Origin of the sequence: Shewanella sp. DC2-4, assembly GCF_013248875.1 — a bacterium.
Lineage (GTDB): Bacteria > Pseudomonadota > Gammaproteobacteria > Enterobacterales > Shewanellaceae > Shewanella > Shewanella oncorhynchi.
In genome coordinates this window covers 115,344-173,014 of the sequence record NZ_JABRVR010000002.1, presented here as the reverse complement: position 1 = coordinate 173,014, position 57,671 = coordinate 115,344, and the positions used below count along the sequence as shown (strand labels likewise).

Sequence of the window (57,671 nt, the reverse complement as noted above, 5' to 3'; positions counted from 1 at the left end):
TGCTTTACAACCCGAAGGCCTTCTTCACACACGCGGCATGGCTGCATCAGGGTTTCCCCCATTGTGCAATATTCCCCACTGCTGCCTCCCGTAGGAGTCTGGGCCGTGTCTCAGTCCCAGTGTGGCTGATCATCCTCTCAGAACAGCTAGGGATCGTCGCCTTGGTGAGCCATTACCTCACCAACTAGCTAATCCCACCTAGGTTCATCCAATCGCGGAAGGCCCGAAGGTCCCCTCCTTTCCCCCGTAGGGCGTATGCGGTATTAGCAGTCGTTTCCAACTGTTATCCCCCTCGACTGGGCAGATCCCTAGGCATTACTCACCCGTCCGCCGCTCGCCACCTCAGGAGTAAACTCCCTTGTGCTGCCGCTCGACTTGCATGTGTTAGGCCTGCCGCCAGCGTTCAATCTGAGCCATGATCAAACTCTTCAATTAAAGTTTTGTTGCTTCCGTCTTGCGACTTCAGCGGCTCAATGAATTCTGATTTTTTGTTCCCACTTAAAAGCAGAAACAAACTGTACATATTACTATGAACACTCATTGTTACATTGATTTAAATTTTTGACTGCCAACCCGAAGGCTAAGCAGTTTCGATTAACTCAACACCTGTGAGTGTCCACACAGATTTGCTTGATAAATTGTTAAAGAGCGTTGACCACACACTGAGTTTTCAGCGGGTCAGGGCTGCGTATTCTACGCATTCCCGTTAGTGCGTCAAGTAGTTTTTTTCAACTTTCTCAACGCTCATCGTTTAGCTCGCTAATCGATGAACTGCATGGCTTTCTTTGCTTAACTTGCGTTACGCTGTCTGCCGTGTCAGTGGATGCGCATTATAGGGAGATTGAGAAAGTCCGCAAGGGCTTTTTATCGATCATTGAATCGCACGTCGATATTTTAAACGTTATGACCATTTTTTAGCTTATAAGCTCTATTTATCGGAGATAAGTAAGGTTTTTTATCTAATAATTGATAATTCACGCTCAATATTTCAGCAATGGTCTAGTGTAAAAGTAAATAATTCATTACCATATACTTGCTGTTAACAGTTATTTATCAATTTCCCATTCATCAGAGAGCATTCTTATGCAAAAGTCATTTCTTATTGTCTTGATTGTCGCCATTATTGGCGCAGTAGCACTATCTCAGTTCGCAACGCCATTATCAGCTATTGCTTTTGTCGCTGGCGCTATCATTGCAAGTCTTGTTTTTAAATTTGTTCCAGAGACTTCATCATCTCATGCTTCAGAAGAACAATATGTTGGCCCTACAATGACCTTATATGTAGGTAACCTGCCTTATCGTGTTCATGAGGGTGAAGTAAAAGTACTATTTGGCGAATTTGGTCCAGTAAACTCTGTGCGTTTAGTCAGAGATCGTAAAACGGGTCGTCGTAAAGGTTTTGGTTTTGTGGAGATGTCAGAATCAGGCGCTCAGAAAGCCATGGTTAAACTGAATGACTATAGTTTCCAAGAAAGAACCTTAAAAGTAAGAGAAGCAAAAACACAAGATTCGGAAGCTGCCGACCGTACAGGGACAGACGAGTAGCATTACCGCTTAAACTGTTTTGCTTTATTTTGTAATTTAGTTGGTTGTGGTGATTCGTTCGATAGTTGAAAAGCCACAATCAATTAATGTTGTTGTTAACCCTTCGCTGATTCCCACCTTAGTATAGAAAGCTTGCATCACTGACTCCCTTACTGCTTCTCTCTCATCTGTTACTCTGTGCTCTTCCACAATAAGATTCTGTTGCGTTAAAAGAGTAACAACTCGCTTTGCAATAGCAGCGCCAGAATCCATTAGTTTTACGCCCGCACCGAGCACTTGTTGTAATTCAGCTTTGATCATAGGGAAATGAGTGCAACCTAGTACCAGAACATCCAATTGTGCGGCAACGACTGGTGCCAGTAATTGTGCCAATCTATGCATATCCAACATTCCAGTCGCCACTTTTTGTTCTGCCATCATCACTAATTCAGAACACCCAAAGAGTTCGACATGGCAATCATCAGCAAATTGGCTGATGAGTTCATGGGTATAATGACGCTTAACTGTGCCAGGTGTAGCCAAGAGTCCAATACGTTTACTCTTAGACATTAGAGCGGCGGGTTTAATGGCAGGGACAACACCTACGATAGGGACAGAAAGATGCGCACGTAATGCCGGTAATACAACAGTACTTGCAGTATTGCAGGCAACGACCACTATCATTGCATTGGTACGAGCCACTAGATCGCATACTAATTCGACACAGCCAGAAATTAATACCTGCTCTTCCAGCTCCCCATAGGGCAACCTAGCGTTGTCGAAAAGATAGCAATAGTCGCTATGGGGCAAACTCTTGCGGATTTCAGCCAGTACAGATAGACCACCAATCCCAGAATCAAACACTAATATAGGTCGCGACAAGCGAATCTCCAGTTTCGGATATATAAATAAACTATACAGATTGGACGCATTAACGATTCGATGGCTGCTTTACCGACGGAATCCAGCCAAATACCATAGAACCACATTCAAGTGCGCGGATTTTCCCATAGCTTTGCGAAAACCGCAAAAGCAAGATACTGGACATTCGTGTCACCTAGTATAATATTTGCGCCCCAATTTACAGCAACGGTGAATCAAACAATGAACTTAGCAGCAATGGACCCTCAGACTTATGATGCGCAGTTAGAACACAAGCGTATCAAGCTAGAACAAGCCTTTGCCCAATTTGAAACACCGAGTGTTGAAGTTTTTGCCTCAGAGCCAGCTAACTACCGTATGCGCGCCGAATTCCGCATGTGGCATGATGGTGACGACTTATACTATTACATGTTCGATAAAGTATTGAATGAGAAAGTACGTTGCGATCAATACTTACCAGCTAGCGTACTCATCAATCAAATGATGTCGGCCTTAATCGCCGAGCTGAAACCGAATCCGAGTCTAAGGCACAAATTGTTCCAAGTGGATTTTTTGTCGACTTTAAGCGGCGAGATTTTAGTGTCTTTGCTTTATCACAGGCAGCTTGATGACCAATGGCGCGCCGATGCGGCTGCACTGAAAGCCAAGTTAAGTAGCCAGTTTAACGTCAACATCATCGGCCGTGCCCGTAAGCAAAAAATCGATTTAGATAAAGACTTTGTGGTTGAGTCATTACAAGTAAATGATAACACCTTCTTATATAAGCAAATCGAGAACAGCTTTACTCAACCCAATGCCAAAGTTTCCGTAAAAATGTTGGAGTGGGCTATCGATGCGACTCAAAACAGTAAGGGGGATTTACTCGAGCTCTACTGTGGTAATGGCAACTTCTCTATCGCACTGGCGCAAAACTTTAATCGCGTGTTGGCCACCGAACTAGCCAAGCCTTCAGTGGATGCAGCACAGTACAATATCGAAGTGAATGGTATTGATAATCTGCAGATTATTCGTATGTCAGCCGAAGACTTTAGCGATGCCATGGCGAAGAAACGCAGCTTTAGACGTTTAGAAGGTATCGATCTTGACAGCTATGTTTGCAACACCATTTTTGTCGACCCACCACGCGCGGGGATTGATCCTGATACGCTGGCGTTAGTCCAAGGTTATGAGCGGATTTTGTATATTTCCTGCAACCCTGAAACCTTAAAAGATAACCTGCAACAACTGAACGAAACCCATAGAGTGACCCGCTTTGCCTTGTTTGATCAGTTCCCTTACACAGATCACATGGAAACGGGTGTACTACTCGAGCGTCGTTAATCACTTCAGATACACTGAGCTCGACTGCATAACACTTAAACGTAAATTCGCTAAAAATAATGGAGCCTAAGGCTCCATTATTTTAGTAAATCTACATCTCACTCAGATTAGCGGTGTTCAACCTTATGCTGCAAAGCCTCGGCGCCTTTGGCGACCATGCGCAATTGCATGACTAATTGATCGGCAAGAATTTTGCGGTCAGCCCGTTTCATATCTAATGCTGAAGCGCCGGCATTAAACACCAGTGTCACTAAAGCTTCAGCCTGTGCACGAGCTAGCAAGGGGGTTCGCCCCGCTTTGGCTTCGGTATAATGAGCCAATTCAGAAATAAAATGCTCAATTTCGCGGGCAACTGCCGCACGGAATGCAGCCGAGGTTCCAGAGCGTTCATGCAATAAGATACGGAATACGTTTGGATTAGAATCAAGCACTTCCATAAAGGTATCAACGGAAATACGAATCACACTGCCACCCACTTCAGCTCGCTGACGGCCTTTACGCATCATCTGCCTTAGGGTTAACCCGCCCTCGTCAACCATAGTAAGACCGAGTTCGTTCATATCTTTAAAATGGCGATAAAAAGATGTCGGCGCGATATTAGCTTCCCGAGCAACCTCTCGCAAACTCAGACTTGAGAAACTGCGCTCAGCACTTAGCTGATTAAAGGCCGCATCGACTAAAGCTCTGCGAGTTTTCTCTTTTTGCTGTGCTCGAATACCCATTCTTAAATCCGCTAACTGAATGTAATAACGCGATAATACCGCTTTTAGGCATTAAACACAGCCCCATCGTCCTTGACCAAACAATATAGCTAAGCTAAATTAGCTTACAGATGTACGCTCAAAAGCGAATTTTGGAAACCTATAATGAAAAAACCCCCTATCATCTGGCTTAATGTCAGTCTGTTTGCCATCACTTTCCTCAGTGCGGTAATTTTAGTTCCATGGCGCGGTATTGTTCATGGCTATGGTGCCAGTGAATGGATCGCTTTTATTGTTTTAGCCTTTGCCAGTGGCCTGTCAATCACCGCGGGTTATCACAGACTCTGGTCACACAAGGCCTATAAAGCCCATCCGGCGGTGCGTTTTATATATGCCCTTGGTGGTGCTTTAGCATTACAAAACAGTGCATTGCACTGGGCATCTGATCACAGAGTCCACCACAAGCACGTAGATGATAACGACAAGGACCCGTACTCAGCCAAAATGGGATTCTGGTACAGTCATATCGGTTGGATGCTGCGTGAGTATCAGTCGCAACGCTATCACGATTATCAAAATGTGCGTGATCTGCAAAATGACCGCATTGTCATGTGGCAACACAAACATTACCTCACACTCGTGTTGCTGATGAACATTGGACTGCCAGTAATGCTTGGTTGGCTCAATGGTGACGTGCTGTCTATGTTATTGATGGCGGGTTTACTGCGTTTAGTGGTGGTGCATCACTGCACTTTCTTTATCAACTCTTTAGCCCACGTGTGGGGCAGTCAGCCTTATACCGATAAGAATACCGCCCGCGATAATGGCTTCTTGGCCATGTTGACCTACGGTGAGGGTTATCATAATTTCCATCATATTTTCGAAAATGACTATCGTAATGGCATTAAATGGTGGCACTACGATCCAACCAAATGGTTGATTAAGTCATTATCTTGGTTGGGATTAGCTAAGGATTTGCGTACGAGTCCACAGGAACGTATCGAGAGCGCACGCTTACAGATGCAGTTATTACGTACCAAGCGGAAGGTTAATAACCTACCTAATGCTGATGAAATTATTGAAAAAATCCAAGCAGAGTATGAGTTATTAAAGCTGCACTTAATGGATTACTATCAAGCACAGAAAACCTTGCTTGAGGCCAAGCGTAAACAACTTGTCGATCAGCAACTATTGCAACAAGTTGAAGAGCTAAAGGCGCGTTTCTTAGTCCAGCAAAAACATTGGCGCAGCCTGACCGCAACTTATAGCTAAGCCACAATTCTGCCCGAAAGTCATACGGCCACCTTGCATGGTGGCCGTATCTGATTATGATGATGCCTTAATCACTTAAATAGGCTGTTGAGATCATGTCAGATTCCCCAGTTACACTCCCAGAATCAATCAAGCTAACAGAATATAGTCATGGCGCAGGTTGTGGCTGCAAAATATCCCCTAAAGTGCTCAGCACTATCTTAGCCTCGCAATTACCTGTATTTACCGATCCAAATCTGCTGGTTGGCAATCAGAGCCGCGACGATGCTGCAGTGTACAAACTCAATGATGACATAGGCATCATTAGCACTACCGATTTTTTTATGCCAATTGTTGACGATCCATTCACCTTCGGTCGTATCGCAGCGACCAATGCGATCAGCGATATTTATGCCATGGGCGGCACGCCTATTATGGCGATTGCAATTTTAGGTTGGCCAATCAATAAACTACCCGCAGAAATCGCACAGCAAGTGGTCGATGGCGGCAGACAAGCCTGCATGGAAGCAGGGATCATGCTAGCCGGTGGTCATAGCATAGACGCACCCGAACCTATTTTTGGTCTCGCGGTTACCGGGCAAATTGCCTTAAGTGATTTAAAGCAGAATGATACCGCTAAAGCCGGCGATCGTTTATATCTCACTAAACCTATCGGCATTGGTATTTTAACCACAGCGCAAAAACAGAAAAAACTCCGCGATGAAGATAGTCTCATTGCGGTCAATGCTATGTGTCAACTCAATACTATAGGCGTGACCATTGCAAAAATTAGCGGTGTAAATGCCCTGACCGATGTCACAGGTTTTGGACTGGCGGGACACTTACTCGAAATGTGCCAAGGCGCCAACCTCACTGCGAAGCTTAAATTTGATGCAGTGCCATTGTTACCACGCGCCTTAGATTATTTGGCTTTAGGTTGTGTTCCTGGTGGGACTCACCGTAATTACGATAGTTATGGCGAGCATCTCCCTGAACTCAGCGAGCATCAAAAAGCGATACTGTGCGATCCGCAAACCAGTGGTGGCCTGTTAGTTGCCGTCTCGGCCGCAGCTGAAGCGGAATTAATCGCCCTACTCGATGCGAACCACATAACCCCAATCTGCATTGGGTCACTGGAAACACCGACCACTGCAGCGAATGTGGTGTTGTGCTGATGCCAAGCGCTATTATAGCCGCAGAGCAATATAGGGAGATCTTTCTCAATCAACATCCGATGATGGATGTGCGAGCGCCCATAGAGTTCACTCGGGGCGCGTTTCCCAACTCGACCAACTTACCCTTGATGCTGGATAGTGAAAGGGAAAAAGTCGGTACTTGTTATAAGCAATTTGGTCAGCAAGCCGCGATTGCACTAGGCCACTCACTGGTGAATGGTTCCATCAAGCAACAGAGAATCGAGGCTTGGGCTAGCTATGTTAAAGCCAATCCTAATGCTTACCTTTATTGCTTTCGCGGCGGCCTGCGCTCGCAACTCACTCAGCAATGGCTTAAAGAAGCGGGTATCGAAGTCCCTTATATTCAGGGTGGCTATAAGGCCATGCGCCAATATCTGATTGGCGTGATTGAAGCGGCACCGACTCAACAGCCGTTATTGAGTTTGAGCGGGATGACGGGCTGTGGTAAAACCGATTTTCTACTACAGCGTAAAGAAGCGGTTGATCTTGAAGGAATCGCTAATCACAGAGGCTCTAGTTTTGGAAAGAATATCGACCCACAGCCAACGCAGATTAACTTTGAAAATCAACTCGCCATTGCCTTGCTACAGCACCAAACAAGTGGCACGGCGTGTTTACTGCTCGAAGATGAAAGCTTCCTGATTGGGCGTTCGGCGCTGCCGCAGACATTTTACAATGCCATGCAAGCCGCTAATGTTTTAGTGCTAGAAGAGTCGGATGATGCGAGGCTCGAACGCTTACGCTATGAATATGTGCATAAAATGTATAGCGGCTTCTGTGAGCGCCTAGGGCCGGAAGCAGGTTTTGCGGCTTTCAGTGAATATCTATTACAGAGTTTAGTGAGCATTCGCAAACGTCTAGGCGGAAAACAACATCAAGAACTGCAAGATTTGATGCAACAAGCCCTCGATCAACAAATCAGTCAGAATGATACTTCGCTGCACTTAGTCTGGATAAACCTGTTATTGCACAAGTATTACGATCCTATGTATCAATACCAATTACAGAAAAAGTCTGAACGTGTACTCTTTAAAGGTTCGCACCAAGCGATGCATGAGTGGCTGGATAGCTATCAAACACGATAAATCGCCACCCTAAAATAAAATAACCGCGAACATTTGCTTCGCGGTTATCACTTCACTTTATTTCATACCTTAACGAATTTATGAATTGCCCAGCAGGCTCGCCACTTGGACTCTCAAAGATTCCTTATTCGCAAGCTTACCATCGACGGCATCCGTTAAATCCACCGACACCCTTGACCAAAAACGCTTGGGCATTTTAGCCAAGGCATGTCCGCCCTTGTGACTAAAGTAAGAACCCCATAATCCGTGCAATGCCATAGGAATGACTGGCACAGGATCTCTGGCCAAAATCTTATCAATTCCGGGACGAAAATCGCCAAGTTCACCGTCAGGTGTGAGTCGACCCTCAGGGAAAATACATACCAACTCGTCATTGACGAGCGCTTCATGAATCGCCTCGAAGGCACGATTATAGGTCTCTTCACTTTGCTTAGGCGAACAGATAGGGATCACACCAGCGTGGCGGAACAAATACTTCAACAGAGGAATTTCGCTGATGGATTTATCCATCACAAAGCGGATTGGCCGTGTCGACGCTCCCATAATAATCAATGCATCCACATAACTCACATGGTTACAGACTATGATGCCAGCCCCTTCCTTTGGAATTTTCTCTCGGCCTGTGACTGTCACTCGATACATGACATGACTGAGTAAGTAACTGATAAATCGTTGTGTAAATTCTGGTACTTGTGAATAAACATAGAGCGCGACTACAGCATTCATCACGGCGAGTAGCAGAAATAACTGTGGAATAGTCCAACCTGCAACGCCCAGAAACAGCATAGATAACAGTGCCGAAACCACCATAAACAATGAGTTCATAATGTTATTGGCAGCAATCGCCTGAGCACATTCGCCCTTAGGCGAACGAGATTGAATAAACGCATACAGGGGGACGATAAACAAGCCACCGCTAACGCCGATCATAAAGAAATCCAGCATCACCCGATAATGTTGCGACTCGCCAATAAAGACCTTTAATCCATAGACAAAACCAGCATCCACTGGCGCAGGTGGAATAGCCCAAAGCAAATCGACACCAAAGATAGTTAATCCCAATACCCCAAATGGCAGCAAACCGAGTTCCACATGGCCGTAGGAGAAACGTTCACAAACGAAGGAGCCAACAGCAATCCCGATGGAAAACATGCCTAATAATAATGACACCACAGTCGCACCAGAATGCAAATGCAGCTTAGCAAAGTTAGGAAACTGAGTCAGATAGGTCGCACCTAAAAACCAAAACCAACTGATAGCGAGGATAGCCATCCAGATTGAAGGCGTTTGACGGGCTTTTTTGATGCTACGCCAAGTGCCCGATAACGGCCTGAAACGTATTTTTTCAATGACGCCCTGCGGGGGTAATGCAGGAATCGCTCGGCTCGATAAATATCCTGCAAAGGCTAATACAGCAACAGTAATCGCCGACCAAAGCGTACCGTTTTCATCAGAAACCAAGATCCCCGCACTCAAAGTGCCCACCAGAATAGAGAGAAAAGTGCCCATTTCAACCCAAGCGTTGCCTGTGACTAACTCGTCCTCTTTCAACGCTTGGGGTAACAAGGAATATTTAACCGGACCGAAGTATGCTGACTGGCTACCCGTTAAAAATAACAGTAATAACATCATCATGTAGCTCTCACTCAGAATCGCAATCGCGGCGCTAAACATGATGATGACTTCGAGTAATTTCAATCGGCGAATAAGTTTAGCCTTATCCATATTATCGGCGACTACACCCGCATGGGCCGAAAAGAGGAAAAATGGTAAAATGAACACCCCAGCCGCCAAGTTCACAAACATATCGACGCTTATGGGTAGGTCTTTCACTTGGCTAAAGGTCACTAATAGCAGCAACACATTTTTATAGATGTTGTCATTCAATGCGCCTAAGCACTGAGTCGCAAAATAGGGTAAAAAACGTTTTGTTAGCAGCATGATAGTTCCTTCTGGTAACCCATTCCTTGTAAATACGCTTGTACGTGACTCTCGAGTAAATCCTGCAGTGATAATGACTCAGCGAAGAGCTTATTATCGAGTGACAGAGAGGTCAGCCCATGAATCCCCCCCCATAATACCCGGCTCATACTGAGATGCTGTGTCTGCGTAACCTCGGGAAATAGTTGCGCCAATTCACGCTCAATCAGAGTAAATAACCCCGCTATCAATTGCCCTTGCGATTCAGGCAAGGGTTCAGAATCGAGTAATTGCAGCTCAAAAACCAGCTTGAAAGCTTGGCGCTGCTCATGGGCGAATTGACTATACTCCCACGCCATTGCAATAATTTTACCTAAACTGTCGGCTGCGCGAACACCCGTCAATCGGTCGTGCAAAGTCCTAAGCGTTGACTCAGAAACCGCCAGTAATAAATAGTTGTAGCTGCCGAAAATATTAATCAAGGTACTAGGGACATAACCAATTTGACTGGCCACTTTGCGTAAACTGAGCCCTATGGCACCTTGATCTATCAGTAACTCAGTTGCCGCTTGTATTGCCATCGCGCGAATTTCATCATGGCTGTGTTCTTTTCGTCTGGCCATAGGTCTCATCCCCTGTTGAATAGCAAGAGACTAACAGCAGTTAAAATAAAAAACAACGTTCAAAATAAGTTTATTTTACGTACAGGAGAGGGTAAATAATGAAGGATATTATTGAGGATGATGGATAAAGATAGGCACTCGAATTAGATTCCCTCAGCAAGCCGAACTGGATCCGTGGGATGACATCACCTAAAAGAGCATAAAAAACGGCGCACTCAGTCAGCACACCGTCCATTATTTTTAAAAATCATTCTTAATTCAAAGGTGATTTTTATTTGAGGATAATCTTTGGTTCAAAGATAAGCGCTCGATTTAAGGCCTGCGATAAGTCATCACAACCCTATCTGCGCCAGCGCCAAAATAATCGGCTTCAAAAGTTGAATCAATGAAACCTAAATGCTGATATAAGCCATGGGCAGGGTTACTCGGATCAACGGTTAAACACACCCGCTCAACTGACACGGGCAACTCGGCTAAACATTGTTGCATCAAACGCTTGCCGAATCCCTTCCCGCGAGCATTTTCACTCACTGCGATAGATAATATCCACATGCAGTTAGGATCGCTACTCTGGGCACTGAGCAAATAGCCTTGTAGCTGATTATCTGCATCCACGGCCACTAAAAATTGCTCTGGCCAACAATCAAATCCCTGACGGAAGAAGAAATCAGGATAGCTGTGCTCACCAAAAATGGCCTGTTCGAGCTGATAAACCGCGAATAACTCTGACTTTAATACCGGACGTATAGACTGCATTTGAAAATCATTCACCTATTAAAATCTTATCCCACTCTAAGTTGGGTGCGCCAACTACGATGAAATTAGGGTTCTCTAAGCTCTCGCGCTCATTGTAGGTTAACGGTTGCAGCTCAGTATCCATCAGCTGTCCACCCGCTTCCTCGACGATAATTTGCGCAGCTCCCGTGTCCCATTCACCCGTTGGTCCGACTCGTACATAACAATCAGCACGACCTTCCGCGACAAGACAGCTCTTCAACGCTGCGCCCCCCATCACGACTAACTCGCAGTGTTTGGGATGGTTGAATAGGGTCAACACAGATTGGGGGTCCTGACGGCGACTTACGGCCAATCTTAGGGATACCTTTTCACGGTGCTCAATTTGGCGACTGCTAATACGCACTTCTTGTTTATCCGTGCGTTTGTACGCCCCTAAACCAGCAATAGCGTAATAACACACTTGTGTCATAGGCACATAAACCACGCCCATCACGGGACGATTGTGTTCCACCAGCGCGATAATGACTGAAAAATCACCACTGCCGGCGATAAACTCCCCCGTACCATCGAGCGGATCCACCAACCAATAGCGCTTCCAAGATTCACGCACACTCAACGGAATGTCAGCGGCTTCTTCAGATAACACAGGAATATCAGGCGTTAAGGCGGTTAATCGGTCACAAATGATCTTGTTCGCCGCTAAATCTGCGGAAGTGACAGGGGTATTGTCAGACTTCATTTCTCGCTCAAAATTACCTTTGAGATAAATGTCACGGATAGTTATCCCTGCATCGGTCGCAATCGCAATAACTTCGTCGATCAACTCTTCTGGCTTCATAACAACTCCAATCGCCTGCTGAGCGAATGTTTTGCAAGCGTGCAAACTCTGAACGCTTAAAAGGAAAAAGATTATTTAAGTTGTAAATATTTTTGCGCCAAAAACAACGCGCTCACACTACGGGATTCAGAAAAATCGACATCATCGAGCAAGGCTTCCCAATCGGCGAGCGCCCAAGGCACCACATCAATTGGCTCAGGCTCATCACCTTCAAGGCGACTCTCATACAGATCTTCTGCAAGAAAAATTTGCATCTTACTAGAGAAATAACCCGGAGCTAGGCTGAGTTCTTTCAGTAAGGTGAGCTTATTCGATCCAAAGCCAATTTCTTCCTGTAATTCACGATTAGCAGCTTCTATTGCTGTCTCACCGGGATCGATCAAACCTTTTGGGAAACCGAGTTCGTAATTATCAGTTCCTGCAGCATATTCGCGTGCCAGTAGCATTTTCCCTTGATGAATAGGCACTATCATCACAGCGCCACGACTACCGCCTTTCATGCGCTCATATTGGCGCTCTACACCATTGGAGAACTTAAGATGCACTTGCTCAATTTGAAATAATCGGCTTCTCGCGACAACTTCGGTATGCAATATTTCCGGCTTATTCTGCCGTTGCGACATAACTGCCTCTGGATAAAAAAGCGATAAATTAAATAAGGTAAGTGACAATCTTACTATCCTGTCTTTAATCTACAACCTGAATTTATTACATGCTCCTAATGGTAAGCCACAAATCCTTTGCGATATGCATCACAAACCCAGCCCAGCCTTAAGTGAACACCTTCAAAATATTCTCAAATACGATGTTTTATTGGATAGTAAAAAGGGGCGAATGCCCCTTTTGATATGCTAACGCTTAAAATTGATATCGTAGATTGAGCTGGTAACTGAGGAAATCATTAGGCTCGATATCCACATATTGATATCCCAAACCTACAGACCATGACTCAGTAAATTGATAGCTAAAACGCACGCCCGCATACCAATCTGTACCATCAAGCTCTGTAGTTAAACGGCTATTGCCCATAGTGCTACTGATATCCGCTTGCCACCTAAACAACCCGATGGGTACTTCAAACCGCCAAGCTTCATGTTGGAGTAAAGTGAAACGTAATCCCAGCATGACACCATCGACCAGTACTGGCGTTACGGCTTTGACCTGCTCATGATATTGCTCAGGGGTGAGACTTGCGCCCTCAATCCTCGCAGTCCCATTACCAAAGTCGGCATAGCCTAATTCGATGGCAACAAAGGGAGTCCATTGATAACCGATACTCACACCCAAAGCAGTATCTTTATCATCAACCGATGTTACAAAGCCTGTCCCCGCTTGTGGCTGTAGATCTCGCCTGCTGCTATCAACCTGAGCTTGCCCGACAAATCCCTCGACATACCAGTTATCAGCCGCATTTGCTTGATTAACGGAGCCTGCGAGCAACACAGCGCCCAAGACTAATTTATGTAATTCCTTACGGCGAATTAACCCCATTGTAAGAATCAAACCTAATGCCCATAAGGACATACCGCCTCCACCCGACTTGTTATCTATCACCACATCTTGGTATGCCTTAACTGTGATTAACGCTTGCCCAGTTGCTTCGCCGCCCAATCCATCACTAATCTGATAACTCACAGTATCTACTCCATCAAATCCAGTTTTAGGGATATAACGTAGTTTATTAGACTCAACAGAAACCGTTCCTTGCTGCGCGGTTGCGCTGACTAAGGTTAAAACGTTGCCATCGGGATCGCTGTCATTACTCAACACATCGAGTAACAAGCTCGTTCTGTCATCTATGGCAGCACTATCGTTCACTGTCGTAGGTGCCGTATTGCCATTAACAATCACAGTCAACTCACTACTCGCAGTACCACCTTTACCATCAGTAATGCTATACACCAGCACATCTGTACCGATGAAATCGGTTGCTGGCGTGTAACTTAACTGCTGATTAGCCAAGATAACTACAGTTCCGAACTCGCTGGTGACTTGTGTTACCGTCAAGGCATCACCATCGCTATCCGTATCATTGGCGAGCACATCGACATCGAGACTCTGATTCCAAGGTAAAGATGCCGTATCTGGGTTCGCCACAGGTAAATGGTTACCATTGAGTATCACTGACACACCACTTGGGTCGACAATGGTTCGGTTAGCGACGCCATCGTCATCGTTTGGCCCGCCATCTTCTATGGTTAACTGCACACACCAATGGCCTTCAGTTAATCCTGAAGTCCAACGATTATCTCCAGGAGGAGGGCAGAAACCACGCTCACCTTCACTACTGGCGACACTATTGCGCGCATCAATCACAAAATCCTTCCAACCATTTTGGGCTTGATACTTACGATATACTGCATTGGCAGGAACTGGCGAACGTTGTGGTATCACCAGACTGTAACTCTGCCCTTGTTGCGGTAGTCCTGTCGCAATGAAGTCAAAAATCCCCCCCACATTAGCCGCGATACTGTCTTCAGGAACCAGATTAGGTAATAGTTGAATACCACTTTGCTCTTGCATCAGTGCAATATTACCTAAGCGTAAGCACACGCCCGCTTGCCCCTCAGCCAAGAAGTACACAGGCTGTAACTCACCTTCAGGCATCACGTTACAATCATTGATTGCATCCAAGTAATCTGGAATGCCATCGCGGTCTGTATCGGTAAATCCCTCTTGGTTATCAGGGATCAAATCACCGTCGGTATCAGTCCCTGTCAGAGGTGGCAAAGATGGGCGCACAACAATATAAACTTTCTCCGTAGTAGACAGCGCGGGTAAGCCGCTATCCGTCACAGTCAGGCTCACAGGATAAATGCCCGGCAAGACCTCTGTCGGCAAGAAGAACATCCCCGCATCATCGGACTGCAAGTTCAGCGCACCACTCGACCATACAGATGTCAAAGTATCGTTCATGTTGGCATCGCTAATCTGCGCATGAATATGAACCTCGCCACCATTTTGTGCCACGATCAACTGACGTTCACCCGCTTGAGTCACCTCAAGAGTCACACTCGGGGCAATGTTAGCCTCAGTGATCGACACTTGTGTTTGCTTCTTACTGCCTAAATTCAAACTTGGATCTAGGCTGATCAACACATCTTCTTCAGCCTCAACTTCCCCATCCTCTATGGTTCTAAAGTGAATATGAGCCAATGTACCTGAAGTAATCTCCACTACCGAATCGACTAAGTCATGATCATTGCTGTCTGCGGAACCTGCAACAGTATAAGGAACTGATATTGGATACTCAGGCGCGACACCGTTTAAGTGAATACTAACAACAACCTCATTACCCTCACCCACGACTTGATCTTTACTCAAGGAAATTAATGGATGCACTTTTACTTTCTGAGCCTTAGTCGCTTTGTTGCCATCACGATCTACGGCTTGCCAGTAAGCAAGGTAACTACCAGGGGCAAAGAATAAACGCTTATCGACCAAAGAAACGGGCAGTGGATGACCATTACGATCGACGGCCTTCGCAAACCCTAGATCCACCCGAGTGAACAAGCCTGTTGCATTAACCTCAACATCACTAGGTACAGTAATAACAGGTAAATTGTCAGCCTCCCCACCTTCTACCAGTAAGTTGACTTTTGCACTTGCGCGCCCTTTCTGACCATCACTAATGGTATAACGAAGTGCGACCGGACCAACATAAGCTGCAGGGGCAGTAAATATGAGTCCATCAGCAGTAATCTGCACACTACCTATGTCTGCTGCCGCGCCATCGATAGTCAAAGTATCACCGTCCACATCAACATCATTCTCTAGCGCAGGTAGTGTGTATTTATCATCCGCGGTGCTGGCTAGAGTGTAATTATCATCTACAGCTTGTGGGTCATCATTCACTGGTGTGACATTCATGGTGATAGTCGCAGGCTCAGAACTCAGTTCAGCATCCTTAGCAATAAAGCTTATCTGATCTGCACCGTTGAAATCTTTCTCCGGTGTGTATAACCACACAGTTCCATGCTGCTCCAAAGTGCCCGATTCAGGTTGGCTCACCACTTCATAGGTAAGAGGATCACTATCTGCATCCTCCCCAGTAAGCGTGATCATCACAGAGCTATCTTCCTCTAAGGTCACACTTGCACTCGTCGCAACAGGCGCATCGTTAACGTTAGTCACTGTAATGCTAAAGGACTGCTCAGCCGTTAAGCCATCCGTGTCCGTCACTCGTAAGGTGACAGCATGACTGCCCACATCCGCATTGCTCGGCGTACCACTGAGTAAACCTGTCACCGAGTTGAAACTCAACCAGCTTGGTATCGTCACCGCACTAAATGTCAGTACGTCGTCCACATCGACATCTGTAGCGGCAAAGGTATAGCTGTAAACAGCGTCTTGCACAGCGGCCGTAGTTTCTGTTGAAGTGATAGTAGGTGCATCGTTGCTATTAGTGACTGTAATACTAAACGATTGATCTGCTGTTAATCCGTCAGCGTCCGTCACTCGCAGTAACACAGCATGACTGCCCACATCCGCATTGCTCGGCGTACCACTGAGTAAACCTGTCACCGAGTTGAAACTCAACCAGCTCGGTTTGGTCACTACACTGAGGGTTAACACAGCACCCACATCTAAGTCGGTAGCGATCACTGTGTAACTATAAGCTATATCTTGAGTTGCTGTAGTGATGGCTGGAGAGCTAATCACAGGTGCATCGTTGACGTTGGTCACAATAACCATGAAGGATTGGTCAGCCGTTAAGCCATCTGTGTCGGTCACCCTCAGCGTCACTGGGTGAGAACCCACATCAGCATTAGTAGGCGTGCCGCTTAATACACCAGTCGCGACGTTGAAGCTTAGCCAGCTAGGCTTAGTTATCGCGCTTAACGTAAGTACATCGCCCACATCAGTATCCGCAGCCGTAAAGATGTAGCTATACGCTGCATCTTGGGTCGCTGCAGTCATAGCCATAGAACTAATCGTCGGTGCATCGTTGAGGTTCGTCACAGTTAAATTAAACGCTGGTAGACTCGCAGATAAAGCGCCATCAGAAACGCTGATAACAATTCCATTAGTCACACCAACATCTTGATTTAATGGAATACCAGACAACATGCCTGTCGCGGTATTAAACGTTGCCCACGTAGGTTTATTACTAATACTAAAGCTAAGTGTATCTCCCACTGAGTCAGACGCTGTTGGCGTAAACTGGTACGAAGCATCCTGATTCACTATTAATATCGGCGAACCACTAATAGTCGGTGCACCATTTGGCGTCACAGAGTTACTCGCACTTGAAGCATTACCACTTCCCACAGTATTCGCCGCAGTAACACTAAATGTATAGGCCGTACCATTTGAAAGCCCTGTAACTGTAATTGGAGATCCTACTCCCGAACCCGTAAAACCACCGGGGCTAGATGTCACTGTATAAGCCGTAATTGATGAACCGCCATTAAATATCGGAGCAGTGAAGCTAACAACCGCTTGGCTATCCCCTGCGATTGCGGCTCCTATGGTTGGCGCTCCAGCCACGACAGCATTTACCACAAAGGTTCTGCTCACCTGTGTAGCAGGTAAATAGCTACTATTACCTGCTTGATCTGCATTAATAGTACAGCTACCTGCCGTCACAAAGGTCAGCGCACCACCGGAGGTAATAGTACAAACGCCCGTAGTGGATGAAGTAAAGACAGGTGTTAAGCCTGAATCAGCTGTAGCCGTTAATGTTGGCGTAGTGCCAAAGTTCTGTGCACTTGGGGCAGCAAAAGTGATGGTCTGGATTGCTGCGGGTGTTATCTGATTGGATGCAACCGATGCAGAGCCAGTACCCGCCACATTATCGGCAGTTACAGTAAAGGTGTACGCTTGACCATTGGTTAAACCGGTCACCACAATCGGAGATGAACCACCGTGTACTGGAACGACATCCGCCGGGTTTACCGTCACGGTATAACCAGTAATCGCCGAGCCACCAATATTCACTGGGGCAACAAAGGCAACACTTGCCTGGGTATCACCGGCGATTGCAGTCCCTATGGTTGGTGCACCGGGAACTACGGGGCTAACGCTGAAAGACTGGCTCACCTGCGGTGCAGCCAGGAAAGACAAATCGCCCGCCTGATCCGCATTGACCGTACAGGTTCCTGTCGTTATAAAGGTCAACACACCGCCACTGGTAATAGTACAAACACTGGTGGTAGATGAGGTGAAAGTGACAACATAACCACCTCCTGCCGATGAGCTTGCGGTCAGCGTTGGCGAAGTACCAAAGTTCCGTGTTCCTGGATTAGCAAAGGTAATCGTCTGTGGTGATGCCGGAATGATCGAGTTGGAAGCTGCCGATGCTGCACCCGTCCCCGCCGAGTTGCTCGCGGTTACCGTAAAGGTATAGGCCACTCCGTTAGTCAACCCAGTCACAGTAATCGGCGAACTTGATCCTGTACCCGTGAAGTTGCCTGGGTTAGCGGTGACTGTGTAGCCTCCGGCAAGGATCGGTGCGCCGCCAGTGCTTACCGGTGCCGAAAAGGTCACAGTGGCCTGAGTATCACCTGCGGTCGCAGTACCAACAGTTGGGGCACTGGGAACGACGGCATTCACAGTAAAGGTTCGGGATACCGTCGGGGCAGGGTTGGTAGCAGAGTCGCCCGCTTGGTCAGCATCGATAGTACAGCTACCGGCGGTCACAAATGCCAGGTTACCGCCGCTACTGATGGTACAAACTCCTGTGGTAGATGAGCTGAAGCTGACTGTTAAATTATCAGTTCCTGTTGCAGAGTCTGCTGTGGCTGTAAGGGTTGGCGTAGTACCAAAGTTTTGCGCGCCGGGATTAGCAAAGGTAATAGTTTGATTACCTTTGGGGGTTGCCGAGTTGGAAGCACCGGAGGCCGTACTGGTGCCTATGGCGTTAGTCGCGGTAACGGTAAAGGTGTAAGCCGAGCCATTGCTAAGGCCAGTGACTGTAGCAGTACAAGCTGCGGGCCCAGCACAGGTGCCAAATGCACCACCGGGGCTAGCCGTAGCAGTGTAAGTGGTAATTGCTGAACCACCATTATTGCCGGGGGCACTAAAGGTTACTGATGCTTGGCCATCGCCTGCGGTGGCTGTACCTATCGTAGGGGCAGTTGGTGCTGTAGGAATAGCGACCGTATGGGTTGAACCACTGCTAAAGGCCGCAATACCTGCGTTACCCGCATCGTCAGTAATATTCGTCGAACCATTTAAGTTCAACTTGAAAACACCATTACCACTAATACCGTTGATGTTGATATTGACACTGCTACCCGATGCTGCCGACACACTGGCAATAGTCCCTGTAGCAGTTCCTGATGTAGTCGCCAAGGTGAAATCATCGGTTGAGATATTGCTGACCACCTCACTGAAGCTGGCGGTGAATGCCATGCTCGAATCAGTTGAAGCAGGAGTACCGCTGAGCGCAATACCGCTCAGGGTCGGGGCGATATTATCGACTGTGGCGTTAGTAGTATCGGCAGCAGTTGTGACGTTGCCCGCGTTATCGGTTGCGCTGAAAGAGATATTGCGGTTGGTGTTATCAATCGCACCAGCGACTATGGTGTAGGTTGCAGTCCAGGTTCCCGAACTATTGGTTGCGGCCACTGCAGCACCACCACCAAATTGTGTGAAGTTGACGGTAGCTGAACTAATCGTATCGGTATTGTTATCACCACCAGCCGTGTTGTTCCAGGTCGCCGTAACCGTATCGCCAATTTTGTAGGCACCGCTGGTTCCAGTTGCGCCGGAAATACTGATGCGACCATCGGTAACCGTAGGCGCAATGCTATCAATGGTGGCATTAGTGCTATCCGCCGTAGTGTCGCTCCCGCCCGCACTCGTCGCCGTGACGCTCACATTGCGCGCAGTAAGGTCGATTGCACCGGCGGTGATTATGTAGGTGGCAGTCCAAGTTCCACTGCTATCCGTTGCAGTTACAGCAGCACCACCGCCGAATTGTGAAAAATCAACCGTTACACCGGTAACACCAGAATTATTATCGCCACCTGCAGTATTATTCCAAGTAGCGGTAACTGTATCGCCAATCTTGTAAGCACCACTGGTGCCAGTTGCGCCGGAAATGCTGATTCGGGCATCGCTTACTGTAGGTGGTGGTGGAGTATCTATTGCATTCGCGACGGTGAAACCATAAAACTCAAAGAACTCGGGGCCATCCGTTGAAGAATTACAAGCACTGGCACAATCAAAAAACAATTTAAAGCCTTTTAGCTTAACGCCCGAAAAAGACGCCAATTGTCCTGGTGCAAAGGTAAAGGTCTCTTTAACTCCGCTTCCGTTAACAGTCGAGGAGGTAACAGTTCCGCCATTCTGCAAGTAACCAACAATACGCAGATTAGTAAATTGAGCTGTATAGGCAGGATCAGCAGCCTCGCCTCCCGTTAATCCAGTTAACTCAAATGCAGTGGTATTGGTACCATCTGCGCGCAAATAAAAATAATGGTTAGTGCTAGTCTCACCACCATGCATGTAAGCAAAATTGCCAATGCTACTAGCTAGATTTTGAGTGACGCCATCACCACCCTTAGCGGTTAATCTGAAATGAGTTGTGCTGAGCTGTGCAGTTGCCTGCCCACTCCAACCTACAAAACCATAAGTGCCATTTACAATTGGCGCTAACACCCCTGAAAAATCCCTTAATGCTTTTTCAGAAAACGCCAAAGTAGATTCAATATTTCCGCGGGTAACTTCTAAATCCCAGTCGCCTTGTAATTCGGCATTGCCGGTTAAATTATTGGAGGCGGCAATATCCAAACCTGTGTTATTGCTGATGATATCCAGCAACTCTTCACCGCTGTCATTCGCGGCCAGATCGCAACCGTAAAATAATAAATCGCCACCTTCACGCACCGCGCCTTTTAACGCGGCAAATGCCAACACTTCACGCTGGATTGTCTCCGGAGTAATACGTGAATTACCGAGCAAAATAGCGCCCGCTTGTGCGTGGGAGACCACATGAATAGCAGCGAGATTTTTGTGTCCATCAAGTACATTAATTAATTGCGCTAATCCAGCGATAGAAGAATCTAACTCTACCAATTGAACACTAGGTTTAAGGGCACGGCGCAATACCGATTTATCAGCTTCAGCCACTGCACCATCAACAATCACCAGCTCACGCACCGGATGTGCACTCTGGATATCCAATTGATCGCCAGATAAATCAATTAGATCCTGTGGTAGAGAGGTGTCTGAACGCAATAATAGATCGGTCGATGCACTTATCGATGAACTCAAATAGGATCGCTGATAACTCGGCGCTGCAATAGCACCAGCACCATAGAGTCCAAATGGTAATAACAGCGAGGAAAGCCCACTAAGCAGTGCGTGTCTCATGATAAGTGATTCCCTTCATTTTTTGCGTTAGGTGCTACAGGTTTTTTACTTGCAATAATATTGGCTGCAGTGCCAGTACTATCCAGCCAGAAGTCCATTTCTTGATACTTCATAAATAAGTCAGGCGGTAAAATACTGCGCCTACTTTTGTATTCCACTTTCCGCTTAACGCTATGCAAACCTTTGACCCCAAGATTGTGGTCAAACTCATTTTCAGCATAGTCGACATTATTAAAATCGTGCTCAAATTGTGGTTCGCCAATAAAACGATAGATTAACTCCAGCGTGCGTGCCGGATGCTGGGTAAGCAGATCATAATCCACTAATAGCAAGCGATCAGAAAACTCGCCGTAATAGGCTTCCTTGAGTGCCGTCCATGCACTTCCAACCGCACCACCAGCATTGATTAATGACTCGCAGCGGCTATACACCGTCTGACGCGAGGCTGCATTGAACATACGGCTGTAATCAAATGGGTTTTTACGGTAAATCACTTCAAAACTATCCATAATCCAAGCCGGATTACGCACACAACAAATCACTTTAAAATCATCAACCAACTCTACCAATTGATGTAGACGGGCAGTCCAGTGACGGTTTGTGTCGAAAATAACCGGATGATTTTTATCTTGATAATAAGCATCAATTAATGCCCGACAAATGACCTTACGTTTATGTTCATCGAAAAATGAATAGGACTCACTACCAGCCCCCATTTGTTCGAGGGCACCATTCACAAGCCCCGCTACAGGGCTACTGATAGCCGCATGAAAGCGTGGATTTTGCCGAAGTATACCTGCGAGGAGCGTCGAGCCAGCACGCGGTAAACCTGAAATAAAATGTAATTTGTTTGGCATTAATGTGACTTACTAATTAAAAATGTTTATTAAAAACTTCCCGACAAACATGCCGGGATCATTCATCAATTAATTGCGTGCCGGAAATACACCATAAAGGGCAATACAATAATTCAATGCGATAAATGGCTGACGGTTTTCATGGGGTAGACCACCACCATTTAGACCTAAAGTCTGTGGTGCCATAGTGGTATTTAACGTACCTGGTGCTGCCTGCATATAGTTGACTATGCCACCACCACGTCCATCCTTCGCAAGATAGGTATTCGCTGCCGGAGAAGGCAAAGTCCCCTGATTATTCAAACCGGTCAGCGTGTGGTTGTGTGCTGGCATTTCAGTGGAGATCAGCGTCACCCCATTTTCACCAAACTGTTCGCCCCAATCCCAGGTTCTCAGCCCGGGGCCCTGACCTACACCAACTACGGTCTGCCCCTGCAAATTAGGCAATTGGAATGTGGTTGTACCATTGCCACCATAAGTAATTCCGATAATTGAAAACAACGCGGTATTACTTGCGATTGACAATATTTGGCCATTACACAGCGCCCAATTGTGGGGAGCGAAGCTGAATGGCAACAAACGGATTTCACCTATAAATGGATCCATAATTTCGCTCCTTAATTACGCGATGGGAAAATGCCTTCAATACATATGATGTAATTTATCGCTGTAGTAGGCATGATGTTATTGTGTGGTTGTGTTCCCCCTGAGGCTTGCACACTGAGTGCATTCATAACTTGGGGATCGGCACCGCTAGATGGCAAAGGAGCATAAATATTATCGGTATTACTGTGGGCAAAGACATTACCCATAGGGCTAGGTGATGTGGAGGGACTTGCAGTACTCGCCGACAAACTATGGCTGTGTGAAGGTATTTGCGGCGTTAATAAGGTAACGGATTCAACACCAAACTGCTGACCGATAACACGGGGAGTCAGACCAGGGCCATTACCCTGTCCAACCGGAAGGCGACCGCGCAAATCCGGCAATTGAAATGTTGTTACCCCATCACCACCATAAGTGGTTCCGATAATTGCGAAAAGAGTGCTTTGCTCACTAATACTTAATAGCTGACCAGCGCACAACATCCAACCTCTAGGTGCAAAACTACCCGCAAAAAGACGGATATCACCGATATAAGGATCCATAGTGATTCTCCTCTAGTTACGTGAAGGGTAAATGCCTTGAGTGGCAATGCAATAATTCATTACCAGTGAAGGCTGACAATTTTCATGGGCTTGATTGCCACCAGTACTGGATACCGTTGCAGGGTCCAACGCTTGTAAACTTGCAGCGGACCCATACAAATTGACCTCACCAGCTGCATTTTTGGCGGCGGCAATATTATTGCCTGCAAACAACGTGGTATCGCCGGCAGTAGAACTGGCCATCACAAGGTGATTGTGTACTGGCAGGTTGTTAGGTACTAGGGTTACATTTTCAACACCCGCCTTACTGCCCTGAGGCAAACCTGCACTAACATTAGGGTGAACTGGTACGCGACCACGTAAATCCGGCAACGCAAAAGTATTGATACCGTCGCCACCGTAGGTCGTACCCAAGAGTGAAAAAAGTGCTTGGTTGGTGTTGATTGGCAATAATTGCCCTGCACACAAAGTCCAATACTTAGGTGCCCAGTTGTATGGGAGAAGCTTAATTTCTCCGAGAAAAAAATCAGACATCCATGACTCCTTAATAAAAATAAACCTATCTATACATCATCAGTTTGATTACACACGCTTTCCTCTTCCCTCAAACAACACTACCTATGATGATGGCCACGATAGCCACTCTTGGGTAGGTGATATTTCAAAAGGTAAGAAACCCAAGCGAAGATATAACTGTTTCGCACGCATATTTTGTCGATCAACACTCAGACTCACACTCGCCTCTTTTGCTTGGGCATAGGCTTTTACCGAGTCCAAAATGACTGAACCATAACCATAGCCACGAAATTGCGGTGCGATGACAAAATCGACGATATGGACACCGTTAACAGAGGGATTAAGTATGATTTTGCCAATAGAAATTGATTGATATTCAATGATTAGAGTCACCGCTTGAGGGTATTGGGCAGCGTAACTCGCTTGCTGTAAGCGGTATTGTTGTTGTACTAACAGCTCTCGTTGCTGTGGGGGAAGCGGTAATAGAGACAATTCCGTCCTTGCAGAACAAAATAGTGCAAATACAAAAGCATCGTCATTTTTATACGCATAACGCAATGAATAGGCTTTAGGTAATACTATGTCTTCTACCATCAAATACATTCCCTGTAATAAGTAACTCTAAACAGCGCTTTATAGTTCTTTAATTCGTCGTGGCAGCTCGGGATTAACGGGCAAAACTCAACAAATCGAATGACACAGGTTTAAAGAGTGGCTCAGGGGAATGCGTTCGCAGAATAAAACGGCTAACGGCTTGAAATGACATGATTGCATTTTCCATCCCTAGAATAAAAACGTTAACTTGCTGATATTTTTTAATATAGATAGTTGGCTAAAGCTAGTTCACATCACACAAAAATACAAGATTCATGTTAACTTTTAGTTTCAAAAAGGTGAAGATTAGACCAGTTACAATAACGGTGGATCTGTTCTTTTTGCTTAGCCGAAAAAAAACTTTGTTTAGATTGTGAATCTGCTACAAAGGGCTGCGTGGCTGTTTTAGCATGTATTAACTGACATTGTTCAACTTGGCTGCACTCTTCTTTAGAGAGAGCCAACGAAAACCAATTTGCGATTTTATTCGCTATCGCGGGTAACAACTCCTGATAACCCACGACCATCACTTGGTTACGCTGACTCATCTCTAACCCATAACCCAATAACAAGCGCAATACCTTACATTGATAATCCAGTATCGACTCCCCCTCCTCTGGTACTGATAATTCAAGGAATAAAGGTCGAGACGGTTGTCGCACCATATGATATCCAGCAGACTTTTGCTGTGAGGCTAAGATCTCGACGGGGTCCCTAAGTAGCAATAACACGGGAACTTGAGGATAAAGTGATAGGATCAATGGCCAAAACTGCAAATCCCACGCATTCCATTTAATCAACAAATGCTGTTCAGGATGAAACAACTGACCTTGGGTATTAATGCAAAATATTAAAGCTGCGCGTCTTTCAGTGTCTGATAGGTTCCTATCCAATAGCACTTGAGTCAGCAAAGGCGATTCAGATAACGCCCTGCATTTAGATAACCCCGCAAAACTGCGCGACACTAAGGTAGATCCACAGCGAGAGAGGTGAAATATAAATCCGGCAGGCTGCACTTGTTCTACTAGCCCAGAAAGATTTGGCGCAGGTAACAGAGCAGTTTGGGGTTTAATCAAGGCGGACAATAACTGACCCCGCACGGCAGAAATATGCTCCGAGTAGAAAGGATGAATCGGTTTTTCTGCGGCGGACATCCACTCTAATACTCTGCGTTTAGGGTCATAGTCTGCTGGCGCCCAAAACTGGCAGAAGAGTGAATAATCCGGCTCTATCCTTTGTCGATTACCAGTATGCAAGATGGCCAGTAACGTATCATCGCCACAGTCTGGTAAGTGCCAAAAAAGCCGCAAATATTGGCAAAAGTTGGTGAGAGTCATAACCTTGCCAAGCTCCCTCAGGGCGGCTGGATTATGAACTAACAACCAATAGCGTTGCTGTTGTTCTTTAAAATCAACCATTAGGAAGCCATAGGGTAAAAGTTAATGTATTGCACCATACGCGGTAACGTCGCACGATTAGGACTGGCGCCGTGGGGCAAGGCATGGTGCCAAATGATTAAATCGCCCGCTTTAGCCGCTATAGGTTTTACTTGCCAGCGATGCCAATCCTGTTGCTGAAGCTCAATATCAGGCTTGTTCTGTTCAAGAAGCCACTCCTCTATCTTGAGATGAAATCCGGGGACACAACAGAATGCGCCTTGTTCCTCGCCAGTGTCGGTTAAATAAATTAACCCTTGCGTCGCAAACTTAACGGGTAGCTGTAACGGCATATCCCAGTGCATATCAGGACCGGGGAAATGCCAAGTTGGCGTTTCAGGTGGATTAAAGCTGACTCTATCGGTTGTCATAACTAAATCTGTTCGCTGCCACAATTGTTCAAACACATGACGAATTTTGGGGACTTGTCGATTCGCGTCCAGTTGCGGATGGCGAAACAGTTGCAACATGATTTTCTGCATAAACTCATGAGGTTGATACCAAGTGGTGGGATCTTGTTCATTGGCTCCTAACTGCTGCCAAATAAAATCTCGTGTTGCGGCGCATTGCTCTGCCGTGAGTACTTGCGGGATCACTAAGTAGCCTTCACTTTGCCAAAAATTGAGTTGTGACTCACTGAGTACCGCAGCCGGATTTGAGTCTTCAACCTCCGCTGAATTGAAGTCTTCGACTTCTGGTACAGTGACCGATGCCGTTAATCCATGGGAAATAGCGCCTAATTGCTGATTAATCCCAGCAATATCCGCGGCTGTTAGCTTGGCTATTTGCTGAATGTAAGCGACAAAAGCTGACTGATGATCGTTTTGATATAAAGCTCTTAGACCCGGCTCTAGCCCTATTCCACAAAGATCCAGCAAGGTTTTATCTAAGTGCCATTCATTAGCCAGTTCAGTGAATGGCACTCCCCGTTTGCGTAGCTGTATCTTTTGCCAAAGCCGCTGCAAATGATAAATGCCTAAGCAGCTCAGATCGTCACTCGACACAAGCACTGGTTTTTGCTCTATAACATCAAACACAAAATCGGGATGAGTACCCTGCTCATATCGAAAAGCAAGGCATGAGAGCGGCTTAAGCCAATGTTCACGTCGATATCGAGGCTGAGTGAGTTGAGATTGGTATTCGTTCAGCGTGGAATTACCATAAACTTGAATGGAAGTCGTGAACTTAAGCGTTACCGCACTCGGGCTGAAATCGGGGAGCAGTAAAGTACCAGCCAAGAAGCTACGGTCTCCACTGGCAAGTAAGCGCGCAGTTTGCAGGTTGAGTGCAAACAAAGGCCCTAAATAATGCGTCTCCACAAAATCCTGCACAGTACGACACTCAAGCCAAGCGTCTAACTCAATATTTTGCGGGATGAGCACACCATCATCTGCAAGATACGCCTGTAAATGGGTAAAAATTTGCACTTGCGGCTCCTGTTGCAACAAGTGCTTCATGGTTTCGGAAAGAATCACATCAAACTTTACGACTGTATTTGGCTGCCAAAGCGTGGCATCCGCACAGACACTCTCCACCACACGATCAGCTAAATCAAAGTGTTCAATAAGTTTGGTGACTTTATCTAACGAGGCTTGATGAATGTCGAGCAAGGTCACTTGAATTTGGCTCGCAGAAAATAACGGCAGCAGAGGTAATAATAACCAAGCAAAAGGCCCAGTCCCCGCATATAAGATGTTCACAATCTGCCCGGGATGAGCCTTTAGACGATCTTGTATTGCTTGATAAATCCCTTGTGTAAAGACTCGACCCCGTTCGGGATCTTCGGCACACTGCGCCGCGGTAGTGAGTGACACCGCCTTACCAAAAGGCGTATGGCTCGCCTCAGTATCCAAAAAAGACTCGGGGTGTAACTCCACTGCCGCTATTTGGCATAACTGCTTCAGCATGGGATCAATGAGCCGTTTAGACTCCCCTGCTGAGGTCGACAGCAGTAGCGAATTAGCAAACTGAGTTAATACAGCTACATCCAAACTATGCCCTAATTCAAGCTCTGATCTTTGCAGCATCGATTAACTCCCTTAACCAAGTATTGACCTCGCAATCAATCACTAAATTGATCCGCGCATCCTGCCCTTTATTTTCAACCCAATGGACTTGGTCGGCATTGATATACCAAAGCTCTCCGGCCTGCATGGGTACACGTTTATCGTCCACGTAAAAGTTGAGTTGCTCATTCGTTTGCAGTGGCAAATGCAGTCTTGCCTCGCCTTGTTCTAGGCAGAGTCCTTGATCTCTATGGGGTTTGATTTCTGCCCCCGCATGTAAGCGCATCAAACGCACGGATTTCACTGGGCAGGCTAAAGATTGTAGAAAATGGCATAACGCAGGGCTCGATTCGAGTTGAGGCAAATCTTGCCAGTGCTGACCGGTAGAAATTGAGAAGGCTTGCAAGATAGGATGAGCACCGCGATACTCTGCTGCACAGCGTAAGACGAGAACATCCCAACCCCCCATATAATCACGCTGATTTACATGGGGTAACCAGTCTTGTTGCAGCAAAGCATTCAACTCTTGCTGTAAACTAAGGGGGTTTGAAACTTGAGCTAATAGGGCAAAAGAACAGATATCCATATCCAACCGCTTAATTTTCAGACTAAAAATAATTAATCATCCAAGACTAGCACAAAGATTTAAGCATACAAGTGACTCGAATCATCGTCATCACTGAGTATTACGCAGTGCAACAATCAATGCTAAGCGTGATTCAGTTTTGCAAAAATAGGAAATACCCATGTTTAACTGGAAGACTATCGATACGGTTCTGCTCGATATGGATGGCACCCTATTGGATTTGCACTTCGACAATCATTTTTGGCTGAATTTAGTACCGCAGGAATTGAGTCGACAACAAGGTTTGAGCCACAACGAAGCGCAGCAATTAGTTGTGAACGCCTATGAGAAAGTCGTAGGCACGCTCGATTGGTACTGTCTCGATTATTGGCAGGAGCAACTGCAGCTCGACATTATGGGCTTGCACCGCACTTTAGTGGATCGTATTCAACTGCGCCAAGACAGCATGCCATTTTTAGCGGCCTTGGCCTCTGCAGGTAAACGGCGCATCTTAGTGACTAATGCGCATCCCAAGAGTCTTGCCCTAAAGCTTGAACATACCGAGCTGGCAGCAGGGCTCGATGACATGATTTCTAGCCACGAGACAGGTTACCCTAAGGAACACCCACAATTTTGGCTGACCTTGTTTAAGCAATTCAACCTTGAACCAAGTCGCTGTCTCTTTATCGACGATAGCGAACCCATACTCAAGGCCGCAAAACTTGCCGGTGTGGGTCATCAATTAGGGATTGCTAACCCAGACAGTAAAAAACCAATCAAAGTCTTTCAAGATTTCCCCGCGATTACCGACTATCACTCACTACTGACTGATCTAACGCGATAAAAAGGCTATAAAAAAGGCACCTTAGGTGCCTTCGTTTCTATTCATAGCGTTGTTTTATGATCGGATATTTAATCGCAACTCTCGCATTACGGCCTTCACATCTGAGCACTCACATTAAGTTTAAGTGCTCATCTAAAACAGCCTATAACCCAGGGATCCGCCCCTGATATACCACAGGGAAATAACCATCCGCACCACGCTTACCTAAAATATTCAGCGACTCACGCATATCTTCTGGTTGCTCTGCCGTTTCTTTAATCTTAGCCTCAACTTTCACCATATTGCCTTCATCTAACTGTAAGGTACCAACAATACCAAGCTGGTTCTTGGTTTCATCTGTGACCAATTGCGCTTTGCCTTCGACACAACTCAGTCCGAGTTCAATATTACCTAGAGGATAGTTACCAAACTGATTCTTAACATTGGTTTGATTCAAAAACAGCTTACCAGACAACTGTTCACACCAAGGCTTACCTTGCTCTAGCGTCTCGACTAATAGGCTAACTTCACCGGATATTTCGGTTTTAAAAGGCAGTTTTGCATTGCCGAGTAAAAAGCTATCCGGCGCTTCGAAACGTAGCCCCTGCGCACTTAAGCCTCCCATAGACCAAGAAATTAATCCCTTAGCACTGACAGGTGTTGCGCGGCTGCCCACTTGAAAATCAACTTTCACTTTACCTAAAAATAGCGCCCAAGGACTCAGATCCCAACGCACTTGCTCTACCTGACGCTGCGGCATACTTAAGGTTTCTATGCTGCCAGACCAAATACTGCCACTCACACCCGAAACACTGATATTCGCGGGCAATGGGGCTAACGCTATCGCAATCTTAGCGGGGAATAGAACGACTAAAAATATTAAATAAATCAGTACGCCTATGATGACTTTTTTTATCAAACTCACAGCTACACCTTAATTTATTGCGCTAATTGGATACGTCTCACTTTGACATAGCCAGGTACATCAGCCTCAGCCAAATCAACACTTTCGAGTGAAAGTCCTTTCTTCTGTACTAACTCACTCAAATAACCTAACAAGGCATCAAAAGGAACATCGTCCATCCACACTTGGATCTTATCGCCTTGGGGCTGCATGCGAGTAATCACTAACCCATAATTGCCCGCAGTTTGGTTAACCACTGAGCTTAAACTGCCCGACGTAGTTGGCTTAGCACCGTTCTGCTTAAGACTCGCTATTTTATTCGCCGTTTGTTTTACATAGTTCAACGTCTGTTGCTGTGCATTGAGGTTACGTAATGCATCGGCTTCAGCATTGGCAATCGGCGTCCAAACACCCCAATAAAAAATACCAATGACTAAAAATACCGAGCAAAAGCCTACTAACTGCTGCTCGCGCGATGCGAGCCCTTGCCACCAAGTCCGCAAATTATCCATCTTATTTGCTCCTCAAGGTTAAGGTACTGGTGACTTGCTCTTCACCGCTATTCATAGTGCCTCCGTCGAGTTGAAAACGACGACCGACAATCTCTTTAAACTTCTCGATCTGCGCGTAATTTTTCGCACTCACTTGCATGCGGATCTCGTTACGCGCGCTTTCGAATCTTAAGCTATTAGGTTTAAGTTCAGGCACTTGCTTAAAGGCATCCTGTAAACCATCGAGCATGGCAAAAAACTCGGCACCACTGCCCTGTCCCTGCAATGCACGTAACTGACTTTCCATCTGCGAACGTAGGTTAACAATGCGCGAATTTCCCGGGATCACTTGCTGATAAATGGATTCACTCTGGGCTTTAAGATCGGCAATTTGACCATTGACTTGATGTATAGTCAGCCCTTTATTCACTAAGGCCAGCACACAAGCGATGGCAATAACGATGGCCGCACTTTTCCACATCATCAACTGTTTGCTGTATTCACGCTTCGGCGTGTAAACGCCGCTCAGTAAATTCACTGGTGCATGCAAAATACCGCGGGCTAACACTAACATAGGTAGCTCGAGTGACTGCGGCTTAAGCTCGACCCCCTCGAGTTGCATCTCGGTATAACTGGCAACTGAGACCTCACCTTGCACTGGCTTAAGTTGTTCTAACGCAATTGGCAACCAAGGCAGAGGTAAGCTCTGGCCCGAAGCTAATCCGGTACGCAGCAATAGCTCATTGCCAAAATTCATTGCCGCCCATTGGCACTCTTGCAATGGCAAGGCTAAACAATCAGGCACAATGCGCTTCACTTTTAAACCCGCTTCGGTCAAACAACTCAGCCAAGTCTGCATTTGCTCATGGGCCACTGCGACCACACTTAAGGCATCACCATCACGTGGACCAACAGTAAAATGCATGGCATCGACATCATCGGCTAAGGCTTCTTCGAGCATAAAAGGCAAGGCTTTCAAGGCTTGGCGTTGGCCTTTTTCGGGCAAATGCACACTAGTGAGTGTCATTGCCGCGGCGGGCACTAACACATCGACGGGACGATTGCCCGCACGCTCGGTTAAGGTCGACAAACCTTGGGCATTGGCGAGCTCGCCAGAGGCGATAATTTCCTGTTCTTGCTCCGACCAAACGAGCCAAGAGCACGCTTGCTCTGCTGTTCTGCCTAAGCGAATAAATAGCCGTTCACTCACAGTTTTTCTCCACCAGTCCCAGTCAAGAAAGCGTGACTGAGCTCGTTGCTATTATTTTTGTCCACCAGATTCTGCCGGGTGAGCACTTCCATTATTTTTTGGCCACCAACATCAAACCCTGACGGGTGAGCACTGCCATTATTTTTGCCCACCAACATCAAACCCTGACGGGTGAGCACTGCCATTATTTTTGTCCACCAACATCAAACCCTGCCGGGTGAGCACTGCCATTATTTTTGGCCACCAAACTGACGGGTGAGCACTTCCATTTTATTGCCGCCGCTCTTTTTGAGCACACTTTCCATTCTAAATACGGCGTTATCAACCTTCGCCCCCGAGGCCAATAAAAAATATTGGCTATCGATGACAAAGCTCGACTTCATGGCACCTTCCCACTTGATCGATCCCATGGATGAGCTTTCATAAAAATCATCTATCTTGGCAAAGCCATCACCGGGGCGTTGGTTGATGATACTTTCTGCTTCGCCTACCGAAATCTGATTTTCGAGCATGCCAGCTAACAGTGCCGCTTGCTCTACTTCCAAGGTATTCACATTCAGTAATTGTCTGTCATTACCTGGGATAACGCACACATAGGGCAAGAGTTTCAAATAGATATCTTGGGTGTATCCCATCACTGCCCGTAATTCACTGCGATGATTCATCAGCGTATTGGCTGCACGGTAAGGCACATTTCGCGCTTCATATTCCGCATCTTCGGCACCATAAGGGCTAGCAGTGGTGTCTTCGTCGATATAATCTTTTAAGGTCTGGGTCAGACGGTCCGCACTAAAGTCGTCCATCCCTAAACTCACCAACAAGGCCTTATATTGCTTCGCCGCCAGCGGCAGCTTAGGTTGACTGTTTTCCACCTCTTTCGTAGTCACAGACAAGGCATTTAAGTTAAAACAGGCGCGCATATCAGTGATCTTACCAGCAATTTCACCGTATTCAGCCGGAAACACAACATCGGCCATGGCCCAATATTGTTGCCTGTGGACCCGACCTTCCGAGTCGTCTAAATCTTGTTTTAAAATTTTCTTCGCCAGTTCTTCGGCAGAAATCGCGTACCAATAGGCTTGATCGTACTGGGCCAAGTTCAACGTTCGACGCATGGATAACTGATTACGGCCAGTGATATTTGTCGCGATGATCACCACCATGGCCACAATCAAGAGCACAACTATCAGTGCGACACCACGCTGTTTAGACCGAGATTGGGTTCTCATTCGCGGCCCTCATCTTCAGGGTCGCCATCACCTGGATCACCAGAACCGTCACCAGGATCGTTCCCCGAGCCATCATCGACTCCATCACCATCTTTGTCTTTATCTTTATCTTTGTTCGTATCGTCAGGATTTTCGTCTTTATTATCGTCATCCTTAGACTTTTCTGGTGCAACAGCACCCAGCGGCAACAAGAACTTACGTTGGATCTTGCCTAAACCTTCAATCTCAATCTCCATGGCGATCGCTTTAGGCAACTTAGTCGCCTCGACTTTGCGCTCCCACTTGTCTTCCATGAAGAAGGAATATTCCACCGACAGCACTTTGTCGATAATCACTGTCTTAATCGGCTCGGCGCCAAACTCAGGCTCAGGATAAGGAAAATACCAACGTTCCAGCCGCCCTTCATGCACCACATACGCCACAGACTGTAAGCTGCCTCGCGGTAATAAACCGTCGGGATTTAACCAGCCTAAACGGTAAAACACTAAGGCTTCTGATTCCGAATCTAAGATATCATTGCCCGTTTGGAAGACGGTCGAACCTCGACCACCTTCGAGTAATCTTGGCGTGCGCGCCACCATTTGCGCGAGATCACGCTCAATCGCACCAAAGCCTTGTTGTAGAGCTTTAAGCCGAGTTGAAAACGCGCGCGTCACTTCATCGTTAGTCAGCACTGTGCTAAGTACCGCATTAGAAGCCAAACCTATCATGGCAAAAATCGCAATGGCGATCAGCATTTCCAGCAGGGTGAATCCCCGCTGCGCACTAGTTAGTTTTAAGGACATAACTGCTCACTTGTGCGGCAATACGCTGATAGCGTTCGTCTTCACTCACACTTATGCGGATCATACGAAAATTATCGTCCGTCGTTTTCACCACTTCTTTACGCCAATACCAATCTTTTCCTGCGAGCTCAACTTGACCTTCTTTTTTACCGATTTCAGGAAACTGTGGATCAAGTCTGGCATCGACCATCTGATTATCAGCCACCCATTGTGCCAAAGTGCGCGATTCCAGAATCGGCATGTTTGCCATCTGCTCGCCCAAACTTTTAGTGATAGACACAGCCGCAATCGAAAATACGGCAAGGGCAACAATCACTTCGAGTAGGGTCATGCCCTTAACGCGTTTCATCGGGGCGCCCTATGGTTAATCTGCCCAGCGCATCACCGACCACTAACGTTTCGGCCTGCTGGCCTTTGTTAGTTTTAGCGATAAACGTCATCTCAAAAGCGCTCATTTCACCGCTCGGGAATAGCATGACCTGTGGCTCAGGGTGTTTCTTCTTATCATCGGCAGAGGGTTCAATCAGCGGTTCTTCGAACCAAGAATCGTCTTTCTCATCCTCTTGTACCAAAGGTAAACCATCGAGCACTAAGTTCAGTACAACCCCTGGCTCCATTTGCTTTTCAGATAAGAGTCTGTCTTTATCCAAAGGCTCCCACTTACCTTCTTTATAAAAAACAAACTGATAACTGGTTTTCTCAATCACAATACCAATAAACTGGCCACTTAAAACGGTTTCATCAAGCACCATTTCAGTGGCCGCAATAAACTGCCGCGCCGTTCTATCTAAGGCCTGTTGCGGCCCAGAATTGCCGATAGACATAGTCACAGCCGCAGCCGTGAGCCCCATCAACAAAATCACTAGCATCACCTCCATTAAGGTGAAACCAGCGTGACGCAGCTTTAGCATCTTATTGGAAATTCTGTAAATTCCAGTTACCGATGTCATCTTCGGTACCTGGTTGACCATCGGGGCCTGCACTGAAAATATCTAACTTGCCGTTTTCGCCAGGGCTTAACAACAGGTAGTTATTGCGCCATGGATCTTCTGGCAAACGTTTTACATAACCATCTTCACGGTAGTTACGTGGCTCAGGCGAAATCGTAGGCTTTTGCACTAATGCTTCTAAGCCTTGTTCGGTCGATGGATAAACACCGTTATCTAACTTATACATATCTAAGGCATTTTCGAGTGCAACTATGTCAGACACGGCTTTTTGTTGGTCAGCCTTGTCTTTGTTACCCATCAAGTTAGGCACAACCATAGAGGCTAAAATCCCTAAAATAACGATAACAACCATCACTTCGAGTAAGGTAAAACCTTGATGTTTCTTGTTCATTTGCATCGACTACTTCTCCTAAAAAATCCTATGCCAATCGACTTGGTCATAATCCATAAATTCAAAAATTAACCGCTAATCAAGTTATTCAAGGCTAAAATTGGCTGCAAAATTGCCATCACGATAAAGAGCACAACACACGCCATACTGACCACTAGCATAGGTTCGAATACACCCAATGCTATGTTGACGTTACCTTCGAATTCCCTGTCTTGGTTATCGGCGGCCCGCTCTAACATCTGCTCAAGTTGACCACTCTTCTCGCCCGACGCAATCATGTATAACATCATAGCCGGAAACAACTTAGTATTAGTCAACGCTGCACCTAAGCTAGTTCCTTCCCGCACGCGTGCGGTCGCATCGTCAACTGCGGCCCGCACTCGCATGTTCTGCAACACTTCACTCGCGATACGCATACCATCGAGCAAAGGCACTGAACTGGCAGATAAGATACTTAACGTCCGCGCAAAACGCGCCGTATTTAATCCCTTACTCACGCGGCCAACAACCGGCATGCTCAATAAAAAATTATCGTACTTCATCCGAAACGCAGGTGACTTTAACATGCGCCGAAAGAGTGCGAACAGCAGCACTAAGGCGATGACCACAAACACACCATAGTTTTGCACAAAGTCAGAGGCCGAGATCAAAAATCGGGTCGAGGCGGGAAGCTCAGCGCCCATGTGCTCAAACTGTCCGACCACTTTAGGCACAACCGCAGCTAGCAGGATTGAAATCACCCCTATCGCCACTGTGGTCAAAACCGCGGGATAAATCATGGCTTGGGTCAGCTTAGATTTAAGCTGTTGGCGTCGCTCGGTATAATCCGCCAGACGATTAAGCACCACTTCTAAGTGACCGGATTTTTCACCCGAGGCCACCATGGCACGGTATAAATCATCGAAAATATGCGGAAATTCAGCCAAGGAATCGGCCAGACTATAACCTTCTACCACCCGAGAACGTACCGCCATAATCATGCTCGCGAGACGATCTTTCTCGCACTGCTGACCAACGGCTTTAAGGGATTCTTCAATCGGTAAACCCGCGGCCACTAAGGTCGCAATTTGGCGGGTGATCAAAGCTAATTCAGCAACTGAAATGCCACGTTTGAAAAACGAAAAACTGCTGCTCTTAGCTTTGGCTTCTTTTTCAGTAACAGGCAGTATTTCCAAGGGCATCATGCGCTGATCGCGCAGTTGGCTGCGGGCGTGTCTGGCGGTATCCGCCTCAATCACGCCCTTAAGCTGCTTTCCCTTGGCATCCAGTGCCTTATATTCAAATGCTGGCATAAATTACTCCTCGCGAGTCACACGTAGCACTTCTTCGAGAGTGGTGATGCCCGCGAGCACTTTGCTCATGCCATCGTGACGAATGCTCGGTACAAACTGACGAATATACTTTTCGATGGCTAACTCTCCGCGGCCGCCATGGATCAATTCACGCACATTATCGTCAACCAGTAATAGCTCATGAATACCGGTTCGACCACGGTAGCCATTGTTACCACAGGATTTACAGCCATTGGCACGGAAAATACGTCTGTCGTCATCGGCGGCTATGCCCAGCAACTCACGCTCACGCGCATCGGGCACATGCTCGATTTTACATTTAGGACAAAGGGTTCGGATCAAACGTTGAGCCAACACACCGAGTAAACTTGAAGACACGAGGAAAGGCTCTACGCCCATGTCTTGCAAACGTGTAATCGCGCCAGAGGCTGTGTTGGTATGTAGGGTTGAAATCACCATGTGGCCAGTGAGTGACGCTTGCACCGCAATTTGCGCGGTTTCGAGGTCACGGATCTCGCCTATCATTACTACATCGGGGTCTTGACGCAAAATAGCGCGCAGACCACGGGCGAAGGTCATGTCGGCCTTAGTGTTAACTTGGGTCTGACCAATACCGTCTAACTCGTATTCGATAGGGTCTTCTACTGTGAGTATGTTGGTGTCTTTGGAGTTGATCTCCGTCAGACCCGCATACAAAGTGGTACTTTTACCCGAGCCCGTTGGGCCAGTCACCAAAATGATCCCGTGAGGACGACGAATAAGATCTTCAAACTTAACGCGAATACTGTCTGTCATCCCCAATTGTTCTAAATCGAGGTTGCCAGTATTTTTATCCAGCAGACGCAGTACAACACGTTCACCGTGGCTCGATGGCATGGTCGATACCCGCACATCCACCGCACGACCTGCGATACGTAGCGAAATACGGCCATCCTGCGGCACACGTTTTTCGGCGATATCGAGGCGAGCCATAACCTTAATCCGCGACACTAACAGCGACGACAGTTTACGGTTTGGCTTGAGGACTTCCTTAAGTACACCATCGATACGGAAACGCACCACAAGCTGTTTCTCGTAGGTTTCGATATGGATATCCGACGCTTCTTCTTTAATCGCTTCAGATAACAAGGCATTAATCAGTTTGATGATAGGCGCATCATCATCACCTTCGAGCAAGTCTTCGGTCTGCGGCAGCTCTTCGGCAAGGGTGAATAAATCCATCTCGTTGCCGATGTCTTCCATCAACTGCTGTGCTTCAGACGAGTTCGCCTGATATGCTTGAGTGAGTTTGGCCTCAAACTTCGCCACTTCGAGCTTAACCAAAGGCAAATCAACACCCGAATAACGCCGCGCTTCGAGCATAGCCGTTAACGGTGTTTTACTCGTATAAAACAAGCTTAACTCGCCCGTTTCACCCAGCGCGAGCACCACATCGTGGCGGTGTGCGAAGGCAAAAGGCAAACGCTCTTTACTGCTCGAACGAAATACCTCATCACCTTCAGCTTCAAGGCCTAGCTCATTGGAGACTTGGCTGAGGTCATCGACTTGGGATAGTTGAATTTCACTCATTGGTTTTATCTTTGTTTTTGTTTTCATCGAGCGTTTTGAGCGTTGGATCCGTTTTACGCATCTGGGTATCTAAGCCTTTACCTTCTTTATAACGCTCTAAAATCTCGTTAACTTCAGGTGGTAAATACTCAGACTGATTCCATTCTTCCAACACTGGCACTTGAGTATTTGGCATTAAGTTCACGCCACGCTCTTGCTGCTCAAGCTGTAATGCTCTGAAATAATTATATTTACGCCCAGCAATCCCTTCCATCGTGATGCCATCACGTATAATCGTTGGCTTGATGAAGATCATGAGGTTTTTCTTCGTTTTTTTGCTCGAAGAAGATTTAAACAAATGTCCTAGAATGGGGATATCACCCAAGAACGGTACTTTTTGTATACTTTCTTGTACTTCTTCGTTGATCAAACCACCGAGTACCACAATTTGACCAGAATCCGCCATAACGGTAGTGGTTAAGCGACGAGTCGCGAAGGAAATATCCACGCCTGTGTTACCGTTAACCCCAGAAACTTCCTGTTCAATCGTCAGCTTAACTGAGCTGCCTTCGTTGATCTGTGGCACCACTTTCAGTTTAACCCCAACCTCTTTACGCTCAACGGTTTGGAATGGGTTGCTGTTGCTCGAGCTGGCGGTAGAACCTGTCAGAATAGGCACTTCGTCACCCACAATAAACGAGGCTTCTTGGTTATCTAAGGTCGTAATAGAAGGCGTTGCCAGTACGTTTGAGTTAGTGTCACTCGACACGGCTTGAATTAAGGCACCAAAGTCGCCCATGGCCACGCCCCAAGCCATCCCATTCACTTTTCCTAAGGCTTGGGCGAGTAAAGTAACATCGCCTTTAGTGTCAGGGTTATCTGTACAGGTCTGATTATCACCCGAACCTGTACAAGTTTGGGAAGCTTTCACATCCTGCGCCTGCCAAATCCCCGCGCCAATCTCACCTATGGTTGGGCCTAAGTTATTAAACTGAGTACCACCACCCGATTGCGATGCCCATTGCACCCCGAAGCCAACGTTATCGCCCTCTGCCACTTCCACGATAATCGCTTCAACTAACACTTGAGCACGGCGGATGTCGAGTTGATTAATCACGCTCTCGATAGTACGCATCTGATCGGGTTCAGCACTGATCACTAAGGCGTTGGTTTCAGTATGCGCCATGATATTGATTTCATTGCGGCGTTTACCACCACCCGCAGCCTGAGCGCTCGGATCTTTCTCGCCTTCCAACTTTTGGGCAAAACCAGTCAGCACTTCAACTAAATCTTCAGCTTTGGCATAACGTAGATAACGAACTTTTGTGTTACCTGTACTGGCTTGTTCGGCATCGAGACGATGGATAAGCTCAACCACACGTTGGCGGCTCTTCTCATCACCGCTCACGACCACGGCATTGATACGTTCGTCAGCAACCACTTTTGGCGCTTGTCCTGGCAATTGGGATTGGTTAGCGGTAGCACGATAAAGGGTATCGATAATTCGTACCATTTCACCCGCAGAAGCAAATTCTAACGGCACGACTTGCACCGAGGTATCGCCTTGCTTATCCACTCGACGGATAATTTCGACTAACTTGTTCACTACAGCAGCACGGCCAGACAACATCAAGACATTGGAAGGGTCGTAGTTCACTACGTTGCCGCCACCCGCATTATCATTAAGTTGACGCAATAACGGCGCTAATTGCTTAGCCTCAGTGTTATACAAGGCCACGATACGCGTCACCATTTCATCACCAAGACCAGGGTCGTTATCGTTAGCGACTCGAATTGCAGCGGTTTTGGCATCTTTGTCTTTAATGACTTTAATAACGTTATTTTCCATCTCGACGATGGCATAACCGTAAACTTGTAAGACGTTGAGGAAAAACTGGTAATACTGTTCATCGTTCAACAGATCATAACTGCGAACGTTGATTTTGCCGCGAATTGTCGGGTCAACTATGATGGTCTTATTCAGGTTTTTACCAACTATATTGATAAACTCTTGAATATCCGTGCCTTTAAAGTTGGCCGCATACTGTTCAGACCAAGCGAATTGGGAGGAGAACATGGCTGCACCCGCAACAACCCCAGCAATCAGCTTGCGTCGAATCCTTTTGTTATTCATTCTTTTTCTTTCCTCTAACGCGTGTTATTGCGGCAAACTAAACATGATTTCAACCAATTGTCCTTCCCGCTCAACCATAATAGAAACTTCGGTTAACTCGGGTAATTGGCTCATCATTTCTAACGCTTGACTCATTACGGTCAAGTCGTATCCATTAATCGATTTGGCTAAATCGTTAGCTTTAAAACCCGCCTGCTTAAACAAATTGGCGTCTTTCCCTGGATTCAAGCGATATCCCGCCACAGCGTCACCCTGTCTGACAGGTGAAATGGCAATATAATCGGTGATCTTACTGGGGTCGGCTAACAATTCGGTGCGGGATTCGGCGAGTTCTTGGGAGATTTCGGCATTTTTACGTTGATCGACACGGCTCACTGCCGAGCCAGTCTTATTAGTCTTAGCTTGTTGTAACTGCTGATTAGCTGGGCTTTGGCTAGTATAAACTAAGCCATCGAGCATTAATGTCTCGTAACGGCCAGCGTTAGTGATGATAATACGGTCGGCATAGACTTCTTTCAGTGATGCCGAAGTGCCCTTAATTTTATCGCCTAAGCTGTAGGTCTCTTGGCTGCCGTTTGACTCAATGATCGCTAAGCCTTTCTGATCCGCTGTCGATGCAACAACGCCAGTGAGCTGAATAGAGAGCGTGGTCTTAGGCGCGTCGGTCACAGTCTCAACAACCTCAGTTTTTGGCTTTTCAGATTTAGCATCTGCCTTACCAAAGAGACCAAGCTGCTGTAAACCCGCAAGATCAACCTGCCCAGCACCTTTACCCGTCAGGTTAACGGGCGTTGGCGACCAAGCACTGGGTGATGAGCTAGTAGGCACTAATTTCCATGTAATTTGCGCGGCTAACAACATGATCACAATAAAACCCAACCAGAAGACTATCCGGCTTAAGGGCTTATGGGGCATGCCAATGGCTTTTGCGATAACTTTATCTAATAAATCCATATTTTATGTGGACCCTCGATACAGGTCTCTGTTCTGATTATAATAATTAGGCGATTACCGTCTCATGCTAACCTAGGCAGCATTTGGCAACAAGCCCATAACAGCATTCAAATTGGCGAAAATAGGCCAATTATGCTAACTTTGCCCGCCATAAAAGGGTGTGAAGCACGCCACCCTTTAACATAATAGAAATGCTCTTCACGCATTTTCTTGCTCGGCATGTGAACTCATCGATCTTTTAGCTGGAGACACTATGACTCAAGGTCAAAGCGATAAAACAGACATTCGACTCGATAAGTGGCTTTGGGCTGCACGTTTTTATAAAACCCGTGCCATCGCCAAAGAAATGATTAACGGCGGCAAAGTACATTACAACGGCCAGCGTGCCAAATCTAGTAGGAATGCCGAGATAGGCGCCGTCCTTAAGATACGCCAAGGATATGACGATAAAGAGATCGTCATAAAAAAATTATCGCAATTACGCCAAAGTGGTGCGATTGCACAAGAATTGTACGAAGAAACCGCGACAAGTCTGGCTAAACGGGCCATTAATGCTGAGCAACGACGCCTCCACATGCTCAATAACCCGATACCCGATCAGAAACCAGATAAAAAGCAACGACGCCAGCTCATGCGCTTTAAAGACCTTTAACAGTGAGATACACGATGAACCAAGATACTTTACACCGCTACTTGTTCGATAATGCCGATGTGCGCGGTGAACTGGTGCAGTTACAAGACAGCTATCAACAAGTGATCAGCGCCCAAGAATACCCAGCCGTACTGCAAGTGCTACTGGGTGAATTAATGGCAGCCACCTCACTATTAACCGCTACATTGAAATTTAGCGGTGATATCAGCGTACAGTTACAAGGCAACGGCCCTGTATCTTTAGCGGTGATCAACGGTAACAATTTACAAGAGTTACGCGGTGTGGCTCGCTGGAATGCTGAACTCGCCGATGATGCTAGCCTCACAGAACTCTTCGGCCAAGGCTACATGGTCATCACCTTAACACCCGACGAAGGTGAACGCTACCAAGGTGTCGTTGCACTAGACAAGCCAACACTTGCGGCCTGTGTTGAAGAATACTTCAATCAATCTGAGCAGTTACCTACGGGAATTTGGTTATTTGCCGACGGCAAACAAGCGGCGGGCATGTTCCTACAAATTCTGCCAAGCCAGCAAGATCACAACGCCGACTTCGAACACTTGAGCCAACTGACGTCGACCATCAAGGCCGAAGAGCTATTTACTCTTGATGCAGAAAGCGTGTTACATCGCCTCTATCATCAGGAAGAAGTACGCTTATTTGATCCTATCGATGTGAGCTTTAAATGCACTTGTTCCCATGAACGCAGTGCCGGCGCGATCAAAACCTTAGATCAAGCAGAAATCGAAGCCATACTCGCCGAAGATGGCAAGATAGAAATGGGTTGCGAATATTGCCACGCTAAATACACCTTTGATGCCATAGACGTAGCAACCTTATTTGCTAACGGTCAAACATCAACAACCCAGCAGTAAAACGACTCCCGCTAAAAAATGGGCGCCCTATTTGGCGCCCATTTTTTATTCATACCTATAATCCCCTCACACATTGCACTCGGCTTAGGCTACAATCGCCCTCACTTTGTCACCTAGCACGACTCAGGCGATAAATAAAATTAAATCGGCAGACGATCGATATTAAAATAACCTTACAAATCAAATGGAGACCTCACTATGGCGGATGGATTAAACCGCGTTCACTTTAACCCCTCAACAGCACAACTTGTCGAATTTGCCCTGCTACGCGGCGAAGGTGAATTGACAGCCAATGGCGCATTAGTTGCTAAAACAGGCGCTCGCAGCGGTCGCTCACCTGGCGATCGTTTCATTGTAAGAGAACCCAGTTCAGAAGCTGATATCGAATGGGGCCCAGTCAATCAAGCTTTCGATCCAGGTGCTTTTGAAGGTTTATGGGCACGGGTTGAAGCTTACCTAGCCGATAAAGAACTGTTTGTATCTGATCTCGAAGTCGGTGCCGATACTGAACATTACCAACCAGTACGTGTTACTACACAATACGCTTGGCACCAACTGTTCGCCCGCAATCTATTTATCATTCCTGAAGAATTTAATCGTAAAGACAAACCAGTGTGGCAGATCATCAATGCCCCTGACTTTGTTTGCGTACCAGAACGTGATGGCACTAACTCAGATGCGACCGTGATTTTAAACTTCGCTGAACGTAAAGTGCTGCTTGCCGGCCTGAAATACGCTGGCGAAATGAAAAAGTCTATGTTCTCAGTGCAGAACTTCCTACTGCCAGCCCAAGGCGTGCTACCTATGCACTGTTCGGCCAACGTAGGTAAAGATGGCGACACTACGCTGTTTTTCGGTTTATCTGGCACAGGTAAAACCACACTTTCTGCCGATCCAAAACGCTTCCTGATCGGTGACGATGAACACGGCTGGGCACCCGGCGGCGTATTCAACATCGAAGGCGGTTGCTACGCCAAATGTATCGACTTAAGCCAGAAGAATGAGCCCGTGATTTGGGATGCGATTCGTTTCGGCACTGTGCTTGAAAACGTCGTTATGGACGAACACCGCGTACCTAACTACAAAGACAGCAGCCTGACGGAAAACACCCGCGCAGCCTATCCGCTGGAGCACATTGCCCAACGTAAAGAAGACAACTGCGGCGCTGAGCCACATGCGGTTGTATTCTTAACCTGCGACGTATCTGGCGTATTACCACCGGTTTCTATCCTGACCAAAGAACAAGCGGCATACCACTTCTTGTCTGGCTATACCGCCAAAGTAGGTTCGACTGAAATCGGCTCAACCTCGGCGATTCAATCCACCTTCTCAACGTGCTTCGGCGCACCTTTCTTCCCACGCCCTGCTGGCGTGTACGCAGAACTGTTGATGAAGCGCATTGAGTCCTTCGGCAGCCAAGTGTACTTAGTCAACACTGGTTGGACTGGTGGCCCACACGGTGTAGGTAAACGTTTTGACATCCCCACCACCCGCGCCATCGTCGATGCGATTGTCAGCGGTGAGTTGAAAGATGTTGAAACCGTCCACTTAGACACCTTGAACCTCGCCGTTCCTGTGGCAGTAAGTGGTGTAGACAGCAATTTACTCAATCCAATCAACACTTGGGGCGATAAAGCGCTATATGCCGAATACGCCCAGAAGCTAGCAGAAGCTTTCACTAAAAACTTCGCTAAGTATCAAGTGTCAGACGCTATCCGCAATGCAGGCCCAAAAGCATAAGCGCGTAGTGGATTTGTTCGGTACGGTTATTTAGTCAAAAATATCGTTTCATAAAAAAGCGCGGGTTCAGTCATGAACCCGCGCTTTTTATTTGCGGCTAAATTGATTTAGTGATGATTAAATCCACCCGCACTAAAGTCACTGCGATAGATTTTTATATGTTTTATTTCTTATCGATTAGTTAAACCAAGCTTAAATTAATGCTGCGTTTTTATAATCACCGATAACAATCATCATTTTTTAGGAAGCGGCACCCAAATGGAAAATCATAAACCTGTCACTGGATTCCAGCGATTTCTCAATGGCGTCGAAGTCGTCGGCAATAAACTGCCTGATCCGGCGGTATTATTTGCGATGTTTCTGGGCTTAGTCTGGCTGATCTCTTGGGGATTATCGGGTGTCAGTTTTGATGAAATCGACCCTCGTACTGGTAACCCGATTCAAGTCGTCAATATGCTTGATGGTGGTGCGTTAACCGCTTTTACCTCGGCGATGGTCACGACCTTTGTCACTTTCCCGCCGCTAGGTGTGGTGCTTGTGGCCATGCTGGGCCTAGGCGTTGCTGAACATACTGGCTTTATCAATGCAGGGCTGCGCTCCATTTTATCTGTCACTCCCAAGATGTTACTCACCCCGGTATTAATAGCCGTGGGTATTCTAAGCCATGTCGCGGTTGATGCGGGTTATGTACTCGTTATCCCGCTCGGCGCGGTGATCTTCTATGCCGCGGGTCGTCATCCCTTAGCCGGTATTGCCGCCGCTTTCGCTGGCGTATCCGGCGGTTTTTCTGCAACCGTTGGCGTGCCATCCAGCCTTGATCCTATGTTAGCGGGCTTAACTCAGGCAGCGGCAAGATTATCAGCCGATCCCGCGGCTACCACATTAACGATTAACCCACTGAATAACATCTTTTTTACTTCGGCTTCTGCCATTTTAATTATCTTAGTTGGCTGGTTCTTAACGGATAAAGTTATCGAGCCGCGCCTAAAAAACACTGCGGTGAATGGCGATCCCAGCACGCTCCCAACCCTAGATGAACTGCAACCCCATGAGCGCCGCGGACTCAAATTCGCCATGGCCGCCATGTTGTTATGTGCTTTAGGGCTGGTGTTTACCGCCTATGGTGACAACTCTGCCTGGCGTGGTACCGATGGCGCCCTAACCAGTGCCTCGGCCCCCTTAATGCGATCCATTGTGGCGATTATTTTTGTGTTCTTCCTAGTGCCCAGCATAGTCTATGGTTACGTCGCTGGCACGGCAAACAATCACAGAGCCATTATTCAAGGCATGAGCAAATCCATGAGCGGCATGGGTTATTACATCGTCATGGCCTTCTTCTGCGCCCAGTTTATTTATGCCTTTGGTCAATCTAATTTAGGCGCATTAATGGCCATTAAAGGCGCGTTGGCGTTAAAGGAATTAGCCCTTCCTATGGGCGTGACTTTGGTGGGAATTGTGTTTCTCACCGCGTTCGTCAATCTATTAGTGGGTTCCGCTTCAGCCAAATGGGCATTGATTGGTGCCATTATGGTGCCCATGTTAATGGAACTAGGTGTATCACCGGATTTAACTCAAGCCGCTTACAGAGTGGGCGACTCATCCACTAATATCATCACCCCACTGATGCCTTACTTTCCGTTAATTGTGGTGTTTTGCCAAAAATACGTTAAGGAGTCGGGCATAGGCACCTTAGTGGCGCTGATGTTGCCATTTTCAATCAGTTTTCTTTTACTTTGGAGCGGTTTCTTATTGGCTTACTGGGGCTTTGGCCTGCCTCTAGGGATTGGCAGCTCGCTCTCCTTCCCCGCAATGCCTTAGGGCGTTCAAGAGGTATTCAGAGTGCTTACGAAATTGAATTCATAATAAACAGGCGCTCAATACCTCAATAACCACTAAATGGTGCACAACTTATTACCTCGCCTTAAACGCAAATGCCGACGTTAACCGTCGGTATTTACCGCTAACAACACGTAATTTTATTTTATATAGAAACAACAAAATAAAAATAAACACTTAAATATCTATAAACGCATCTCTCTCATAGTAAAAGATAATAGCTTCAAGCAGTTCCTGCTCACTTGGCTGGGCTTTTTGCTGCTTGAGGTTATCGATCACATCCTCGATTTGATCCATGTTTAGCAGATAACCATAGTCACTCCGGCCTAAGCTATCCTCAAAGGCATCGATTTCGTCATCCGATAGGTCTCTCATATCATTCACTATCGGGAATAATGGAGTGGTCAGTTGCAGGGATTCACCTTCATCAAGATCTTGATAAACCAGCCAATAACTTAATCCAGGTTGTTCGACGCACTTTCTTATCCAACACTGTAACGATTCGGGCGGGCCAAAAAATGAGGTGATGTTCATAATGTCCTCGAAATGGAGTTGTCATAGGGAAAACTGAGTGAGTCACAGAGTTGAATGGTCATGGAGGTTTTTTAGCTATTAACCACTCTCATGATTCATACAAGTAAAAGATGGGTGACCAACGACTCAAGCCGCCCCAAGAATACGAGAGGATATCTGCGCCCATCAAAGTAAAAATCACAATTCATCAATTCGGCAGTTAAAATTCCACAATTAAATAAGCTTTATTCATTTTTAAGCGCATAAATTTAAGCATTCCTCATTTAACGTTAACGTGATTTAGACTTTGGTTATTTTGAAACCAAGGTTGGTGATGTTTCACAATCCCCTGCTATGCAATTGTGGTACTTTACTCGGTCAAAAATGTCGGGCATTTGCCTTTAACATAGAGTGAACCTTTAGCCTAGAGTAAGCCTTAATCACTAAAGCTTGAGTCGTCTAGGTTCAAATCGTCTGTGCATGACACAAAATGCTGCGGCAACTGGGGAGTTTCGCAAGAATGAAGAGCAAGAGTTTATTAGGTAACATTGGTGTGCAAGTGGTTATTGCCATGATTATCGGCGCACTGGTGGGTTTTATCATGGGCGAGAGTGCAAGTGTGTTTGCACCACTCGGAACCATTTTCATCCATTTAATCAAAATGCTAGTGATACCACTGGTATTGGTTTCTATCATCAGCGGAGCAGCGAGCTTAGGCGATAGCCCATCGGCGGGTAAGATTGGCATTGGCACTTTCGGCTTTTTTATTGTCACGTCGGGCTTTGCCGTTGTGCTTGCACTCTTGATGGGTAATCTGTTCCAACCGGGTGCAGGCGTTGATTTTACCACCCACAGCAGCACAGACTTGATGGAAGTAACCAAGGAACATGGCGCATTACCCGGGGTAATGGATACCTTTATCGGCATGATCCCAACCAATGTGTTCGAGTCGCTGAACGGCGGTAACATATTACAAATCTTAGTCTTTAGTATCTTCTTCGGCATCGCACTGACTAAAGTTAAAGGCGATGGCGCTAAGCCTATTTTGGCCGCACTCAACACAGTCGTCGATGCCTTTGTGTGGATGATCAACTGCGTGATGATCATTGCCCCTATCGGTGTATTTGGTTTGATGGCCGATTCTGTCGGTACCTTCGGTTTCGATGCACTAGAAGTCGTGTTTAAGTTATTCGCCGTGTTTGTTGCTGCGATTCTGATCTACGGCTTTATCTTCTTCCCATTAGTGGTACAACTCTTCTCAAGAGTGTCGGCGCGCCAGTTTATTTCGGCAATGAAGAAACCACAGGTGATGGCATTATCGACCGCCTCTTCAATGGCGACTCTGCCAGTGAATATGGAAACCTGTGAGGAAGATCTTAAAGTCTCTAAGGCAACCACGGCTTTTGTACTGCCGTTAGGCGCCACCATTAATATGAGCGGCAACGCGATTTATTATGGTTTAGTGGCCATGTTCTTCGCCCAAATGTATAACGTTGATCTATCGATGACAGCCTATGCGGCCATTATTTTCACCTCAACCTTAGGTGCAATTGGTCAAGCTGGTGTGCCAGGCCCATCCTTCTTAGTGGTGGCAGTGCTGTTAGCTGCGGGAATTCCTATCGATGGTTTACCTTTGCTGTTTGCGTTAGACAGGGTTTTTGACATGATCCGTACCGCACTCAATATCACTGGCGATGCGGCTTGTGCCTTGATCATGGATAAATACACAGAAGTTGAAGTTAAAGCGGATAGTGAGCGCAACTTAAGCTAACTCAAACACTTTGAATATAGGCTTGAATAGGCAACGCTTATTCAAGCCTTTTTTATATCTGCAGCACGGTATAATGGCCTGCCTCTACACGCATCAGTTAAGCCTATTTAATCTGAGTGTTAATGTGATCTCCCCCGCGCCATCCACTAAGCTCAATTTGCTAGATTTCGCAATTTACATTTCTTTATGGCGCTATGGCCGCAAGTGACACGGTTTTTCTGCGATACTGCCACCAGATTAACAGCGCTAAGTTAGCTCAAAGGAATTTTGCCCTATGTCTGTATTTGCCCCAGCCACACCCTTTGCCGACTTTATCTATCGCCATTTCCGCTCAATCCACGCCCTAAAGCTCGGGCTAGCCTTACTCGTTGCTGTCACTATTAATGCCATTTGGGCGCCACCGCATTTTATTTGGAGCATGGTCACGATAGTGATCATTATGATGAGCTTACCTCAAGTAGGCGGCGCGATTGAAAAGTCGCTACAAAGGGCGATAGGCACTTGTTTAGGCTCAGCTTATGGGGTGATGTTAGTTGCCACTGTGGACAGTTATTGGCTAATCATGAGCCTGCTGATCTTAGCCGTTAGCTTGATTTGTTTTATCTCGGCCGGACGTTACAGCTATGCCTATTTAGTGGCCGGATTTACCATCATAATCGTCGTCGGCGACGCCAACCATGACACCTCTGAGGCACTATGGCGCACGGCCAACATCCTCTCCGGCTGTGTGATTGCTATTTTGGTCTCACTGTTCATTTTCCCGATTAAAGCTAAACAAGATTGGCGCTCCCAACTCACCCATGCCATCGACAATATGGCCGAAGTATTAGCCGAGCATCTTAAGGCGCCCGCCAATCATGAGCTCGATTTTCGCGCTAGACTGGAGGCTGCGATGAAGGCCGTACTCACTCAAAAGAAACTGTTTTTCTCCTTGGAATGGGAAAGTCAAACCCTCAAAAAACACAAAGTGCTACTGTCGCAGCTAGCCAATAAACAAGTGCGCTTAATCACCTTACTCGAACTATTACCCTTAACCCGCTGGCAGGAAGAAGACAAAGACGCCTATCTGCAGATTAATGCGGTTGCCTCTGAGCTTGCCTTCTATTTGCAACAACTTGCAGAATTTGTGGCGGGTAAAGCTCAACAATTGCCGACACTGCCAGAATGTTTAGATCAAGAATTACAACACAGACTCCAGCTTGCCTTAGTTGCAGCCACTCAAGCATCAACCGCTGATCCAGTGACAGCCGTAAACGACCAAGTGCCGCAGGGATTTGCGCTCACAGGTTATAGCTGGCTGATTTATCAGCTCGCGATTGCCGTCGAAGCACTTTATAAAGACATTGCCATTATCGACATTGCCTATCACAAGCGGCCAGCTTCTCAGATAACGCCCAACAAAACGGCTTAGTCGATTTTACCATTCCGCTTAGTGCTTAAATCCATGTCAGAAATGCCGGATAACCCTTAGCCGCCCTTGCGTTAACGGGGCGTTTAATGAAAAGATACCGTCCTAATAAAAATTCGATATATGGACTATTTTCATGCGCTTGTTTTCTTTCTCCGTTATCGCCATTGCCTGTCTCTCTACGGGCAATCTCTACCCTGGGAATGCTTTTGCCAATGATGCGAAAACCACAACCCAAACAACTCCGGCAGCCACTATGGCGCAAGCCTCTACCACAGAAACATTGGCAGTTGGCTCCCCAGTAATCACAACGGCACAGGATGCAAGTCCAGCAGCGAATAGCCAAGCGACTGAAACTGCGACTAATGTACTGTCCGATACCACAGTTGCAGCGCCAGAAGCACAACCAGCGCCCATTCCTGAACGAGCCAACACCTTTGTCAACGATGCGATTTTACCGCCCAGCATCACTTGGCATGGCGCCAGCGAATCGCTCATGTTAAGTGTTGATAGCGAGTGGGCGACTCCCTTTGAGCAAAGTGGCGGTATTGAAAGTCCAAGCTACGATGCCACTATCGCTTGGCTCGACAAACTCGCGGGCGAGACAGATAAATTACAAAAGGTTAGCTTAGGTAAGAGCCCACAAGGGCGCGATATTTGGATGTATATCGCCAGCAGTGAAGGCATTAATGAATCGGCACGCCTCAAACAAAACACTAAGCCGACAGTGCTAGTGCAGGCGGGGATTCATGCGGGAGAAATCGACGGTAAGGATGCCGGCATGATGCTGCTACGTGACATTATCCAAGGCGATAAAAGTGCCCTGCTCGATAAAGCCAACCTCTTGTTTGTGCCTATTTTTAGTGTTGATGCCCATGAGCGCAGCGGCGAATTTAATCGGGTGAATCAACGTGGCCCTGTGAATATGGGCTGGCGCACTACGGCTAATAATCTCAACCTTAACCGCGATTATGCTAAGGCCGACAGCTTAGAAATGCAGCATATGCTGCGCGCAATCAACGTATGGCAACCGGATCTGTATATCGACGTGCATGTTACTGACGGCATCGACTATCAATACGATGTTACCTTTGGTTATAACCTTGCCCAAGGCTTAAGCCCTGCGAGCTACCGCTGGCTCGAAAACAGCTACAGACCTGCGGTTGAAGCCGCATTAACGGAACAAGGCCATATTCCCGGCGCACTGATTTTTGCCGTGGATAACGCCGATATTAACAAAGGCATGTCGCTGTGGAATCCAAGCCCGCGCTTCTCTAACGGTTATGGCGATGCTCGCCATTTGCCCACCATTCTGGTTGAAAACCACAGCCTAAAGCCCTTTAAGCAAAGGGTGCTCGGCACTTATGTGATGTTAGCGCAAACCCTCAAAACCGTGGGTGAACAGGCGACAAAACTTAAGAGTGCGATTCAAGAAGATAAATACCGCGCCTCACCGCTAATCACCCTTACTTGGAAATTAGCACCATTAGAAAAAGGCTGGGATTTTAAAGGCATAGATTATCAACTTGAAAAGAGCCCCATCAGTGGCGCTGAAGTTGTGCGCTGGACAGGTGAACCAAAACTTTACCCTAACTTGCCGGTGATGGCTGAAACAGTGCCCGACATTAAGGTCACTCGTCCGAGTGCTTACTATATTCCCGCTCAATGGACTCAAGTGATTGATCGTCTTAACGTGCATGGCATTCGCATGACCACGCTCAAAAAGCCAACCGAGTTGAAATTGCAGCAATATACTCTCAGCAATCCCGTGTTTAACACTAAGGATTTTGAGGGCCGCCAAACGGTCAAAGCCGAGTCAGAGTTAACCAAAGTCAGCACTACTCTGCCCGCTGGCACCATTAAAATCAGTACGGATCAACCGCTAGGCGATCTGGCGATTTTACTGCTTGAGCCGCAATCACCAGATTCTTTACTGCAATGGGGTTTCTTCAACCCTATCTTCACTCGCACTGAATACATTGAAGATTATGCGGTAGAGCCACTGGCAGCCAAGATGCTAAAAGAAGATCCTAAGCTACAAGCGGAGTTCGACAAAGCACTGACCAATGCCGAGTTTGCCGCCGATCCTGAGGCACGCCTACGCTGGTTCTATGAACGCAGCCCTTACTACGATAACCAATACCTTAAGTATCCGGTTTACCGTAGTCGTTGATCATCGCGATTACAAAAGGCTGTGATTAAGCGGGTTTACGCGCGCTGATGCTATACAGCAAGGGCACCTTCTGCCCTTGGTGTGTTAACACATAACGACCATCGGCTTGCACTTCGAGCCCTTCAAAGCAGTTATAGGGGCTGAAATCAAACTCGTGGAAAAACTCCAACACTAAGCCCGCCTGCAATAACGCATTGATCACTTCAGATAAACTGTGCGACCAGCACATTAAGGTTTGCTGATCATCACCGGTATTTTCGGTATATGTGCCTTCCAGCTCTATGTCTGGCTCACCCCGATTAAAATAGCTATAACCATCGAACAACTGCTGCGCCGGATGAAACTCGGCCATATAAAACTGTCCGCCGGGTGTTAAACAGTCGGAAACCGTCTGCGCCCACAGGGTTAAATCCGGCAGCCACACAATGGCACCATAGGACGTAAACACAATATCGTGAGGCTCAACCTTGCTCGCCACACTGTAAACATCGCTACAGATAAACTCGGCGGACAACTGTGTCCGTTCTGCCAGTTTTTGCGCTTCAACAATCGCCACCTCTGACAAATCGACGCCTGTGACTCTGGATCCCATTCGCGCCCACGACAAGGTGTCTAAGCCGAAATGACATTGCAGATGCAGCAAACTTTTACCTGCAACCTCGAGTTCACCTAGCTCAATTTCCCGCAGCGAAGTCTTACCACTAAGAAAGCCCGCAACATCATAAAAATCAGAAGTTAAATGTACCCGAGTGCGCGCATCCCAAGCCGTTTTGTTTGTTGTTAAATAATCCATCAGCATCCCTTCTTATATTTTTTGTATTTTTGATTCCGCGTGACTTGCGAAGCTTAAACTAACTTAATAAATGAGTAATTTCACTAATCTATGAGTAAATCACCCATGTAGCGGACATGTCCGCACAGTGAACCTCGGACACTTTTCAGCTTAACTAATTGATTATAAATGAAACTTAAAATTGGCATGGGCTGTGCAATGTCTTATTCATCGCAAGACGACTCAGCACTCACCCAAAAAATCGAGTGCCAGATAAACAAGGAAGCTAACATGTCACTACGCCCATTTATATTCACCCTCGCTTTTATAGTGTTTTTTACTGCTGGGGTATCGCTCACTGGCTGCATTCTTAATGTGAACGCAGCAGGCATGCCAGACTTAGACCACCAACAACGCGAGCTCACCCTCAATAGCCAAGACTTACAAGGCCTGATTGCAGAAACTGGCGCAGGCAGCTTGGAAATTATCGGTGTCGAAGGCCTAACCCAAATTAAACTCGTCGCCGACATCTATAGCAATAAGGACGACAACGATGACAGCAAAGTCATTCTCACCCTTGAGAAAAAAGCCAATAAAGCCAAGCTCAAGGCCAGCTTTGAGCAAGCAGATTCTAATAATAACTCGCCCTATATAGACCTAAAACTGCAAGTCCCTGCGCACTTTACACTGGATATCGATGACAGCTCAGGGGCTATTTTGATCAGCAAGATGACGTCGGACATGAACATCAAAGACGGTTCGGGTGAACTCACTATCAACGGTGGTAACAATATCAACATAGAGGATGGCTCAGGTGATATTGAAATCAGCCAAATCAACGGCAGCCTAACCATTGAAGATGGCTCTGGTGCCATCAAGGTGACCGATATTCGCGGCAATATCGCAATTAATGACGGCTCGGGCAACATAGAGGTTGCCAATGTGCAAAGTGCTGTGACCATCACAGATGGCTCAGGCAACATTAATGTCTTTAACACTAAGGGATTAACGATTCTTGCGGCAGGTTCTGGCGATGTGACATTTAACAAAATCGACGGCCCAGTGAGCATGCAATAACGCGCCGCTTTACCCCTCTACTCCCAAAGGCTTTACCCACTTCCCGGCGTAGAGGCTGATGTTGCAACGGTTCCCAGCCAAGATGTCAGTCTTCTACCCACCCTTTTAAGCGTATGCCCGACTTATGCATTTATGCCACTAACCCCTTGTAGTGGCATTTTTTTATACCGAAATTAAGCTTGAGTTTGCAGAAATGACGTTGATTTTATTCAGACCGTTACGCTTTAACCTTGTGGATTTGCTAAGATTGTCGGCCTTCCCACTTCAATAGTCGAAAAGTCACACTGTATTGCCAGTAAGGTCGAGAATATGGATCAGTTTTCGGAATACCAAAAAGAAATTGAATCGCTTTCCCTATCGGATAACCCTAGGCAGATAATGGAAGGACTAGGGGATATTTGTTTTGATGGCGAATCTTTTTATCGCAACGGCAATAAAGCCCTAGCCAAACACATTTTCAAGCATATCTACGCCTTAGATGCGCACTCAGACTATTTCTCACACGCCAGAACTGTCGCAAAAGCCTTTCTTATATCCTTAGGAGAAATTCAACCTATCTCCCTAGAAGAGGTTATTTTACAGATAAAGCATGAGCATGCCTCATTAGCCGCACATCAATTAAATCTGCTGATTGCAAAGCGTCTTTTTAGGGAATTTAGTCACCATCAAGACGCTATCCACATCACTATGCAATATCTCACCAAAGCCGAGGCACTTACCCCTCTGAGCAAGAGTGACCTTCGCTTTAAAGCTTTAGTCAGCTCGAATAAGAGTGAGTAAAGAGATAGCGTGACAGAATAAATCATCAGAATTTAGAGCCGTTTCTCAAAAGAAATGCAAAAATATACCGGAAGAGATCAACGTTCTAAATTCAACAACCCAATTTTAATTAAGTGATAATATGGACATTTCATCTTTTAAGAAATATATAAAGTTAGCACCAGAAAATGTTTCAGAATGGCAGAGGTGGGAAAATTCATTACCTACCTTCGATTCTATATTGCCAATATTGGATTATGTATATAACACTGAATGGCAGCGAGATGATTGGAAAGCCATAATGGCATTCATTCGGAAAGGTTATATTGAGCAAAATGAATCATCTGAATTGGTTGATGGGATTAAGCATGTAAATATATTCAACTCCAAAGTTATTAATCTAAAAGTTGATGTCGCAATTTCATTAAACTGCTCCATTGTTCGTTCATTAGAGTCAATTAATTTATGCTCAGACTCAGTGGAATCATTAAGTGTGTCCCATGCAAGCAAACTCTCTGAAATTACCGGAAACACCCAGAATTTAAGCTACTTATCTTTAAATAAATGTCAAAAGTTAGATTTTGGTTCTATCATTTCAACGCTTGACAGCGTAAAAATGTTAGACCTCAGTGGAAACCCACAGTTGTCCAGTATTGACGAGTTGCGTGGAAATAAAAATATTTTTGCGTTATATCTTGTTGAAACAAATGTAATCAAGACTAAAGAGACAGTAGAAATCTTGGCTTCGATACCAAACTTGAAAAAACTTTGGATTAAAGCAAACAAAAAGGAGTTGGAACTTTTAAGAGAAGCCCTACCAGGGATTGTAAATTAAGCATAGAAAAAGGCCGGACATGTAGTTCGAGAGCGTGAAAAGATCTGTGTAAGTGGCATTCTTAACCTATTAAATGGAGTTCAGAATACCAATAGCAGACAAACTTATCGCTCAGCAGAAGAAAAATCGACTCACCCCAATAATAAATCCGGCAATAAACCGGCCAGTGGCATTTTTTAACTCTCAATTCTTACTTCTCTAACCCCAATGCAGACCAGTCTTTGGTGGCGAAAAAAGCTTAAACACTTGATTTATTATGGAAGTTAATCGTTAAGCTATTAAGCACTGCCATTCTAGTGACTCGCCGCCCTGTCGTTTAACAAGAAGTGTCCCTATAGGCTCAACGGCGTCATCTGCTGCATACGGAAGTGCAAATACCGCGATCACCTAGATGTGAAAGAGCGGCCATGCCGCCAACGGTTACTTCCATGAAGTGCTTAATTCCGCGAGCTAAATCGTATTCTGTTAGTCTGAAACAGCACCTAAGCGTGACATGAAAACCGAACGAACAATCTCAGCAGTCATATCTCTTTAAGCAAGTTAGCCACGATCAATAGCTTACGCAGCGAAATTTAACAATGGACCTTGATAAAGAGTAGTTAACACCTCTTTTAAAATGCACTTTTGCGCTTTTTGGGCCGGCATTATTTTGATTGCTAAGTGCTTACTTCGTATATGCTTTGATGTAAGCGTAATCACTATTTTTTTCACCTTTAAATAAAGATACCTCGTAAAGCCCACCTAGCTCTGACCACCTCATTGAGAAGCTATTCTTAAACGATGGTGACAAGCTTTTCAAACCAATTGTCTCTAGAGCTACCTGACCAAATGGAACGTTATCAATTGCTTCAATTGTAATCCAGTCAGCCTTACCTTTAATAAATACAATCTCAGTTTCCCCTTTGGAAAACTGACACTTTTCTCCATGCTTACTTTTAGAGCATGATGAAGGCGCACCAATAAGCGTGGATACTTCAGTTTTATTTTTTCCAACAATTGCAAGCACATCTATGATCGTTTCGGAATATGCTTTTAAGCTCGCAAAGCTTAGTAAAATGCCTAACATTATAATTTTCATCATGACTCCATGTTTGCTTAAGTTTTTAGCCCGTTCCAACGCACGAAGTGAGCGGTTCAAAAGCATTGCTATACGCCAGTCACACTAATCTTGAATTTTGGCCACTGGTTGTAACCGATATTTGGATTGTTTGACTGCAGCGCTTTAATTAGCTCCACTTCTTTCATGTTTACTTCCTTGTCGGTTGCAGTTTCGGACTCCCAGATAATTTGTTTGCGAACTGTAAAGTCACGTATTTCTTCTGAAGTGAAATCACACTCAATCAGCTTACTGTCGGCGCCGCCAAAATAATTTAGTGTTCCAGTTAAATCTTTGCCAACGTAAATTTTGCCGTTCGGGTAAGTGATCCTATAAACGACTCTCATGGGCAGCACCGATATTGTTTATTTTCCAGTCACACTCTCCAACCCAAAAGGCAAGTTTTGGAGAAATAGGAATAAATGCAAAGTCACCATAACCGTCTGCAACTAAGAACTCACTCAGGGACTTTATCATGACACCAATTGCTAAATTTGGGAAAAGGTATACTCAGGGATTAAGCACTGACATGGAAGTGACCGTTGACGGCCTGAATGCCGTCGTCGAGCCTATAGGGACATATTTACGGCGAGTCACTGGAATGACAGTGCTTAATCTCATTCCTCGTCACAGAACAAGTATGATGCAGTGTTAACGCTCTAGTAATCCACGCCCTGACTCAATCAACACCAACTTTTGACTACGGCTTAACTTTTTAACTGCTATTTCACGGCGCAGTGCATCGCCGTGACTGCCAACCTGCTCTTGATACATCAGCGTTAACGGACCTTTACCGCGCAGATACTTAGCGGATTTGATACCACCCGATTGATGCTCGCTAAAGCGTCGTGTGACATCTGTAGTGACGCCTGTGTATAAATGCCCGTTGGCGCAGCGGACTAGATACAAATACCAGAGGGGTGCTGATTTTA

At 46.3% G+C, this 57,671-nt stretch carries 51 protein-coding genes and 1 rRNA gene (2 of these 52 cut by a window edge); 16 read left to right on the top strand and 36 right to left on the bottom strand.

The features are described 5' to 3' along the window. Nucleotides 1-435: ribosomal RNA gene (locus HQQ92_RS01255) — 16S ribosomal RNA — on the bottom strand (it extends 1,106 nt beyond the left edge of the window). Between the two features lie 648 nt (nucleotides 436-1,083). Here HQQ92_RS01255 and HQQ92_RS01250 point away from each other — a divergent pair. Next, the gene (locus tag HQQ92_RS01250; protein WP_113941557.1) at nucleotides 1,084-1,545 is read left to right on the top strand and encodes an RNA-binding protein; all 462 of its coding nucleotides are present in this window, start codon (nucleotides 1,084-1,086) and stop codon (nucleotides 1,543-1,545) included. Nucleotides 1,546-1,581: 36 nt separating this feature from the next. Here the strand turns inward: HQQ92_RS01250 and murI are convergent, their stop codons facing one another. Beyond that, nucleotides 1,582-2,406: a glutamate racemase gene (gene murI / locus HQQ92_RS01245; RefSeq protein ID WP_173242618.1), complete on the bottom strand. Its 825-nt coding sequence runs from the start codon at nucleotides 2,404-2,406 to the stop codon at nucleotides 1,582-1,584. A 222-nt stretch (nucleotides 2,407-2,628) separates the two neighbouring features. Here murI and trmA point away from each other — a divergent pair, with 222 nt between their 5' ends. Continuing rightward, nucleotides 2,629-3,726: a tRNA (uridine(54)-C5)-methyltransferase TrmA gene (gene trmA, locus HQQ92_RS01240; RefSeq protein WP_173242616.1), complete on the top strand. Its 1,098-nt coding sequence runs from the start codon at nucleotides 2,629-2,631 to the stop codon at nucleotides 3,724-3,726. Between the two features lie 107 nt (nucleotides 3,727-3,833). On the opposite strand, the gene fabR is transcribed toward trmA, so the two are convergent. Then, nucleotides 3,834-4,448: an HTH-type transcriptional repressor FabR gene (fabR, locus tag HQQ92_RS01235; protein ID WP_105251021.1), complete on the bottom strand. Its 615-nt coding sequence runs from the start codon at nucleotides 4,446-4,448 to the stop codon at nucleotides 3,834-3,836. A 144-nt stretch (nucleotides 4,449-4,592) separates the two neighbouring features. On the opposite strand from fabR, the gene HQQ92_RS01230 reads away from it, so the two are divergent. The 3 genes from HQQ92_RS01230 to mnmH all read left to right on the top strand — a co-directional run bounded on the left by HQQ92_RS01230 (nucleotide 4,593) and on the right by mnmH (nucleotide 7,959). Beyond that, the gene (locus tag HQQ92_RS01230) at nucleotides 4,593-5,699 is read left to right on the top strand and encodes a fatty acid desaturase (RefSeq protein ID WP_173242614.1); all 1,107 of its coding nucleotides are present in this window, start codon (nucleotides 4,593-4,595) and stop codon (nucleotides 5,697-5,699) included. 95 nt (nucleotides 5,700-5,794) lie between these two features. Beyond that, nucleotides 5,795-6,853, top strand: coding sequence for a selenide, water dikinase SelD (selD, locus tag HQQ92_RS01225; protein WP_173242612.1), 1,059 nt, complete (start codon nucleotides 5,795-5,797; stop codon nucleotides 6,851-6,853). Beyond that, nucleotides 6,853-7,959: a tRNA 2-selenouridine(34) synthase MnmH gene (gene mnmH / locus HQQ92_RS01220; protein ID WP_173242610.1), complete on the top strand. Its 1,107-nt coding sequence runs from the start codon at nucleotides 6,853-6,855 to the stop codon at nucleotides 7,957-7,959. Before selD ends, mnmH begins: the two co-directional genes overlap by 1 nt. A gap of 78 nt (nucleotides 7,960-8,037) precedes the next feature. Here mnmH and HQQ92_RS01215 read toward each other — a convergent pair whose 3' ends face one another. From HQQ92_RS01215 to HQQ92_RS01150, 14 genes are all read right to left on the bottom strand, one after another. Beyond that, complete coding sequence (locus HQQ92_RS01215; protein ID WP_173242608.1) at nucleotides 8,038-9,900, bottom strand: MFS transporter; 1,863 nt, start codon at nucleotides 9,898-9,900, stop codon at nucleotides 8,038-8,040. Beyond that, the gene (locus tag HQQ92_RS01210; RefSeq protein WP_173242606.1) at nucleotides 9,891-10,502 is read right to left on the bottom strand and encodes a TetR/AcrR family transcriptional regulator; all 612 of its coding nucleotides are present in this window, start codon (nucleotides 10,500-10,502) and stop codon (nucleotides 9,891-9,893) included. Before HQQ92_RS01210 ends, HQQ92_RS01215 begins: the two co-directional genes overlap by 10 nt. A 312-nt stretch (nucleotides 10,503-10,814) precedes the next feature. Further along, entirely contained in the window at nucleotides 10,815-11,258 is a 444-nt protein-coding gene (locus tag HQQ92_RS01205; protein ID WP_173242604.1) for a GNAT family N-acetyltransferase, read from the bottom strand. Nucleotides 11,259-11,265: 7 nt separating this feature from the next. Further along, complete coding sequence (gene cysQ / locus HQQ92_RS01200) at nucleotides 11,266-12,078, bottom strand: 3'(2'),5'-bisphosphate nucleotidase CysQ (RefSeq protein WP_011848162.1); 813 nt, start codon at nucleotides 12,076-12,078, stop codon at nucleotides 11,266-11,268. A 71-nt stretch (nucleotides 12,079-12,149) separates the two neighbouring features. After that, a complete protein-coding gene (gene nudE / locus HQQ92_RS01195) occupies nucleotides 12,150-12,701 on the bottom strand; it encodes an ADP compounds hydrolase NudE (protein ID WP_173242602.1) in 552 nt (183 codons plus the stop codon). Nucleotides 12,702-12,936: 235 nt separating this feature from the next. Then, nucleotides 12,937-21,399, bottom strand: coding sequence for an Ig-like domain-containing protein (locus tag HQQ92_RS01190; RefSeq protein WP_173242600.1), 8,463 nt, complete (start codon nucleotides 21,397-21,399; stop codon nucleotides 12,937-12,939). Beyond that, nucleotides 21,396-22,256, bottom strand: a complete 861-nt coding sequence (locus HQQ92_RS01185) for a sulfotransferase (protein WP_168826979.1) — start codon at nucleotides 22,254-22,256, stop codon at nucleotides 21,396-21,398. Before HQQ92_RS01185 ends, HQQ92_RS01190 begins: the two co-directional genes overlap by 4 nt. Before the next feature lie 69 nt (nucleotides 22,257-22,325). Beyond that, complete coding sequence (locus tag HQQ92_RS01180) at nucleotides 22,326-22,862, bottom strand: phage tail protein (protein ID WP_113941567.1); 537 nt, start codon at nucleotides 22,860-22,862, stop codon at nucleotides 22,326-22,328. 11 nt (nucleotides 22,863-22,873) lie between these two features. Further along, nucleotides 22,874-23,404, bottom strand: a complete 531-nt coding sequence (locus tag HQQ92_RS01175) for a phage tail protein (protein ID WP_168826978.1) — start codon at nucleotides 23,402-23,404, stop codon at nucleotides 22,874-22,876. Between the two features lie 12 nt (nucleotides 23,405-23,416). Next, a complete protein-coding gene (locus tag HQQ92_RS01170) occupies nucleotides 23,417-23,938 on the bottom strand; it encodes a phage tail protein (RefSeq protein WP_168826977.1) in 522 nt (173 codons plus the stop codon). A gap of 84 nt (nucleotides 23,939-24,022) precedes the next feature. Continuing rightward, a complete protein-coding gene (locus tag HQQ92_RS01165) occupies nucleotides 24,023-24,514 on the bottom strand; it encodes a GNAT family N-acetyltransferase (protein ID WP_173242597.1) in 492 nt (163 codons plus the stop codon). Between the two features lie 278 nt (nucleotides 24,515-24,792). Next, nucleotides 24,793-25,932, bottom strand: coding sequence for a sulfotransferase family protein (locus HQQ92_RS01160; RefSeq protein WP_173242595.1), 1,140 nt, complete (start codon nucleotides 25,930-25,932; stop codon nucleotides 24,793-24,795). Next, nucleotides 25,932-27,977, bottom strand: coding sequence for a phytanoyl-CoA dioxygenase family protein (locus HQQ92_RS01155; RefSeq protein ID WP_173242593.1), 2,046 nt, complete (start codon nucleotides 27,975-27,977; stop codon nucleotides 25,932-25,934). The genes HQQ92_RS01160 and HQQ92_RS01155 overlap by 1 nt, the downstream gene beginning before the upstream one ends. Next, complete coding sequence (locus HQQ92_RS01150) at nucleotides 27,955-28,542, bottom strand: aspartyl/asparaginyl beta-hydroxylase domain-containing protein (RefSeq protein ID WP_173242591.1); 588 nt, start codon at nucleotides 28,540-28,542, stop codon at nucleotides 27,955-27,957. The genes HQQ92_RS01155 and HQQ92_RS01150 overlap by 23 nt, the downstream gene beginning before the upstream one ends. Nucleotides 28,543-28,702: 160 nt before the next feature. Here HQQ92_RS01150 and yrfG point away from each other — a divergent pair, with 160 nt between their 5' ends. Further along, the gene (yrfG, locus tag HQQ92_RS01145; protein ID WP_168826969.1) at nucleotides 28,703-29,365 is read left to right on the top strand and encodes a GMP/IMP nucleotidase; all 663 of its coding nucleotides are present in this window, start codon (nucleotides 28,703-28,705) and stop codon (nucleotides 29,363-29,365) included. A 142-nt stretch (nucleotides 29,366-29,507) separates the two neighbouring features. Here yrfG and HQQ92_RS01140 read toward each other — a convergent pair whose 3' ends face one another. The 13 genes from HQQ92_RS01140 to gspC all read right to left on the bottom strand — a co-directional run bounded on the left by HQQ92_RS01140 (nucleotide 29,508) and on the right by gspC (nucleotide 41,232). Next, nucleotides 29,508-30,269 carry a type II secretion system protein N gene (locus HQQ92_RS01140; protein ID WP_173242589.1) on the bottom strand — a complete coding sequence of 254 codons (762 nt, stop codon included), beginning with the start codon at nucleotides 30,267-30,269 and terminating at the stop codon, nucleotides 29,508-29,510. A gap of 14 nt (nucleotides 30,270-30,283) precedes the next feature. After that, nucleotides 30,284-30,760: a type II secretion system protein M gene (locus tag HQQ92_RS01135; RefSeq protein ID WP_105251002.1), complete on the bottom strand. Its 477-nt coding sequence runs from the start codon at nucleotides 30,758-30,760 to the stop codon at nucleotides 30,284-30,286. A 1-nt stretch (nucleotide 30,761) separates the two neighbouring features. Further along, a complete protein-coding gene (gspL, locus tag HQQ92_RS01130; RefSeq protein WP_173242587.1) occupies nucleotides 30,762-31,949 on the bottom strand; it encodes a type II secretion system protein GspL in 1,188 nt (395 codons plus the stop codon). Further along, nucleotides 31,946-32,134, bottom strand: coding sequence for a hypothetical protein (locus HQQ92_RS01125; RefSeq protein WP_173242455.1), 189 nt, complete (start codon nucleotides 32,132-32,134; stop codon nucleotides 31,946-31,948). The genes gspL and HQQ92_RS01125 overlap by 4 nt, the downstream gene beginning before the upstream one ends. Before the next feature lie 45 nt (nucleotides 32,135-32,179). After that, nucleotides 32,180-33,178 carry a type II secretion system minor pseudopilin GspK gene (gene gspK, locus HQQ92_RS01120; protein ID WP_105251000.1) on the bottom strand — a complete coding sequence of 333 codons (999 nt, stop codon included), beginning with the start codon at nucleotides 33,176-33,178 and terminating at the stop codon, nucleotides 32,180-32,182. Further along, nucleotides 33,175-33,963 (bottom strand): type II secretion system minor pseudopilin GspJ, encoded by a 789-nt coding sequence (gspJ, locus tag HQQ92_RS01115; RefSeq protein ID WP_173242585.1) that lies wholly within the window; start codon nucleotides 33,961-33,963, stop codon nucleotides 33,175-33,177. Before gspJ ends, gspK begins: the two co-directional genes overlap by 4 nt. After that, a complete protein-coding gene (gspI, locus tag HQQ92_RS01110) occupies nucleotides 33,944-34,312 on the bottom strand; it encodes a type II secretion system minor pseudopilin GspI (protein WP_105250998.1) in 369 nt (122 codons plus the stop codon). The genes gspJ and gspI overlap by 20 nt, the downstream gene beginning before the upstream one ends. Next, the gene (gspH, locus tag HQQ92_RS01105; RefSeq protein WP_173248540.1) at nucleotides 34,299-34,874 is read right to left on the bottom strand and encodes a type II secretion system minor pseudopilin GspH; all 576 of its coding nucleotides are present in this window, start codon (nucleotides 34,872-34,874) and stop codon (nucleotides 34,299-34,301) included. Before gspH ends, gspI begins: the two co-directional genes overlap by 14 nt. Nucleotide 34,875: 1 nt before the next feature. Then, a complete protein-coding gene (gene gspG, locus HQQ92_RS01100; protein ID WP_105250996.1) occupies nucleotides 34,876-35,310 on the bottom strand; it encodes a type II secretion system major pseudopilin GspG in 435 nt (144 codons plus the stop codon). 62 nt (nucleotides 35,311-35,372) lie between these two features. Further along, entirely contained in the window at nucleotides 35,373-36,596 is a 1,224-nt protein-coding gene (gene gspF, locus HQQ92_RS01095) for a type II secretion system inner membrane protein GspF (RefSeq protein WP_105250995.1), read from the bottom strand. 3 nt (nucleotides 36,597-36,599) lie between these two features. Beyond that, nucleotides 36,600-38,165, bottom strand: a complete 1,566-nt coding sequence (gene gspE / locus HQQ92_RS01090; protein WP_105250994.1) for a type II secretion system ATPase GspE — start codon at nucleotides 38,163-38,165, stop codon at nucleotides 36,600-36,602. Further along, entirely contained in the window at nucleotides 38,158-40,278 is a 2,121-nt protein-coding gene (gspD, locus tag HQQ92_RS01085; protein WP_173242583.1) for a type II secretion system secretin GspD, read from the bottom strand. The genes gspE and gspD overlap by 8 nt, the downstream gene beginning before the upstream one ends. Before the next feature lie 24 nt (nucleotides 40,279-40,302). Then, entirely contained in the window at nucleotides 40,303-41,232 is a 930-nt protein-coding gene (gene gspC, locus HQQ92_RS01080; protein WP_131525237.1) for a type II secretion system protein GspC, read from the bottom strand. A 253-nt stretch (nucleotides 41,233-41,485) separates the two neighbouring features. Between gspC and hslR the strand changes: the two genes are divergently transcribed. The 4 genes from hslR (at nucleotide 41,486) to HQQ92_RS01060 (ending at nucleotide 46,317) form a co-directional block, all read left to right on the top strand. Beyond that, nucleotides 41,486-41,884 carry a ribosome-associated heat shock protein Hsp15 gene (gene hslR, locus HQQ92_RS01075; protein ID WP_011848177.1) on the top strand — a complete coding sequence of 133 codons (399 nt, stop codon included), beginning with the start codon at nucleotides 41,486-41,488 and terminating at the stop codon, nucleotides 41,882-41,884. A gap of 14 nt (nucleotides 41,885-41,898) precedes the next feature. Then, nucleotides 41,899-42,759 (top strand): Hsp33 family molecular chaperone HslO, encoded by an 861-nt coding sequence (hslO, locus tag HQQ92_RS01070; RefSeq protein ID WP_105250990.1) that lies wholly within the window; start codon nucleotides 41,899-41,901, stop codon nucleotides 42,757-42,759. 198 nt (nucleotides 42,760-42,957) lie between these two features. Next, nucleotides 42,958-44,499: a phosphoenolpyruvate carboxykinase gene (locus HQQ92_RS01065; RefSeq protein ID WP_173242580.1), complete on the top strand. Its 1,542-nt coding sequence runs from the start codon at nucleotides 42,958-42,960 to the stop codon at nucleotides 44,497-44,499. A gap of 258 nt (nucleotides 44,500-44,757) precedes the next feature. Beyond that, nucleotides 44,758-46,317 (top strand): AbgT family transporter, encoded by a 1,560-nt coding sequence (locus HQQ92_RS01060; RefSeq protein ID WP_173242578.1) that lies wholly within the window; start codon nucleotides 44,758-44,760, stop codon nucleotides 46,315-46,317. Between the two features lie 195 nt (nucleotides 46,318-46,512). Here HQQ92_RS01060 and HQQ92_RS01055 read toward each other — a convergent pair whose 3' ends face one another. Beyond that, nucleotides 46,513-46,869, bottom strand: a complete 357-nt coding sequence (locus HQQ92_RS01055) for a hypothetical protein (protein WP_173242576.1) — start codon at nucleotides 46,867-46,869, stop codon at nucleotides 46,513-46,515. Nucleotides 46,870-47,368: 499 nt separating this feature from the next. Between HQQ92_RS01055 and HQQ92_RS01050 the strand changes: the two genes are divergently transcribed. From HQQ92_RS01050 to HQQ92_RS01040, 3 genes are all read left to right on the top strand, one after another. Next, a complete protein-coding gene (locus HQQ92_RS01050; RefSeq protein WP_173242574.1) occupies nucleotides 47,369-48,619 on the top strand; it encodes a dicarboxylate/amino acid:cation symporter in 1,251 nt (416 codons plus the stop codon). 274 nt (nucleotides 48,620-48,893) lie between these two features. Continuing rightward, entirely contained in the window at nucleotides 48,894-50,030 is a 1,137-nt protein-coding gene (locus tag HQQ92_RS01045) for an FUSC family protein (RefSeq protein WP_173242572.1), read from the top strand. A gap of 133 nt (nucleotides 50,031-50,163) precedes the next feature. Beyond that, complete coding sequence (locus HQQ92_RS01040; RefSeq protein WP_173242570.1) at nucleotides 50,164-52,200, top strand: M14 family metallopeptidase; 2,037 nt, start codon at nucleotides 50,164-50,166, stop codon at nucleotides 52,198-52,200. Nucleotides 52,201-52,225: 25 nt separating this feature from the next. On the opposite strand, the gene HQQ92_RS01035 is transcribed toward HQQ92_RS01040, so the two are convergent. After that, on the bottom strand, nucleotides 52,226-52,993 hold the full coding sequence (locus HQQ92_RS01035; RefSeq protein ID WP_173242568.1) for a bifunctional 2-polyprenyl-6-hydroxyphenol methylase/3-demethylubiquinol 3-O-methyltransferase UbiG: 768 nt from the start codon (nucleotides 52,991-52,993) through the stop codon (nucleotides 52,226-52,228). Nucleotides 52,994-53,263: 270 nt separating this feature from the next. Between HQQ92_RS01035 and HQQ92_RS01030 the strand changes: the two genes are divergently transcribed. From HQQ92_RS01030 to HQQ92_RS01020, 3 genes are all read left to right on the top strand, one after another. Further along, nucleotides 53,264-54,049: a DUF4097 family beta strand repeat-containing protein gene (locus tag HQQ92_RS01030; protein ID WP_173248534.1), complete on the top strand. Its 786-nt coding sequence runs from the start codon at nucleotides 53,264-53,266 to the stop codon at nucleotides 54,047-54,049. A gap of 309 nt (nucleotides 54,050-54,358) precedes the next feature. Continuing rightward, complete coding sequence (locus HQQ92_RS01025; RefSeq protein ID WP_173242566.1) at nucleotides 54,359-54,829, top strand: hypothetical protein; 471 nt, start codon at nucleotides 54,359-54,361, stop codon at nucleotides 54,827-54,829. A gap of 121 nt (nucleotides 54,830-54,950) precedes the next feature. Then, nucleotides 54,951-55,643, top strand: a complete 693-nt coding sequence (locus HQQ92_RS01020) for a hypothetical protein (RefSeq protein WP_173242564.1) — start codon at nucleotides 54,951-54,953, stop codon at nucleotides 55,641-55,643. A gap of 664 nt (nucleotides 55,644-56,307) precedes the next feature. On the opposite strand, the gene HQQ92_RS01015 is transcribed toward HQQ92_RS01020, so the two are convergent. The 4 genes from HQQ92_RS01015 to HQQ92_RS01000 all read right to left on the bottom strand — a co-directional run. Continuing rightward, entirely contained in the window at nucleotides 56,308-56,787 is a 480-nt protein-coding gene (locus HQQ92_RS01015; protein WP_173242561.1) for a hypothetical protein, read from the bottom strand. A gap of 2 nt (nucleotides 56,788-56,789) precedes the next feature. Then, nucleotides 56,790-57,086, bottom strand: coding sequence for a GIY-YIG nuclease family protein (locus HQQ92_RS01010; protein ID WP_173242559.1), 297 nt, complete (start codon nucleotides 57,084-57,086; stop codon nucleotides 56,790-56,792). Continuing rightward, complete coding sequence (locus HQQ92_RS01005) at nucleotides 57,070-57,216, bottom strand: hypothetical protein (protein WP_173242557.1); 147 nt, start codon at nucleotides 57,214-57,216, stop codon at nucleotides 57,070-57,072. The genes HQQ92_RS01010 and HQQ92_RS01005 overlap by 17 nt, the downstream gene beginning before the upstream one ends. Before the next feature lie 174 nt (nucleotides 57,217-57,390). After that, nucleotides 57,391-57,671: the 3' portion of a GIY-YIG nuclease family protein gene (locus HQQ92_RS01000; RefSeq protein WP_173242555.1), read on the bottom strand. The gene runs 178 nt beyond the window's last position; only the last 281 of its 459 coding nucleotides appear in the window; its start codon lies beyond the right edge, outside the window; its stop codon occupies nucleotides 57,391-57,393.

What these genes read in the sequence shown, in the direction of transcription:
- HQQ92_RS01250 (WP_113941557.1), top strand. Translation starts at nt 1,084, where the DNA reads ATGCAAAAGTCATTTCTTATTGTCTTGATTGTCGCCATTATTGGCGCA.
- trmA (WP_173242616.1), top strand. Translation starts at nt 2,629, where the DNA reads ATGAACTTAGCAGCAATGGACCCTCAGACTTATGATGCGCAGTTAGAA.
- fabR (WP_105251021.1), bottom strand. Translation starts at nt 4,448, where the DNA reads ATGGGTATTCGAGCACAGCAAAAAGAGAAAACTCGCAGAGCTTTAGTC.
- HQQ92_RS01230 (WP_173242614.1), top strand. Translation starts at nt 4,593, where the DNA reads ATGAAAAAACCCCCTATCATCTGGCTTAATGTCAGTCTGTTTGCCATC.
- selD (WP_173242612.1), top strand. Translation starts at nt 5,795, where the DNA reads ATGTCAGATTCCCCAGTTACACTCCCAGAATCAATCAAGCTAACAGAA.
- mnmH (WP_173242610.1), top strand. Translation starts at nt 6,853, where the DNA reads ATGCCAAGCGCTATTATAGCCGCAGAGCAATATAGGGAGATCTTTCTC.
- HQQ92_RS01215 (WP_173242608.1), bottom strand. Translation starts at nt 9,900, where the DNA reads ATGCTGCTAACAAAACGTTTTTTACCCTATTTTGCGACTCAGTGCTTA.
- HQQ92_RS01210 (WP_173242606.1), bottom strand. Translation starts at nt 10,502, where the DNA reads ATGGCCAGACGAAAAGAACACAGCCATGATGAAATTCGCGCGATGGCA.
- HQQ92_RS01205 (WP_173242604.1), bottom strand. Translation starts at nt 11,258, where the DNA reads ATGCAGTCTATACGTCCGGTATTAAAGTCAGAGTTATTCGCGGTTTAT.
- cysQ (WP_011848162.1), bottom strand. Translation starts at nt 12,078, where the DNA reads ATGAAGCCAGAAGAGTTGATCGACGAAGTTATTGCGATTGCGACCGAT.
- nudE (WP_173242602.1), bottom strand. Translation starts at nt 12,701, where the DNA reads ATGTCGCAACGGCAGAATAAGCCGGAAATATTGCATACCGAAGTTGTC.
- HQQ92_RS01190 (WP_173242600.1), bottom strand. Translation starts at nt 21,399, where the DNA reads ATGAGACACGCACTGCTTAGTGGGCTTTCCTCGCTGTTATTACCATTT.
- HQQ92_RS01185 (WP_168826979.1), bottom strand. Translation starts at nt 22,256, where the DNA reads ATGCCAAACAAATTACATTTTATTTCAGGTTTACCGCGTGCTGGCTCG.
- HQQ92_RS01180 (WP_113941567.1), bottom strand. Translation starts at nt 22,862, where the DNA reads ATGGATCCATTTATAGGTGAAATCCGTTTGTTGCCATTCAGCTTCGCT.
- HQQ92_RS01175 (WP_168826978.1), bottom strand. Translation starts at nt 23,404, where the DNA reads ATGGATCCTTATATCGGTGATATCCGTCTTTTTGCGGGTAGTTTTGCA.
- HQQ92_RS01170 (WP_168826977.1), bottom strand. Translation starts at nt 23,938, where the DNA reads ATGTCTGATTTTTTTCTCGGAGAAATTAAGCTTCTCCCATACAACTGG.
- HQQ92_RS01165 (WP_173242597.1), bottom strand. Translation starts at nt 24,514, where the DNA reads ATGGTAGAAGACATAGTATTACCTAAAGCCTATTCATTGCGTTATGCG.
- HQQ92_RS01160 (WP_173242595.1), bottom strand. Translation starts at nt 25,932, where the DNA reads ATGGTTGATTTTAAAGAACAACAGCAACGCTATTGGTTGTTAGTTCAT.
- HQQ92_RS01155 (WP_173242593.1), bottom strand. Translation starts at nt 27,977, where the DNA reads ATGCTGCAAAGATCAGAGCTTGAATTAGGGCATAGTTTGGATGTAGCT.
- HQQ92_RS01150 (WP_173242591.1), bottom strand. Translation starts at nt 28,542, where the DNA reads ATGGATATCTGTTCTTTTGCCCTATTAGCTCAAGTTTCAAACCCCCTT.
- yrfG (WP_168826969.1), top strand. Translation starts at nt 28,703, where the DNA reads ATGTTTAACTGGAAGACTATCGATACGGTTCTGCTCGATATGGATGGC.
- HQQ92_RS01135 (WP_105251002.1), bottom strand. Translation starts at nt 30,760, where the DNA reads ATGGATAATTTGCGGACTTGGTGGCAAGGGCTCGCATCGCGCGAGCAG.
- HQQ92_RS01125 (WP_173242455.1), bottom strand. Translation starts at nt 32,134, where the DNA reads ATGGCAGTGCTCACCCGTCAGGGTTTGATGTTGGTGGGCAAAAATAAT.
- gspK (WP_105251000.1), bottom strand. Translation starts at nt 33,178, where the DNA reads ATGAGAACCCAATCTCGGTCTAAACAGCGTGGTGTCGCACTGATAGTT.
- gspJ (WP_173242585.1), bottom strand. Translation starts at nt 33,963, where the DNA reads ATGTCCTTAAAACTAACTAGTGCGCAGCGGGGATTCACCCTGCTGGAA.
- gspI (WP_105250998.1), bottom strand. Translation starts at nt 34,312, where the DNA reads ATGAAACGCGTTAAGGGCATGACCCTACTCGAAGTGATTGTTGCCCTT.
- gspH (WP_173248540.1), bottom strand. Translation starts at nt 34,874, where the DNA reads ATGCTAAAGCTGCGTCACGCTGGTTTCACCTTAATGGAGGTGATGCTA.
- gspG (WP_105250996.1), bottom strand. Translation starts at nt 35,310, where the DNA reads ATGCAAATGAACAAGAAACATCAAGGTTTTACCTTACTCGAAGTGATG.
- gspF (WP_105250995.1), bottom strand. Translation starts at nt 36,596, where the DNA reads ATGCCAGCATTTGAATATAAGGCACTGGATGCCAAGGGAAAGCAGCTT.
- gspE (WP_105250994.1), bottom strand. Translation starts at nt 38,165, where the DNA reads ATGAGTGAAATTCAACTATCCCAAGTCGATGACCTCAGCCAAGTCTCC.
- gspD (WP_173242583.1), bottom strand. Translation starts at nt 40,278, where the DNA reads ATGAATAACAAAAGGATTCGACGCAAGCTGATTGCTGGGGTTGTTGCG.
- gspC (WP_131525237.1), bottom strand. Translation starts at nt 41,232, where the DNA reads ATGGATTTATTAGATAAAGTTATCGCAAAAGCCATTGGCATGCCCCAT.
- hslR (WP_011848177.1), top strand. Translation starts at nt 41,486, where the DNA reads ATGACTCAAGGTCAAAGCGATAAAACAGACATTCGACTCGATAAGTGG.
- hslO (WP_105250990.1), top strand. Translation starts at nt 41,899, where the DNA reads ATGAACCAAGATACTTTACACCGCTACTTGTTCGATAATGCCGATGTG.
- HQQ92_RS01065 (WP_173242580.1), top strand. Translation starts at nt 42,958, where the DNA reads ATGGCGGATGGATTAAACCGCGTTCACTTTAACCCCTCAACAGCACAA.
- HQQ92_RS01060 (WP_173242578.1), top strand. Translation starts at nt 44,758, where the DNA reads ATGGAAAATCATAAACCTGTCACTGGATTCCAGCGATTTCTCAATGGC.
- HQQ92_RS01055 (WP_173242576.1), bottom strand. Translation starts at nt 46,869, where the DNA reads ATGAACATCACCTCATTTTTTGGCCCGCCCGAATCGTTACAGTGTTGG.
- HQQ92_RS01050 (WP_173242574.1), top strand. Translation starts at nt 47,369, where the DNA reads ATGAAGAGCAAGAGTTTATTAGGTAACATTGGTGTGCAAGTGGTTATT.
- HQQ92_RS01045 (WP_173242572.1), top strand. Translation starts at nt 48,894, where the DNA reads ATGTCTGTATTTGCCCCAGCCACACCCTTTGCCGACTTTATCTATCGC.
- HQQ92_RS01040 (WP_173242570.1), top strand. Translation starts at nt 50,164, where the DNA reads ATGCGCTTGTTTTCTTTCTCCGTTATCGCCATTGCCTGTCTCTCTACG.
- HQQ92_RS01035 (WP_173242568.1), bottom strand. Translation starts at nt 52,993, where the DNA reads ATGGATTATTTAACAACAAACAAAACGGCTTGGGATGCGCGCACTCGG.
- HQQ92_RS01030 (WP_173248534.1), top strand. Translation starts at nt 53,264, where the DNA reads ATGTCACTACGCCCATTTATATTCACCCTCGCTTTTATAGTGTTTTTT.
- HQQ92_RS01025 (WP_173242566.1), top strand. Translation starts at nt 54,359, where the DNA reads ATGGATCAGTTTTCGGAATACCAAAAAGAAATTGAATCGCTTTCCCTA.
- HQQ92_RS01020 (WP_173242564.1), top strand. Translation starts at nt 54,951, where the DNA reads ATGGACATTTCATCTTTTAAGAAATATATAAAGTTAGCACCAGAAAAT.
- HQQ92_RS01015 (WP_173242561.1), bottom strand. Translation starts at nt 56,787, where the DNA reads ATGCTTTTGAACCGCTCACTTCGTGCGTTGGAACGGGCTAAAAACTTA.
- HQQ92_RS01010 (WP_173242559.1), bottom strand. Translation starts at nt 57,086, where the DNA reads ATGAGAGTCGTTTATAGGATCACTTACCCGAACGGCAAAATTTACGTT.
- HQQ92_RS01005 (WP_173242557.1), bottom strand. Translation starts at nt 57,216, where the DNA reads ATGATAAAGTCCCTGAGTGAGTTCTTAGTTGCAGACGGTTATGGTGAC.